This window comes from Methylobacterium sp. WL12 (assembly GCF_008039475.1).
Classification (GTDB): domain Bacteria; phylum Pseudomonadota; class Alphaproteobacteria; order Rhizobiales; family Beijerinckiaceae; genus Methylobacterium; species Methylobacterium cerastii.
The window spans coordinates 1-44,887 of sequence record NZ_VRUW01000037.1 but is presented as its reverse complement, the minus strand read 5'-3'; the positions used below and the strand labels follow the sequence as shown (position 1 = coordinate 44,887).

Sequence of the window (44,887 nt, the reverse complement as noted above, 5' to 3'; positions counted from 1 at the left end):
GTCACGCACCTCGAACAGCATCGAGCAGGTGTCCGGGCAGTCGTGCGGGCAGCCGCCGAAGAAGGTCTCGGTCAGGCTCTCGGCCTCGGCGACGATCAGGGAATCCGGCTTGACGATCTCGTTCATGGTTCCTCCACGGCCGGGCGTCCCGCTTTATTGTTCCAGCGAGCGGACCCGGTTCGCCCACAGGATGCACGCAAGTGCAAACAATTCCAATCTCCGTTCCCACCTGCGCCTCGGGGACCGCCTATGTCGCGGCGACCGGGCGGCGTAGGCTGGCCGCGCTCCGCCGCGAGACCGCAGGACTTCGCATGCCCCTCGATCCCGCCCTCGCCGACCGCATCGCGGCCTCCGTCGCGCACGGGTTCGCCGAGCAGGTCGCGCACACGCAGGCGCTGGTGAGGTTCGGCTCGACCCGCGGCGCCGAGCACGCGATCCAGGACTTCGTGCTCGGCGCGTTTCGCGCCCGCGGCTACGCGACCGAGCGGTTTGCCATCGACGCCGCCGCGATCGCGGGCCATCCCGGCGGGGCGAGGGTCGCGGACGGGCATTCCGAGGCGCCGATCGTGGCGGGCCTCCACCGGCCGCGGGGCGCGGGCGGACGCTCGCTGATCCTGCAGGCGCATGTCGACGTGGTGCCGCCCGGGCCCCTCGACCTGTGGACGCACCCGCCCTTCGATCCGGTGATCGACGGCGACTGGCTATACGGGCGCGGCGCCGCCGACATGAAGGCGGGGCATGCGGCCAACCTGTTCGCCCTCGACGCGCTGCGGCGGATCGGCCTGCAGCCCGCCGCCGCCGTGACGATCCTGTCGGTGGTCGAGGAGGAATCCACCGGCAACGGCGCGCTCGCGGCGCACCTGCACGGCTACCGCGCCGACGCGGTGCTGATCCCCGAGCCGATGGACGAGGCTCTGGTGCGGGCCAACACCGGCGTGCTGTGGTTCACGGTCGAGGTGCGCGGGCGGCCGGTGCATGTCCGCGCGATGGGCGCGGGCGCCAACGCCATCGACGCGACGTACCGGGTGATCGGCGCGTTGCGCGAACTCGAGGGGCGCTGGAACGCCGACCGGGCCGGCCGGCCGCACTTTTCGGACGTGGCGCACCCGATCAACCTCAACGTCGGCCGGATCGAGGGCGGCGACTGGAACTCGTCGGTGCCGGCCTGGTGCCGCGTCGGCTGCCGGATCGCGCTCTATCCCGGCACGCGCGCGGCGGACGCGGCCGCCGAGGTCGAGGCGGCGGTCGCCGCCTTCGCCCGCGCCGACCCTTTCCTCGCCGACGCCCCGCCGCGGGTCACCTTCGACGGGTTCTTCGCCGAGGGCTACGTGCTGGAGCCGGGCTCGGAGGCGGAGGGCGTGCTCGCCGCCGCCCACCGCCGCGCGACCGGAGCGGAGCTGACCGGCATCATGGCGCCCTGCTACCTCGATACGCGGGTGCACGCCCTCTACGAGCAGGTGCCGGCGCTCTGCTACGGCCCGGCCAGCGAGAACATCCACGGTTTCGACGAGCGCGTCAGCCTGCGCTCCGTCCAGCGCATCACCACGGCGATGGCGCTGTTCGTTGCCGAATGGTGTGGGACGGAACGTCTTGAGGCGGGCGGCTGAGGCTTCGTTCGAAGCAAGGCGCGGATCGCAAAAACCCGCGTTTTCACACCCTCGCCGTCATCCCGGGGCGCCAGAGGCGAGCCCGGGATCCAGAACCGCAGGTCGTTCTCCTGATTGCGCCGTCGGCGGCTCTGGATCCCGGGCTCTGCTGCGCAGCCCCGGGATGACGGGGAGGATCGGGTCAGGCGGCGCGGACGGTGGCGAGGAAGCGATCGACTTCCGCCGCGAGGTGCTCGGACTGGCGCGAGAGCTCGGAGGCCGCACCCAGTACCTGGCTCGCCGCCGCGCCGGTCTCCTCGGCCGCGCCCGCCACGCCGGCGATGTTGCCGGTCACCTCCGCCGTGCCCAAAGCCGCCTGGCCGACGTTGCGCACGATCTCCTGCGTCGCCGCGCCCTGCTGCTCCACCGCCGCCGCGATCGAGGTCGCCACGTCGCTGATCTGGCGGATGCGCCCGGTCATCCCCCCGATCGAGGCGACCGCCTGACCGGTCGAGGTCTGGATCTGCGCGATCTGGCCCGAGATCTCGCTCGTAGCCTTGGCCGTCTGCTCGGCCAGCGCCTTCACCTCCGCCGCCACCACGGCGAAGCCCTTGCCGGCGGCGCCTGCGCGCGCCGCCTCGATGGTGGCGTTGAGCGCCAGAAGGTTGGTCTGCCCGGCGATGTTCGAGATCAGCCCGACCACGTCGCCGATGCGCGAGACCGCAGCGCTCAGCGCCTGCACCAGGGCGCCGGTCTGGTCGGCCTCGTGCACCGCCGCGTGGGCGAGGGCGGCCGAGCCGCCGACCTGGCGCCCGATCTCCAGCACCGACGCGCCGAGTTCTTCGGCGGCCGCCGCCACCGTGGTGACGTTGGTGCCGGCCTCCTCGGCGGCCGCCGCCACCGTGGTGGACTGGCCCGCGGTCTCGGCGGCGGTCGCGGTCAGGGTCCGGGCGGTGGCCTGCAGTTCGGTCGCCGAGGACGAGACCATCCCGACGATGCCGCCCACCGCCGCCTCGAAGTCGTCGGCCATCTGGCGCATCCCGGCCTTGCGCTGCGCCTCCGCCGCCAGCCGCGCGTCCGCCGTCTCCGCCTCGAGCTTGCGCGTGCGGATCAGGTTCTCCTTGAACACCTGGACCGCCGACGCCATCGCGCCGAGCTCGCTGCGCTCGCCGGTATGCGGCACCAATACCGTGGTGTCGCCGGCCACCACCACGTCCATCACCCGCGCCATCCGCCGGACCGGCGCGGAGATCGTGGAGACTGACATCCAGCCGACCGCGACGGTGGTCGCCGCGACGAGGGCTAGGACGACGGCGATGGCGAGGCGGGCGCGCTCGCCCAACGCCTGCGCGACGGCGGCGCTGGTCTTGCCGGCGGCCTCGTTGAAGGCGAGGTCGGCCTTCAGGGCGGCGCGGGCGGCGTTGAGCGCCGGCAGCATCCCGTCGAGCACGTAGGCGGTGGCGCCCTTCGCGTCGCCGGCGTCGAGGCGGCGGATGAATTCTTCTCCCATGGCCGAGTAGGCCGGCACCGTCGCCTTCACCGCGTCCCACAGCGCACCCTCGCCGTCGCTGACGAGGCCGGCATAGGCGGCGATGTCGGCCTCGATGTCGGCCATGCTGACGCGCAGCCGCGGCAGGGATTGCGGCCGGCGCTCCTCGCTCGACAGCAGGTAGGCGAGCTGCCGGCTGCGCAGGGTCTCGAAGTTCGTGGCGAGCCGCCCGAGGGTGCGCGTCGACGGCAGTGCGTTGCCGCCGAGGTCGTCGGTGACCGCGCTGAGGGCGTGGATGCGCGAAAAGCAGAAGCCGCCCAACCCCGCCGTGAGGGCGAACAGCACCAGCACTGCGCCGATCAGGCGCGTTCGAATCGTGACATGGGCCAACATCGCGGAATCCTTGAAACGTCGGATCCTAGATTGCCGATCACGATTAAGATTGCCCTATAACGGCGCCACTACACTTAATTGGGTAATAATCCCTCATTCGTTCAAGTATTCTTAGTCTCGTCTTGGCGGCCACGTCGACGGGCTGGTCGCGCCCCGCCGACGTGGCGCGTGCTCTCACAGCCAGCGTCTTACGGGATCAGCCGGTCGGCCCGCAGGCGGGCGAACAGGTCGAAGAACGCGTCGTCGGTGGGCTGGTAGTCCAGGAACCCGAACCGGCGGCTCTTGCTCATGTCGGTGACCACCTCGATCGGCCGGCCGAGGTCGGCGTCGGTGTGCCAGGGCGAGGCGAGCTTCGCGAGGTCGGGCTCGGCGAGGCCGTGGCGGGCCGCGATCTCGGCCCAGACGGGGCCGTCCTCGGCCATCTGCGTCTCGAGCGGCCGCACGGTGCCGTCGAACGGCTCGTCCGCGATCCCGAACCATTCCGCGATCCGGCCCCACATCCAGCTCCATCGGAAGACGTCGCCGTCGACGACGTTGAAGTCCTCGTTGGCCGCGCGCGCGCTGGTCGAGGCCCAGAGCAGGTGGCGGGCGAGCAGCCGCGCGTCGGTCATGTCGGTCAGGCCGTTCCACTGCATCCCCGAGCCGGGGAAGCGGAACGGGCGGCCGGTCTCGCGGCAGAGCGTGGCGTAGGCGGCGAGCGTCGTGCCCATGTTCATGGCGTTGCCGACCGCCTTGCCGATGATCGTGTGCGGGCGGTGGACGCTCCAGGCGAAGCCGTCGCGGGCGGCCGCCGAGAACACCGCATCCTCCTGCGCGTAGTAGAAGTTCTCCACGTCGAGCCGGCCCTGCTCCTCGCGGAACGGGGTCTGCGGCACGGCGCCCTTCCCGTAGGCCTCGAACGGCCCGAGATAGTGCTTCAGGCCGGTGACCAGGGCCACGTGCCGGAGCGAGCCCGCCGGGCGGAGCGCGGCGAGCAGGTTTTCCACCATCGCGCCGTTGACGCGGATCATCTCGGCCTCGGTGTCGCGGCGCATCCAGGTGGCGAGCACCACATGGCTCGGCGCCAGGCCGGAGAGCGCCCGCTCGAGGGAGGCGGGGTCCTGCAGGTCGGCCGAGACCGGCGTGACGCCGTCCTGCGCCACGGGCTTGCGTGCCAGCCCCGCCACCTCCCAGCCCTCGGCGGAGAACCGTTCGGCGGCCGCGCTTCCGACGATGCCGCTGGCGCCCACGATCAGAACCGAACCCGTCATGCATGATCCTCGCTGCCGAGGGCCCGCGGCCCTCGTTTCGCGGGTTCAACCAGCGGGCGTGCGTTGCGTTGCAGCGAAGGGCGAAGACGCGCTCCGTCCCCCCTTCAAACCACCCGGTCGATCGCATCCCCCAGGATGCCGGCGATCTCGTCGATCTGGCCGTTCTCCAGGATCAGCGGCGGCGAGAGCGCGACGATGTCGCCGGTGACGCGGATCAGCAGGCCGCGCGCGAAGCAATCCACGAACACGTCGTAGGCGCGCTTGCCGGGCGCGCCGGGGCGCGGTTCCAGCTCGATGCCGGCGATCAGGCCGATGGTGCGGATGTCGATCACGCGGTTGCGCCCGCGCAGGTCGTGCATCGCCGAGGCCCAGTCGTCGGCGAGTTCGGCCGCGCGGGTGAGCAGGCCCTCGTCGCGGTAGATGTCCAGCGTCGCGAGCCCCGCCGCGCAGGCCACCGGGTGGCCGGAATAGGTGTAGCCGTGGAACAGCTCGATCCCGTCCGGGCCGTCCATCAGGGCGTCGTGGACGTGGCGGCCGGCGAAGACCGCGCCCATCGGGATGGTGCCGTTGGTCAGCCCCTTGGCGGTGCAGACGAGGTCCGGCGTCACCCCGAAGAAGTCGGCGGCGAAGGGCGCGCCGAGCCGCCCGAAGCCGGAGATCACCTCGTCGAAGATCAGCAGGATGCCGTGGGCGTCGCAAATCGCGCGCAGGCGCTCGAGGTAGCCCTTCGGCGGCACCAGCACGCCGGTGGAGCCCGCCACCGGCTCGACGATGCAGGCCGCGATGGTCTCGGCGCCGTGAAGCGCGACGAGGCGCTCGAGGTCGTCGGCGAGCTCGGCCCCGTGCTCGGGCTGGCCCTTGGTGAAGGCGTTCTTCGCCGGATCGTGGGTGTGGCGCAGGTGGTCGGCGCCGGGCAGCGTCGGGAAGGCCCGCCGGTTCGAGACGATGCCGCCGACCGAGATGCCGCCGAAGCCGACGCCGTGATAGCCGCGCTCGCGCCCGATCAGCCGGGTGCGGGTGCCCTGTCCGACGGCCCGCTGGTAGGCCAGCGCGATCTTGAGCGCGGTGTCGACCGATTCCGAGCCCGAGCCGGTGAAGAACACCCGGTCGAGCTTCTTTCCTCTCGGCCCGGGGGCGATCTCGGCCAGGCGTTCGGCGAATTCGAACGCGATCGGGTGCCCCATCTGGAAGGTCGGGGCGAAGTCCATCGTCGCGAGCTGGCGCTCGACGGCGCTCGCGATCCCGCGCCGCCCGTGCCCGGCGTTGCAGCACCACAGACCCGCCGTCCCGTCGAGCACCTGCCGGCCGTCGTCGGTGGTGTAGTGCATGCCGTCGGCCGCCACGAACATCCGCGGCGCCGCCTTGAACTGGCGGTTGGCGGTGAACGGCATCCAGAACGCCTCCAACGCGGGCGCGTTCTTCCGCGCAGGCGCATCCGTCGGTGCGTTCAGGTCGGACATGGATGGCTCCTCGGTGGGGGGCGGGATGCGCGGGGGCTCGGATCCCTGGGCTCGCCGGCAGGGGACCCGGTTTTGCGCGCCGCAACAAGTGCTTTTGATGCAGGCGCCCCACGCCCGACATGCGACGCGCGGCGGCTGCGCGGCCGAGGCGATGACCAGCGCGTCAGTGAGAAACGCGACGCTTCCGTCAGGCGACCGTCCAGGGATCGATGACGGTGATCCCGCAGCCGGTGAAGTCCCGAACGTTGCGCGTCGCGAGCCGCGAGCCGCGCGACCGAGCGATCGCCGCGATCTGGCCATCGATCGGACCGATCGGCTGGCCGGCCTTGCGCCGCCCGATGGCGATCTCGGGATAGGCCGCAGCGGCATCGCCGTCGAAGGGCAAGACCCGTCCCGCCATCTCGACCTCGAAGATCGTTCGTGCCGCCGCCATCAACCCATCGCGCCGCCGACCCTCCGGGAGGAGGACGAGGCCGTAGAAGATTTCAGCCTGCGTCAGGGGCGTGGTGAACAAGCCCGCGATCGGTCGCAGCGCGAACCAGGCCAGGACCTTCGGCTCGGGGCTGGGCCGCATCAACTCGGAGAGGACGTTGGTGTCGAGGACGATCACGCCTCGAAGTCCGGCGGCTCCCGGCCGGGTTCGCGTGGCACGTCCGGCAGGTCGACGCCGCCGAGCGCCGCGAAGCGCTCATGAATCGCCCGGCCGAGATCGCGGGGGCGGGGAACTTCGCTGGAAAGGGCAGAGCGCAGGATGTCGCGCGCCTCGTCTTCCATCGATCGGCCGTGCATCGCGGCGCGGACGCGGAGGCGTGCCTTGAGCGCGTCGTCGATGTTGCGGATCGTCATCACGGCCATGGGCACGCCCGTCGGTCAATGACTGCAAATGATCCGTCGATGGATGCTTCGGCAACGCGCTTTGCGCGCGGGGCTTCGGCGGGTGCCTCTTCCTTGCTCGGATCGCGGGTTAGCACACCCCGGGGAGCCGATCCGCGCGCAACCGTGATGCGGCGGCGCTATGATGGCGCGGCCGGGCTGGCGACGAGGGAGCGGGGAGGAAGCGATGCTGTATCACGTCAGGATGGAGGTGCATCCGCCCACGCACCTGCCGCCGGCCGAGTTCGACCGGTTGAAGGCCGAGGAGAAGGCGCAGGCGCAGGCGCTTCAGGAATCGGGCCGGTGGGTGCATCTCTGGCGCATCGCCGGGCAGTACGCCAACATCAGCGTGTTCGACGTGGCCGACCACGACGAGCTCCACGCCATCCTCTCCAGCCTGCCACTCTTCCCGTTCATGAGCGTGGCGGTGACGCCGCTGGCCCGGCATCCGTCGGCGATCTGAGCCGGCCTTGGTCCGACGCGCGACGGCACCCTTCCCCGCCTCCCGGGTCGCGGAAGGCAGGCGCGGGACGACGGGGAGGTGAGGGACGCGCGGGCTACCCGTCCGCCTACGGGTTCGTCACCAGCTTGCAGGTGCTCTGCGCCAGCGGCTGGAAGGCCTCGTCGCCGGGGATGGTCTTGAGGATCGTGTAGAAATCCCACGGGCCCTTCGACTCGGCCGGCGTCTTCACCCGCGCCAGATACATGTCGTGCACCATGCGGCCGTCGGGGCGCAGTTTGGCGTTGCGGGCGAAGGCGTCCTCGATCGGCAGCTCGCGCATCTTGGCCATCACCGCGAGGCCGTCGTCGGTGCCCGCCGCCTCGGCCGCCTTGAGGTAGTGCAGCACCGCCGAGTAGTCGCCGGCCTGGACCATGGTCGGCATCCGGCCGCCCATGCGCGCGCCGAAGCGCTGGGCCAGCGCGCGGGTGCGGTCGTCGAGGTCCCAGTAGAAGCCCGTCGTCAGGATCATGCCCTGCGCCGCCTTCAGGCCGACCGAGTTGACGTCGGTGAGGAAGATGTTGAGCCCGCCGAGCGACTGGCCGCCCTCCGCGATGCCGAACTCGGCGGCCTGCTTGATGGTGTTGATCGTGTCGGCGCCGGCGTTGGCCATGCCGATGATCCGGGCGCCCGAGGCCTGCGCCTGGATCAGGTAGGACGAGAAGTCGGCGTTCGGGAACGGGTGCTTGACCGAGCCGAACACGGTGCCGCCCTTCGCCTTCACGACGCGGGTGACCTGGGCCTCGAGGTCGTGCCCGAACGTGTAGTCGGCGGTGATGAAGAACCAGGTGTTCTTCGGGTCGTCCGCGAGCGCCGCGGCGGTGCCGGCTGCCAGCGCGTGCGTATCCCAGGACCAGTGCGCCCCGGTGGGCGAGCAGGCGGCGTTGGTGAGCGCCATCGAGCCGGCGCCGGAATTGACGTCGACCTTGCCCTTGGCGCGGGCCACCTCGCGCACCGCGAGCCCCGCCACCGACGAGTTCGTGTCGAAGATCGCGTCCACCCCTTCCGTGTCGAACCAGCGGCGGGCGATGGTGGAGGCGATGTCGGCCTTGTTCTGGTGGTCGGCGACGATCAGCTCGACCTTGCGGCCGCCGACGGTCTTGCCGAAATCCTCGATCGCCAGCTGCGCCGCCGTCACCGAGCCCTTGCCGGCGAGGTCCGAGTAGCCGCCGGACATGTCGGTCAGCACGCCGATCTTGATGCCGCCGTCGGCGTATTGCGCGCGGGCCGGGGTGGCCGCGAGGCCATCTGCGAGCAGCGCGGCGGCGAGCGCGGAGGCCGGGATGATGCGTGTCACGGAGGGTCCTCCCGAGGGCTGGCGGCGCGAGGCCGCTCCGCGTGCCCATGCGCGCACGCGGTGGTGCGGCCTCCCCCGGTTGGCGGGTCGTCCCGCGTCCGGAGGCAGGCCGGTGCCGTGCGCGCAATCCGCCAGGAGAACGGCGGCGCGCGGCGGGTCGGCGTTCTTCTTATAGTTGCGTCCCGCTCGCCGATCGCGCCCGGCCGGGTCGAACCAGTGAGAACGCTTGCCCGGTGTCAGGGCCCGCCGGCGCCGCGCGCCCTGCGCCGCGTTACACCTGGCGCATCGGAAACATCAGCCGCGCGCCCGGAGCCGCCATGCCGTTCATCATCGAGACCTTCGACAAGCCCGGCCACCAGCACCTGCGCCGCGAGGCCCGCGCCGAGCACCTCGCCTTCCTGGAAGCCCAGGCCGCGTTGCTGCTCGCCTGCGGCGCCAAGCTCGCCGACGACGGGTCGGATGCGGGCGGCGGCCTCTACGTCGTCGACGTGGAAACCCGGGCGGAAGCGGAAGCCTTCATCGCCGAGGACCCGTTCGCAAAGGCCGGCCTGTTCGAGCGGGTGGCGATCCAGCGCTGGCGCAAGGCCTACCTCGACGGCCGCAGCTACCTGAAGCCTCAAACCTAGCTGAAGCCCCAAGCCTAACCGAAACCGTAGAGCGCGCGCGGGTTCTCGACGAAGAGCTTCTGGCGCCGCCCTTCGTCCGGCACCCAGTCGGCCATCAGGTCGAGGAGCGTCGAGAGCTTCGGCGGCCCGTCCCAGGCGGCGACGTGCGGCCAGTCCGAGCCCCACAGGCAGCGCTCCGGCGCGGCGTCGTTGAGCGCGCGGGCGAAGGGGATGGTGTCGGCGTAGGGCGCGCCCGCGACCGAGGTGCGGAACGCGCCCGACAGCTTCACGAAGGCGCCGTCGCGCACCAGCGCCACGAGGGTGGAGAAGCCTTCGTCCGAGAGGCCCGCCGAGGTCGGCATGTGGCCCATGTGATCGACGACGAACGGCACCGGCAGCCGCGAGAGCCGTGCGGCGAGCGGCGGCAGGCTGCGCGCGTCGATCAGGAACTGCAGGTGCCAGCCCATCTCGCGGGCGAGCGCGCCGTAGGCCTCGACTTGATCGAAATCGATGCCGCCGCCGTAGAGCACGTTGAGGCGCAAGCCCACCACGCCCGCCGCCTTCATCGCCGCGAGTTCGCGCTCGGGCAGTCCGAGGGGGATCACGGCGACGCCGCGCAGGCGCGCGGGGTCGGTCGCCAGGGTTTCGAGCAGCAGCCGGTTGTCGGTGCCGTGGACGCTGACCTGGACCAGCACGCCGTGCGCCATGCCGGTGGCGTCGAGCATCGCGCGGTAGGCCGCCGCGGGCGCGGCCGGCGGGGTGTAGCTGCGGTTCTCCACGAACGGATAGGCCGGCGGCCGGCCGATGACGTGGGCGTGGGTGTCGACCGCGCCCGCCGGCACGGCGTAGCGCGTCGGCCCGGATGGGGTCGGATCGGGGGCGGGGCAATCGCGGATCGGGGTCATGGCGTCCTCTCGTCCGGGCTCGACGCGTCTTCCCGCCCCAGCAGAGGGGGCGGGGATGCAAGGGCTTCTTCGCCCCTTAACCGTCCACGTGCAGCACCTTGCCCCGCGTCTCCGGCAGGGCGAAGGCGGCCAGGAAGAACACGCCGTAGGCGCCGGCGGCGAAGACCGCGATCGCCGAGGCGAGGCCGATCGACTTGGAGAGCTCGCCCACGAGGTACGGGAACAGCGCGCCGAGGCCCCGGCCGAAATTGTAGCAGAAGCCCTGGCCCGATCCGCGAAGCCGCGTCGGGTAGAGCTCGGTGAGGAAGGCGCCCATCCCCGAGAAGTAGCCGGAGGCGAAGAAGCCCAGCGGAAAGCCCAGAACCCACAAAACCGCGTTCGAGAGCGGCAGCTGGGTGTAGGCGACGATGACGAGGATCGCGCCGACGGAGAAGATCAGGAACAGCGGGCGCCGCCCGAGCCGGTCGGCGAGCCAGGCGCCGACGAGATAGCCGGCGAACGAGCCGACGATCAGCGCCGAGAGGTAGCCGGTGGAGGAGACGATCGACAGGCCGCGCTCGGTGGTGAGGTAGCGCGGCAGCCAGGTGGTGATGGCGTAGTAGCCGCCCTGGCAGCCGGCCGCGGCGAGCGAGGCGAGGATCGTCGTGCGCAGGAGCGGGCCGGCGAAGATCTCCCAGAGCTTGGGCTGCTCCCCGGCCGCGCGCGCCTTGGCGCGGGTCTCGGCGGCGACCTTCGGCTCCTCGACGTAGCGGCGGAGGTAGAACACCAGCAGCGCCGGGAACGCGCCGATCACGAACATCCAGCGCCATGCGCTCTCGGGCGGCAGATAGGAGAACAGCACCGCCTGCGACAGCACCGCCAGGCCCCAGCCGATCGCCCAGCCGGACTGGACCGAGCCGACCGCCCGGCCGCGATACTGCGCCCGGATGGTCTCGCCCATCAGCACCGCGCCGGCCGCCCACTCGCCGCCGAAGCCGAGGCCCAGCAGCGCGCGGGCGACGAGCAGTTGCTCGAAGTTCTGCACGAAGGCGCAGACCAGCGAGAAGAACGAGAACCACAGGATGGTGATCTGCAGCGTCAGCACACGGCCGATGCGGTCGGCGACGAACCCGGCGATCCACCCACCCAAAGCCGAGGCCAGCAGCGTGACGGTGGCGGCGAGCCCCGCCGTGCCGGGGTCGACCTTCCACAGGCTGATGATCGTGCCGATCACCAGCGGGTAGATCATGAAGTCCATGCCGTCGAGCGCCCAGCCGGCGGCGCAGGCCCAGAAGGTGCGCCGCTCGGTGAGGTTCATGCTCCGGTAGAACGCCCCGAGGCTCGCATCCTCGATCGGCACCACGTCGAGGGGTTTGGAGGTTCCCGGTCCCGAAGCCGCCGCCATGATTTCGTCCCCGCGCCCCTGATGCGCGATCCTGGCGTGGATCGGGACGCGCGGACAAGGGCGGGGACGGCGCCGGGCGGGGACAAGGGCGGTGTTTGTCGCCCGCGGCTGTTCAGGCGGCGGCGCCGACGCCGAACTCGACATGGATGCGATCGTGGGGGAACGTCACGCCGGCCTCCGACTGGTCGACGATTCCGGCGTCCGAGAGCGTCACGACGTCCCGATGCACGGCCTGGACGTCGCGGCCGACGCGGCGGGCGACTTCGCGGATGGCGAGTGGCCCCTGGCCCGCCATCGCCTTGACGATCGCTAGGCGGGCAGGCGCCAGGACGCGGTGCATCTCGTCGTAGCTGGCAAAGTAGATCGCCGGCTCGGCTACCGAGGTGCGCCCCGCCACGGCTCCGGCGGTCGCCTCTAGAAACCGGGTCCTCGCATCCGCCATGGAGCCGATGCCGACCGTCAGGGTGCTCATGTCGATATCCTCCGCGAGCCGACCGTAGCTGCACGGACGAGCCATGAGGAGGCGGCTCCGTCACCATCGACGGAGGCCGCGCTTGGGTCTTCATCTTACCCATGCACCTCAGGATGAGGGGAGACGGGAGGACGGGGCTCAAGCCGGCGGGCGGCCGCCGACCAGCGTCGGCTCCGGCGTGGTGCGCTCGGGGAACAGCGCCTGCAGGTCGCGCAGCTTCGGGGCGTCGTTGGCGGCGATGTAGGGGTGGTTCGGGTGGCTCGCCATGAAGTCCTGGTGGTAGCCCTCCGCCGGGTAAAAGGTCGCGCCGGGCTCGATCCGGGTGGCGATCGGCCTTGCGTAGGCGTGGGCGGCGTCGAGCTGGGCGATATAGGCCTTGGCCACCGCCGCCTGCTCCGCGTCGGCGGGGAAGATCGCCGAGCGGTATTGCGGGCCGGAATCGGGACCCTGGCGGTTCACCTGCGTCGGGTCGAGGGCCACCGAGAAGAAGATCCGTAGCAGTTCGTCGTAGCGGATCACCGCCGGATCGTAGGTGACGCGCACCGCCTCCGCATGGCCGGTGCCGCCTGTGCTGACCGCGCTGTAGCGGGCGTCCGCCGCGTCGCCGCCGGCATAGCCCGACACCGCTTGGCGCACGCCGCGCACGTGCTGGAACACCCCCTGCACGCCCCAGAAGCAGCCGCCGGCGAGCGTCGCGGTGCGCAGGCCGGCTTCCCTGGCGGTCACGGCCGCTTCGGGCAGGCGGCGGCCGGGCTCCTCCGCGTGGGCGAGGCCGCGCAGCGAGAACGCGCCGGCCATCAGGGCGAGGCCCGCGATCGTAGCGAGTGCGACGCCGCTCCGGCCGGACCGTTCGGGTTTCAGGGACATGGCGGTCTCCGTCGGGATCGGGTGATGCGGGGCGGTGATCGCGCGCCCATCCGGTCTTTTCGCCGGCGACGGGCGCGCGGTTACGCGGTTCCGCCGAGGGCGAACAACGGCGAAAATCGCCGGCCTCATGGCGGCCGCGCGCCGCGTAACCGGTGGCGAAACCCGGTCGAAGGGGCTGCATCGGGACGACGGTGTCCCGTCCTCAAGGATGTCCGATCATGCGCCACCGCCTCGCCGCCACCGCCTCCCTGCTGCTCGCCGCCTTCGCTCTGTCGGCACCGGTCCACGCCGCCGAATCGATGTCGAAGGACGCGATGATGAAGAAGGACTCCATGGCCAAGGATTCGATGCATAAGGATTCGATGGCCAAGGAGTCCGGGCACAAGGACTCCATGCATAAGGACGCGAAGAGCAAGGACGCGATGAAGGCCGACCCGATGAAGAAGTAGGGTCCTGCGCCCGCGGCCGGCGCCGGCCGGCCGCGGATCGAGCGGCAGCGCGGGCGCCGTCCGCCTCCGATCGGAACAAATCGCCGTGGGTCCTCCGGATTCGCCGGGTCCGGCCCCTTGAACGGGCATGCGGATGCGGGCAGCGTCTGCGCGATCTTCGATCCGAGGGCACCCCGCGTGAGCCAAGCCGTCCCCCTCGCGGAGAAAGACGGCCTTCCGGTCGCCCCCGTCGCGCGAAAGCCCGGGGCCGTGCGGCACGCGGCCGGCCCGGCGCTGACGTTGGGGGCCCTCGGCGTCGTCTACGGCGACATCGGCACCAGCCCGCTTTACGCCTTCAAGGAGGCGGTGAAGGCCGGCATCTCCGGCGGGGCGCCCGTCGCGGCGGCGGCCACCGGCGCGGTCTCGCTGATCCTGTGGTCGCTGATCCTGATCGTCTCGCTGAAATACGCGGTGCTGATCCTGCGCGCCGACAACCGCGGCGAGGGCGGCATCGTCGCGATGTTGGCGCTGCTCGGCGCCCGCCACGCCAAGGCCGGCACCTGGCAGGCGCTGCTGCTCGTCGTCGGGCTGATCGGCGCGGCCTTGCTCTACGGCGACGGCGCGATCACCCCGGCGATCTCGGTGCTGTCGGCGATCGAGGGGCTGAAGGTCGACGCGCCGGTGCTGACGCCCTTCGTCTTGCCGCTGACGATCCTGATCCTGATCGGCCTGTTCCTGGTGCAGCGGAAGGGCGTGACGGTGATCGGCCGGGTGTTCGGCCCGGTGATGCTGGTGTGGTTCACGGTGCTGGTGCTGCTGGCGGTCCCCGCGATCTGGCAGGCGCCGCAGATCCTGGCGGCGGCCAACCCCTGGCGGGCGGTGGACTTCCTGTTCCATGCCGGCTGGCACGTGTCGTTCCTGATGCTCGGCGCGGCCTTCCTCGCGGTCACCGGCGGGGAGGCGATGTATGCCGACCTCGGGCATTTCGGCGCCCCGGCGATCCGCACCGCCTGGTTCGGCCTCGTGCTCCCGGCGCTGCTGATCCACTATTGCGGGCAGGGCGCGCTGCTCATCGCCGAGCCGGACGCCATCGAGAACCCGTTCTACCGGCTCGCGCCGGACTGGGCGCACTATCCCCTCGTGGCGCTGGCCACCATGGCCACGGTCATCGCCTCGCAGGCGGTGATCTCCGGCGTGTATTCGCTGACGCAGCAGGCGATCCAGCTCGGCTTCATGCCGACGATGCGGGTGGTCCACACCGACCGGGACGAGCGGGGGCAGATCTACGTGCCGGCGGTGAACTGGCTGCTCGCCCTCGCCACCCTCGTGGCCGTCGTCGTGTTCGGCTCCTCCGATGCGCTGGCCGGCGCCTACGGCATCGCCGTCTCGGCGCTGATGGGCATCACCACGCTGCTCGCCGCGCTGATCGCCCTGCGCTGGGGCTACAGCCTGGCCGCGGTGCTCGCGGTCAACGGCTTCTTCCTGGCCATCGACCTCGTGTTCCTGGCGGCCAACAGCACGAAGCTGCTCGAGGGCGGCTGGTTCCCGCTGGTTCTCGCCTTCACGGTGGCCTTCCTGATGCTGACCTGGATGAAGGGCAACCGGGTGCTGGAGGCGGTGCGCGAGCCCCTGCGCCAGAAGGAGTCCGCGTTCCTCGCCCGCCTCGCCTCGCATCCTCCGGTGACGCTGCCCGGCACCGCCGCCTTCCTGTCGGCGGCGAGCGAGGGCATCCCGATGGCGCTCGGGCGCCTGGTCGAGCGCAGCCGCTGCCTGCACGAGCGCATCCTGCTGATCACCGTGATCTACGAGGAGGAGCCGATCGTGCCGGCCACGCAGCGTGCGCAGGTGACGCTCGTGGCCTCGGGCATCCGCAAGGCGATCTCGCAATACACCCCCGGCATGGAGCGCGTGGTGCTGCATTACGGCTTCATGCAGACGGCCTCGATCCCGGAAGGGCTGCAATGCGCGGTGGCCAGCGGCCTGCTGCCGGCGGAGTTCATCGAGGACATCACCTACTTCGTCGGCCACGAGGCGATCATCCCCTCGCCCACCAACCCCGGCATGTACAGCTGGCGCGAGGGCCTCTACGCCTTCATGAAGCGCAACGCCGAGCGAACCGGCGCGCATTTCGGGCTGCCGACGCGACAGGTGGTCGAGGTGGGGACCGAGATCGAGATCTAGACGGCTCGTCGTCCGTCCCTCCCCCGCGGAGGGGGAGGGCGCGCATCCGTCTCAATCCACCGCGAGCCGATAGCCCACGCCGCGCACGGTCTGCAGGAAGGTCGGGTTGGCCGGGTCGACCTCGGTCTTGCGGCGCAGGCGGTTGATCTGCACGTCGATGGTGCGCTCGGCGGCCAGCCCCCCGGCGCCGGCCAGCGCCTCGCGCTCGACGTTGGCGCCGTGCGCGCCGGCCAGGATCGTCAGGATCTCGCGCTCGCGCTCGGTGATGCGGATCATCTCGTCCTCGCGCCTCAGCTCGCCGCGCTCGATCCGGTAGGAGAACGGCCCGAACGTCACCACGTCGCCGGTGCCGGTGTCGCGGCGGGGGCCGGACGCCCGGTTGATGATGTTGGTGAGCCGGAGCGTCAGCTCCCGCGGCTCGAACGGTTTCGGCAGGTAGTCGTCGGCGCCGATCTCCAGCCCCATCACCCGGTCGTTCGGGTTGGAGCGGGCGGTGAGCATCAGGATCGGAACGCGCGAGGTCTCGCGCACGCTGCGGGCGTAGGCGAAGCCGTCCTCGCCCGGCATCATCACGTCGAGCACCATCGCGTCGAAGACCAGGCTCTGGGCCTTGGCCCGCGCCTCCGCGGCGCTGGCGGCGGCGGTGACCCGGAACCCCTGCTCGGCGAGGTAGCGGGCGAGCAGCTCGCGCAGGCGCCGGTCGTCGTCGACCACGAGGACGTGCGGCGCGCCGTCGGAGAGCTCGGTGCGGGCGTGGGCGGCCATCAGGCGGCCCCGCCGCCGCGACGCGCCATCAGGCGGCGGACGACCGCGCGCTCGTCGGGTTCGATCATCGCCATCAGGAAGCTCTCGGGGGCGGCGGCGTCCTCGGGCGAGGCCAGCGCCCGCGCCAGGCGCCGCGCCTGCACGCGGGTGAGGTCGGCGGCCAGGCGCTGGCCGCTCTCGGTGCAGGTGAGCAGACGCTGGCGCCGGTCGCTCGTGCCCGGGCGCTGGGCGACGTAGCCCTGGCCGATCAGGTCCTTCAGCACCCGGTTCAGGCTCTGCTTGGTGATGCGCAGGATGTCGAGCAGCTCGGCGATGGTCAGGCCGGGATAGCGGTCGACGAAGTGCAGCACCCGGTGGTGCGCCCGGCCGAAGCCGTACTCGGCCAGGATCCGGTCCGGGTCTCCGACGAAGTCGCGATAGGCGAAGAACAGCAGCTCGATCAGGTCGTCGCTGCTGCAGGCGGCCGGCGCAGCGGCGGCGTCGTGCTCGCGGGCGGCCGGCGCGCCGGATTCGTCGCGTTCGCGGAGGGCGGGGGATGTCACGTGCGGCCCGTGTCCCGTTGCGGCGCGAAGGGCAGGAAGGACGGTCGGCGTCGGAGGGGGCGACGCCGAAGCGATATACGTCAGTGTCGTTGACATATTCCAGGCCGGTTGATACCCGTCAACCCCGCTCGAGCCGCCGTGGTGCGGCCCGCCGACATCGTCCCCGCCGAAGTGCCCGTGCCTACGGGCCGCGACGATTTCCAGGAAGACCCCCCATGTCCGTGATCCCGTTCGACGAGCGCGAGGGCACCATCTGGTTCGACGGCGCCATGGTGCCGTGGCGGGACGCCAAGATCCACGTGCTGAGCCACGGCCTGCATTACGGCTCGTCGGTGTTCGAGGGCGAGCGCGCCTACGGCGGCGTGATCTTCAAGAGCCTCGCCCACGCCGAGCGCCTGCGCCGCTCCGCCGAGCTGCTCGACTTCGCCGTGCCCTATTCCGCCGCCGAGATCGTCGCGGCCAAGGAGGCTGTGCTGAAGGTCAGCGGCCTCCAGGACGCCTACCTCCGCCCGGTCGCGTGGCGCGGCTCGGAGATGATGGGCGTCTCGGCGCAGGGCAACACCATCCACTTGGCGATCGCCGCTTGGGAATGGCCGAGCTACTTCGACGCCGCCACCAAGATGAAGGGCATCCGCCTCGACATCGCTGACTACCGCCGGCCCGATCCCCGCACCGCCCCCTGCGCCTCGAAGGCGGCGGGCCTGTACATGATCTGCACGATCTCCAAGCACCGGGCCGAGAACAAGGGCTACGCCGACGCGCTGATGCTCGACTTCGAGGACAATGTCGCCGAGTGCACCGGCGCCAACGTGTTCTTCATCCGCGACGGGGCGATCCACACCCCCACCGCCGACCGCTTCCTCAACGGCATCACCCGTCAGACGGTGATGGATCTGGCCCGCCGCCGCGGCATCGCGGTGACCGAGCGCCGCATCCGTCCCGAGGAGATGGCCGATTTTTCGGAGTGCTTCATCACCGGCTCGGCCGCGGAGGTCACGCCGGTGTCCGAGATCGGTCCCTACCGCTTCGTGCCCGGCGCCATCACCCAGACGCTGATGGACGATTACCTCGCCGAGGTGCAGCCTCAAGCTCGAGCAGCTTGAGCGGGGAAGAAGCTCGAGCGGCCCGAGGGGAAGAAACGCGCGAGCGGCTTGAGTGGGAAGGCACGGCGGTCCGATGGGGCCGCCGTTTTCGTCTCGTCCCACCCGCGCTTCATCCCTCGTGCCGGTGAGGCGCGGGTCCCCTCTCCCATTCGGGAGAGGGGACCCGCGCCAGCGCCTCACCGATCCGTCCGGGGCCATTTGTGGAAGACGTGTGAACACGACAGCTCGCACGGCGTTCGGGTTGCTTCGTGAGGCGACCGCGATGATGCGCGGCATGGGTCCCGGCCGATCAAATGCGCCCGCTCGACACGCCTTCGCGCGGAAAGCTGCGGGCCGGACATCCTATCCCCAGGCGGTTCCCGCCAGCGAGGAACCGTGGCGGTCCGGGCTGCGTTCTAACGGAACATTCCAAGAACGCATGAGTGCCCGATGACCAAGGCCGCCGCCAAGTCCAATGCGAAGTCCAGCCCCAAGGCTGACACCCGGTCCGCCTCGAACGAGAACCCCAAGACCGACCCGAAAGACGTGTCGAACCAGATCAAGGATCCCGATCAGTGGACCACCGGCGGCGAGCCGATGACCGGCGCGCAGGCCTCCTACCTCAAGACCCTGTCCGAGGAGACCAAGGAGCCCGAGGCGTTCGATCCCGACCTCGACAAGGCCGAGGCCTCCAAGCGCATCGACGCCCTGCGCAAGGAAGCCGGCCACGGCTGAGCGGGCAGGGACGCCTGACGACGCGGTGCGGCGCTTGGCGGATATCCAAGAGCATCCCCTCACCCCAACCCTCTCCCGCACGGGAGAGGGAGCCTCGTGGTGCTTCGCGCGACGCGTCCGGTGATGGGGGGAGCCGACCTGGAGGAACATGACGGGCTGGTGAGAGAGCGGAACCCGCAGGGCGTTCGGGGACGCTCCGCGCTCGGCGGAAATCGCCGTTTATTCCTAAAATCTTATCTCGCTCAGGCCGGTTGCCGGCGATGGGTTTAAAACATCGGCAAGGTGGCGTGGGTTAGGATCGTTTCAGGCCGGTTCGGCGAAGGAAAGCGATCATCGATGTCGGGGCCGGTCGTCGAAATGCCGGAGAGGGCCGAGGCCGCCTCTCCGATACGCCGCTTCGCCGCCGACGTGCGCGGTGCGACGAGCATCGAGTACGCCCTGATCGCCGGATTCGTCTTCCTCGCCATGATCGGCAGCCTACGCCTCTACGCGTCCAAGGTCGGCCAAGTCTACGCGACCATCGGCAACGCCGTCAGCCAGAACTGAGACAGCCTCAACGCGCGCCTGGCCGCCCCTTGCGCGGCCTGTGCGAGGCGTCCGGGGATTCGGGCGCGTGCGGGGCCTTGGGGTCGGCGCCGGCTTTCGTTGCGCCCGCCCTGGCCGGATCGGCCTCGGTCCAGAACGCCTCGAACAGCCCCTGCATCGCCCGCACGTTCTGCTCCTGGACCTCGGCGCCGGTCTTCAGCATCTGCTCGAACATGCCGGGCGTCGCGTCGGCCTCCGGCTTCGGCGCGGCCCGGGCAGCCTGCGGCTTTGCCGGCTGAGGTCTGGCCGGCTGCGGTTTGGTCGCCTCCTGGGCGGGCACGAAGGCCTTCATCATCTCGGCCCAGCCCGGTGCGACCGCGAAGGGCGAGGGCGCCGGGGCGGGCGCCGCCTTGGCCTCCGGAGCCTGCTGGTTCAGCAGCATGTGGACGATGCTCGCCACCACCGCGCCGGCCATCATCGGCAGCATCTGGCGCAGCACCTGCGAGCCGACGCCGCTCGCCGACGAGGCCTGCTGCAGGATCGCCTGGGTCAGGGCGGGCGAGCCGAACATCTGCCCGAGCATGCTTTCGGCCGGGCTCGCGGCGGGCCGTGCACCGCCCATCCCGAACATCTGCGACAGGCCGGTCGGGTCGGGCATGGCGCTGCGCTGCAGCCCCAGCGCGAAGGCCGGCATCAGGGCCTCCATGGCCCTGCGCGTCTGCTCGGGGGTGAGGCCGAACTGCTGCGCGACATTCTGCATCCCGGCGCCGTTTTGGGCCTGAAGCATGTCGAGCGGGTTGAACATCGCGCACGGCCTTGGTCTGTTCGTCACGCGACATCCCACTTCGGGCCGCGCGGACGAAGTCTAGACCCTTATCGACGCCGCTGACCAGTTGCCGGCGCGGGGTCCGGTCGCGGGGCGGGACGATCGGGCCGCGCATCCACCGCGGATCGCGTGAAAACTAGACCAGCGCGCCGCCCTGCGCGGGCGCCGCGGCCATCGCCGCCTCGGGATCGGGCGCGCGCACGGGCGCGACGGCGTCGCGCTCGAGCAGCGTCACGGTGCGGACGGCCATGAGGATGCCGGCCACGCCGAAGGCGAGGGAGCCGATTCCGACGCCGGCGAGGACCCCGCGCGGGCCGTACAACGCGGCGCCCGCGAGCGCCGGCGGCATCGTGCCCAGGGTCGCCCGGCCCCAGTTGAGCAGGGTCGAGCGGAACGGGAAGCCGAGGTTGTTGAACGAGGCGTTGGCGAGGAACAGCAGCCCGTTGAAGAACCACACCCCGCCGCTGACGAAGCAGAAGAACCCGAACAGGTCGGCGGCCACCCCGTCGAGTTCGAACAGCCGCATCAGGGGGCCGCGGGCGAGCACCAGGGCCGCCCAGACGATCGCGCTGTAGAGGAACGTGACCAGCGCCCCGTCGCGAAGCACGCCGCGCATCCGGTCGAAGCGGCCGGCGCCCCAGTTCTGTCCGAGGATCGGCCCGATCGAGCCCGACAGCGCGAACAGGCCGCCGAAGGCCACGGGCGTCAGGCGGTCGATCACCACGTTGGCCGCCACCGCCACCGCGCCGTAACGGGCGAGCACGTGGGCGAGGAAGGCGCTGGCCACCGAGGGCGCGAGGTTGGTGAGCACCGCCGGCAAGGCGATCCTGAACACCAGCGGCGCGTCGGCGAGCGTCTCGGCGAGGCGCGGGGCGGCGAGCATCCGGTGCTGCCGCACCCCGTGCCAGCCGACGAGTGCGAAGGTGGCGCGCGCCACGCAGGTGGTGATCGCCGCCCCGTCGACCCCGAGCCCGGCCCCGAAGATCAGCAGCGGATCGAGGCCCACCGTCACCAGTGCGCCGCCCAGCGTCACGAACATCGCCTGGCGCGCCGCGCCCACCGCCCGCAGCAGGCCCGAGAACATCATGCCGGGGCCCATCAGCACGTTGGAGGGCAGGGCGATCCAGAGGAAGCGCTCGGCCACCCGCAGCGTCTCGCCCTCCGCCCCGATCGCCCGCAGCAGTGGGTCCGAGAGCGGCAGCAGGAGCGCGACGAGGAGGGCGGAAGCCGCGATCCCGAGCAGCGTCGCCGAGGTCGCGATCCGCCGCGCGCCCGCGCCGTCGCCAGCGCCGATCGCGCGGCTGACCAGCGCGCCGGCGGCGATCATCAGCCCGATGTTGATCGCGATGGCGAAGAACTGGACGATCGCGGCGAAGCCCACCGCGGCGGTGAGGTTGGTGTCGCCGAGCTTCGACACGTAGAGCAGCGATAACAGGTCGACGACGAACACCGCCATCAGCCCGATCGAGCCGGTCGCGCTCATCACCACCACGTGGCGCAAGATCGAGCCGGTGACGAAGCGCCCGGATTCGGGTGCCGGCGGGCCCGCTTCCCCCGTGGAGGGGGGAGGGACCAGGGTCTCACCGCTCACCGTTCTGAACCTCCATCGCCGGGGTCCGGAGCGCGCGTTCGGCCTGAGCCTCCGCCTCCGCGCGGGCGTCGGCCTCGGCCTGCGCCTCGGCTTCGGCCTCGCGCTCGGCCCGGGCCTCGGCGGTCTCCGTCGGCGGGCGGTCGAGCATGCGGCCGGCGGCTTCGCGGCGGTCGTTGCCGATGATGTCGCGGGTCTCGGCGCTGAGCGCGCGGGCGGGGCGCTGCGGGGCGGTGAGCGGCTCGGGCTTCATCTCGGCCACGCCGATGCCGCGCATCCAGCCGCCGCCCTCGGGCAACGCGCCGGCCTGCTGCAGCACGAGGCGGGCGACGTCGCGCTTGCGGACGTCCTCGACTCGCGCCGCGGCGTCGGCGGAGGACAGCCCGAGGCCCTCCAGGGTGGCGCGGCCGAAGGCGAGGGCGGATTCGGCGGTCTCGCGGACGACGTAGTCCACGTCGCGGTTCATCAGCTCCACGGCGTGCATCCGGTCGTAGGCGCGGACGTAGGTGCGCACCGACTCGAACTCCTCGTGGACGATGTCGACGATCTTCAGGCTCGCCTCCGCGTCGTCGAGGCACAGGCAGACGAAGTCGACCCGGCCGATGCCGGCGGCGCGCAGCACGTCGAGGCGCGTGCCGTCGCCGTAGTAGATCCGGAAGCCGAAGCGCGAGGCCGAACGGATCTGCTCCACGTCCTTGTCGATCACGGTCACGCCGACGCCCTCGGCGAGCAGAACCTGCGTCAGGATCTGCCCGAACCGGCCGAAGCCGATCACCAGCACGCGCGCCTCCGCGCTCTCGACCACGTCCGTCGCCGGCAGCGCCTCGCCGCCGCGGCGGGCGCGGACGACGTCGAGGGCCTTGTCGAGGCCCTTGGCCGCCACCGGGCCGATCAGCATCGTGAGCGCGGCCAGCGCCACCGCGAAGCGCGTCGCGGTGGCGTCGGTGAGCCCCAGGGAGCCCGCGAGCGGCAGCAGCACGAAGGCGAACTCGCCGGCCGGCGCCAGGATCGCGGCGCCGCGCACCGCGTCGAGCCAGGTCGAGCCGAACAGGCGGAACAGCCCGGCCACGAGGGCGACCTTGACCAGGATCGCGGCCAGCGTCGCCCCGAACAGGAGCGGCCAGACCGCGCGCACCAGCTCCCCGTCGATCGACATGCCGACGCTCATGAAGAACAGGCCGAGCAGCATGCCGCGGAACGGCTCGATGTCGGCCTCGAGCTGGTGGCGGAAGTTCGATTCCGAGAGCAGGATGCCGGCCAGGAACGCGCCCATCGCCATCGACAGGCCGACCTCCTGCATCAGCAGCGCGGTGCCGAGCACCACCAGGAGTGCGGCCGCCGTCATCACCTCGCGGGCGCCGCTCGCGGCGAGCAGGCGGAAGAACCGGTTCAGGCCGTAGCGGCCGACGAGCACCACGGCGACGATCGCCGCCAGCGCCTTGCCCGTGGAGAGTGCGGCGTCCCCGAGCCAGGGCGCGCCGCTGCCGCCGCCGGCGGACGCCAGCAGCGGCATCACCGCCAGGATGCCGACGACCGCGATGTCCTGGAACAGCAGCACCGCGAAGGCGCGGCTGCCGTAGGCGGTGCTGAGGTCGCCGCGCTCCTCCAGCAGCTGCAGCGCCACCGCGGTGGCCGAGAGCGCGAGCGTGATGCCGATGATCCCGCTGGCGCTGGGCGCCGCGCCGAACAGTACGCCGAGGCCTCCGAGCACGATCGCGCAGACGACGAGCTGCGCCGTGCCGAGCCCGAAGATGTCGCGGCGCATCGAGACGAGCTGCGACAGGTGCAGCTCCAGCCCGACGATGAACAGCAGCAGCACCACGCCAATCTCGGCGACGCTCGCCGCCGTCTCCGGCTCGGCGATCAGCGACAGGCCGGACGGGCCGATCAGAACGCCGGCCACGAGGTAGCCGAGCACCGCGCTCTGCCCCAGCAGCCGGAAGATCGGCACGCCGATCACCGCCGCCGACAGGAACGTCAGCACCGGCGGCAGGAAGCTCGCATGTTCGGCCGGGCTCGCCATGAAGTGCCTGATCGCGAGGACGGGAGGTCTTGGACGGGAGGTCTTGGACGGGAGGTCTTGGACGGGAGGTCTTGGACGGGAGGTCTTGGACGAGAGGTCTTGGACCGGAAGTCTTGGACTAGACGTCCTGCCCTTACCGCGGCCGGCGCGGAGGCGCGAGGGCTTTGCGCGTGCCGTTCGTCACCCGGCCGGCCCACGGCGCGGCCTTGAGGGGGGGCGACGGCGCGGCCTTAGGGGCGGGCGCTGCGCGAAACCCCGTCCATGCGGCGCAGCTGCAGTTTGCGGTTGAACTTTTGTATTCATTAACGCTGCGCCCCTAGACCTGAGGAGGGCAATGTTCGGGGGAGCATGATCCGCTGAAGACAATATTCCCGGAGTCCGTCGTGTCGCTGAAAATCCTCTCGATCCGTGCCAAGCTCGTCGCCGCCTTCGCGACGTTGACCGCGTTCCTGCTCGGGCTCGGCATGCTCGGCCTCGTCGGCGTCTCGAGCGTCAACGGGCTGCTGGTGGACGTGCAGACGAACTGGTTGCCGAGCGTGCGGGATGCCGGCGTCGTCGATGCCCTGACCGGCCGCTACACCACCAGCCTGCTGCGCCACATGCTGACGACCGAGCCGAAGGCGCTGGCCGCGATCGATGCCGACATCGCCCAGCGCAACCAGACGATCGACGCGGCGATCGCGACCTACGCGCGCAACATCACCTCCCCCGAGGAGCGGGCGCTGTACGAGGCCTTCGTGAGTGACTGGCGCGCCTTCACGGCGACCGAGGCCCCGATCCTCGCCCACTCGCGCGCCGGCGAGAAGGCCGAGGCGCTGGCGGTGTACCAGTCGAAGGGGATCGAGACCCGCCGCAAGGCCTCGATCACGCTGGAGAAGATCATCGCGCTCAACGCCGAGGGCGCGGCGCGGGCGGAGGCCGCCGCCGTGGTCTCCGTCGAGCGCACCCGGTTCTGGATCGTGGCCGCCCTCGGGGCGGCTCTGGTCCTCGCGGTCGCGATGGCGGTGCTGCTGACCGTCGGCGTCGGGCGCGGGATCGACCGCGTCGTGCGGCCGATGCAGGCCCTGGCCGAGGGCGACCTCGGCGTGGCGATCCCGCTCCAGGGCACCCGCACCGAGATGGGTCGCGTCGCCGACGCGGTGCAGGTGTTCAAGGACGCGCTGCTGCGGATGCGCGCGCTGGAGGCCGACACCGCCCTGGCGCGGGCCGGCGCCGAGGCGCAGCGCAAGGACGCGATGCGCCAGATGGCCGACACCTTCGAGCGCTCGGTGGGCGGCATCGTCGCCACCGTGACCGCGGCGGCGACCGAGCTGCAGGCGACGGCGCAGAGCATGACCGCGACCGCGACGCAGACGGCCTCGCAGTCGACGACGGTGGCGATGGCCGCCGAGGAGGCGGCCTCCAACGTCAACACCGTGGCGGCCGCCGCCGAGGAGCTCGGCGCGTCGGTGCTGGAGATCGGGCGGCAGGTCGGCGGCTCGTCGGCGCTGGCGCAGGGTGCCGTGGCCGAGGCCGCGCAGACGGCGGCCGTGGTGCAGGAGCTGAGCGAGGCGGCGTCCCGGATCGGCGACGTGGTGGCGATGATCTCGTCGATCGCCGGCCAGACCAACCTGCTGGCCCTGAACGCCACGATCGAGGCGGCGCGCGCGGGCGAAGCCGGCCGCGGCTTCGCGGTGGTGGCCACGGAGGTGAAGGAGCTCGCCGCGCAGACGGCGCGGGCCACCGACGAGATCGGCGGCCAGATCGGGCGGATGCAGGCCTCGACCCGTCAGGCGGTCGCGGCGATCGACGCCATCGCCGGCCGGATCCGCGAGATCTCCGGGGTTTCGGCCTCGATCGCTGCGGCGGTGGAGGAGCAGGGCGCGGCGACGCAGGAGATCGTGCGCAACGTCAGCGAGGCGGCGTCCGGGACGGGGGCGGTGACGGCCAACGTCGGCGGACTCGCGGCGGCGGCCGACGAGACCGGCGCGGCGGCCTCCCAGGTGCTGATCTCGGCCACCGAGCTGTCGCGCCAGTCCGAGCACCTCGACGCCGAGATGGGCCGCATGCTCGCCTCGCTGCGGGCCGCCTGAGACGAGGGCATAGGGAGCCCGAACGGCGCCGGGCGCGTCTCGAATTCCGGGATTCGGGACGCGCGGATACGAAAGCGGGACGGAGGGCCAAGTCCTCCCCCGGGCGGGACCCGCGATCGGCCGCTATCAGGACGGTGCGGCCTGAGCTCGCACCCGGGTCGTCGGGGCGCGCGGGCCGGACACGTTCGATCGAGCTCCCGGACTTGGACCATGTCGACCGCGACCCTGCCCCCCGCTGCCCCCGCGCCCGGTTCCGCCGCGCCTTTGCCCGGATCGGCCCCGGGACTCGGCTTGCCGCGGGAGATCCCGCCGGAACTCGACCGCTGGAACTGGGGCGCCTTCCTGCTCAACTGGATCTGGGGCCTGGGCAACAACACCTTCCTGGCGCTCCTGGTGTTCGCGCCGTTCGTCGGCTTCGTGATGCCGTTCGTGCTCGGCGCGAAGGGCAGCGCCTGGGCGTGGCGGAACGGGCGCTGGACCAGCGTCGAGCATTTCCAGCGGGTCCAGCGGACATGGGCGATCTGGGGCGTCGTGGCGATGGTCGGCTCGCTCGCCCTGTTCGGCCTCCTGATCCTGGGCGTCGTCCTCGGCGTCAGCACCCTGCTGAACGAGTCCGAGCCCTACAAGCTCGCGGTAGTGCGGCTGCAGGCCAGCCCGCAGGCGATCGAGCGCCTGGGCGCCCCGATCACCGCCGGCAGCGCGGGCGGCTCGATCAAGACCGACGACGGCAAGGGCGACGGCAGCGCCGACCTGACTTTCACCGCCACCGGGCCGAAGGGAGACGGCAAGGTGTTCGTGAAGGCCGTGCGCGACGCCGACATGTGGCGGCTCACGGGCCTGCGCCTGACGCCCGCCGGCCAGGAGCAGGCCCTCGACCTTGCCCGCCCCGAGGCGAACGTGGTCGACCTGCGCTTGAAAACCTCGAACGCCGGCGAGGCCAAGACTACCTTCAAGGCGGGCGAGGAGGCGGTGCTGCTCCAGTTCACCCCGTCCGGCGTGCCGGCCGGCACCACCCTGGTCGCGGACTGGACCAAGCTGAAGGCGGCGGGCGGCGAGGCGGACGACACGTTCTACCAGAGCAAGGTCGTCCTCGACGACGTCGCGAAGAACCTGATCAGCTTCACCGTCACCTTCAAGGACGGCTGGCAGGCCGGCCGATACCGGGTCACCGTTTCCGGCGACGGCATCCCGCCGAAGTCGGCGACCTTCACCGTCGCCCCCTGACGGATCGCGGGGCGCACCGGTGGCGCCTTCTCTCAGGGGCTGCCAGCTTCACGCATCGTGCAGACGAGGACACCACCTCTTCCCTCCCCCACTGCCGGGGAAGGGAAGAGGTGACGTCGGCGGCTCCTGCTAGCGCTCACCTCCGCCCGAAAAACCCGCGCAGACGAACCGTCGCCCGCGGGGGTCACCCGCGCCGGCAAACGTGCTATACGGTTCGACCACGCGGTGGGTTTGCCGCGGCCGCCCGGTTGACAGGGCGGGTCTCCCCTCGCCACATCCCGGATCATGAGCGCCATCACGAATCTCGACACCGCCTCGGACGGGGCCACCGCAACGGTCAAGCCGCCGCTGGAGATCCTGCTCGCGGCCCCCCGCGGCTTCTGCGCCGGCGTGGTGCGGGCGATCGACGTGGTCGAGCGCGCGCTCGCGATCTACGGGCCGCCGGTCTACGTCCGCCACGAGATCGTGCACAACAAGTACGTGGTCGAGAGCCTGAAGCGCAAAGGCGCGGTGTTCGTGCGCGAGCTCGACGAGGTCCCCGACGGCGAGGCGCCGGTGATCTTTTCCGCGCACGGCGTCGCGAAGACCGTGCCGGCCAACGCCGACAACCGCGGCCTGATCACCATCGACGCCACCTGCCCGCTGGTGACCAAGGTCCACCGCGAGGCCGAGATCCACCACAAGCGCGGCCGCCACGTGCTCCTCGTCGGCCATTCCGGCCACCCGGAGGTCGTCGGCACCATGGGCCAGCTGCCCAAGGGCTCGATCACCCTGGTCGAGGACCTGGAGCAGATCGCGGCGCTGACCCCCGAGAATCCCAACAATCTCGCTTGGGTGACGCAGACCACGCTTTCGGTGGACGACACCCTCCACATCGTCGCGGCCTTGAAGCAAAAATTCCCGACCATCACCGGGCCGCACAAGGACGACATCTGCTACGCCACCACCAACCGCCAGGAGGCGGTGAAGCAGATCGCACCGCTGGTCGACGCGCTGATCGTCGTCGGCTCCTCGAACTCCTCGAACTCGCAGCGCCTGCGCGAGGTCGCCGAGCGCGTCGGCTGCCCGATCACTCGCCTCGTTCTCCGCGCCGAGGAGATCGACTGGCCGGCCTTCGAGGGCATCACCAAGCTCGGCCTCACCGCCGGCGCCTCGGCCCCCGAGGTGCTGGTGGAGGAGATCATCGACGCCTTCGCCGCCCGCTACACGGTGACGGTCGACACGGTGCAGACGGTGGTCGAGGACATGGTCTTCCCGCTGCCGCGCGAGCTGCGCAGCGAAGCCGCCGAGTAGGTTTTTGCGACTTTGGGTGGCGGGTGCGATCATCCGCCCGTCCCGCCGGCTTGGGCCGGCGGGACACATCGTCGTGTGCCGATTGACCTGAAGATCGTCAGAAAAGAAGCGCCGTGGCCGTCTACACCGAGGTATCCGACGCGGCTTTGACCGACTTCCTCGCCGACTACGAGATCGGCGGGCTGCTCTCCTACAAGGGGATCGCGGAAGGCGTCGAGAACACCAACTTCTTCCTGCACACCACCGGCGGCGCCTACATCCTCACCCTGTACGAGAAGCGGGTGCGGGCCGGCGACCTGCCGTTCTTCATCAACCTGATGGAGCACTTGGCGACCCGCGGGCTCGCCTGCCCGCAGCCGATCCGCAACCGCGACGGCACGGCGCTTGGCACCCTCTGCGACCGCCCGGCGGCGATCGTCAGCTTCCTCGATGGGGTCTCGGTCAAGGCGCCGACCGCGCATCACTGCGCCGAGCTCGGCCAGGCGCTGGCGCGGCTCCACTCCGCCGGCGCCGACTTCGGGATGCGCCGCGACAACAGCCTTTCGGTCGGAGCCTGGCGCCCGCTCTTCGACCAGGCGGCGAGCCAGGCCGACGTGGTCTCGGCCGGCCTCGCCGCGCGCACCCGCGACGACCTCGCCTGGCTCGAGGCCGCGTGGCCCGCGAACCTGCCCGGCGGCGTGATCCATGCGGACCTGTTCACCGACAACGTGTTCTTCATCGGCGACGGGCTGTCGGGGCTGATCGACTTCTACTTCGCCTGCACGGATGCCTTCGCCTACGACCTCGCGATCTGCCTCAACGCCTGGTGCTTCTCCCCTGACGGCACCTACCACCGCGACATGGGCGCGGCGCTGATCGCCGGCTACGAGGGGGTGCGCCCGCTGGAGCCGGCGGAGGTCGAGGCCCTGCCGATCCTGTGCCGCGGTGCGGCGCTCCGCTTCATGCTGACCCGGCTGGTCGACTGGCTGAACGTGCCGCCGGGCGCCCTGGTCCAGCCGAAGGACCCGCGCGAGTACGATCGCCGCCTGACCTTCCATCGGCAGGCCCGGGATGCCGCCGCCTACGGGTGGACGCGATGAGCGAGGCGGCGACCGACGAGGCCCCCACCCGAGTGAAGATCTACACGGACGGGGCCTGCTCCGGAAATCCCGGCCCCGGCGGCTGGGGCGCGATCCTGATCTACGGCGACACGCGCCGCGAGATCTCGGGAGGCGAGGCGCACACCACCAACAACCGCATGGAGCTGCTCGCCGCGATCGAGGCGCTGGAAGCGCTCAAGCGGCCCTGCCGCGTCGACGTGTTCACCGACTCGCAGTACCTGCGCCAGGGCGTCACCACCTGGATCCACGGCTGGAAGGCGCGCGGCTGGCGAACCGCCGACAAGAAGCCGGTGAAGAACGAGGACCTGTGGCGCCGCATCGACGAGGCCCGCACCCGGCACGCGGTCGAGTGGCACTGGGTCAAGGGCCACGCCAGCGACCCGCTGAACAACCGCGTCGACGCCCTTGCGGTGGCCGCGATGGCGCCGTTCAAGACCAGGCGCTGAACGGCTCGCCGCCGCTCAGGCGAGGGGGCCGGGGATCGCGCGCTCCGCTTCGGCCAGCAGCCGCGTCTCGTGGCGGCGCACGAACAGCCACAGGGCCAGGCCGCCGAAGATCACCACGGCCAGCAGCGCCAGCCCGACGGGGCCGGCGATGGTCTCGATCGAGCGGCCGCAATAGTACGAGCCGAGGCCCATGGCGGTCGCCCAGGTGAGGCCGCCGAGCCCGTTGAACAGCATGAAGCGGCGGGCGTCGAGCCGGTTCACCCCGGCGAGCAGCGCCGCGTAGGCCCGCAGCATCGCGGTGAAGCGGCCGAAGAAGACGATCTTCCCGCCATGCTCGCGGAACAGGTACTGCCCGAGCTTGAGTCGGCCGTGGTCGAGGGCGATCAGGCGGCCGTAGCGCAGCAGCAGCGGCATGCCCCAGCGCCGGCCGACCCAGTAGCCGAGGTTGTCGCCGATGATCGCGGCGGCCGCGGCGGCGGCGATGATCAGCGCGATGTTGAGGTTGCCGGTGGTGCCGGCGTAGACCGCCGAAGAGATCAGCACCGTCTCGCCCGGCATCGGCACGCCGGCGCTCTCCAGGGTGATGATGACGAAGATCGCGACGTAGCCGTAGGAGGCGATCAGGTCGGCGATCGGCAGTTCGTGCAGGAAGGACATGCGGCCCCTGAGGTTGGACGGGCCGCAATTCGCAACGGGAAGGTGGCCATTCGAGGGCGCGGGTCCGCCGCGCCCCCGTCCGACCGAACCCTTGGGTTCAGATCACCTTGAGCAGCGCTTCAGCGCTCGAGGTGTCGGCCTTCGAGGGCGATTCCTCGACGTTGAGCACGCGCACCACGCCGTCTTCGACCAGCATCGCGTAGCGCTTGGAGCGGAGGCCGAGGCCGAAGCCGCTGCCGTCCATCTCGAGACCGAGGCCCTTGGCGAAGTCGCCGTTGCCGTCGGCCAGGAACTCGAGCCCTTCCGCGCCGCTGGCCTTCGACCACGCTTCGAGCACGAACACGTCGTTGACCGAGGTGACGGCGATGGCGTCGACGCCGCGGGCGAGGAGCGCATCCTTGTTGGCGACGAAGCCAGGCAGGTGGTTGCGGTGGCAGCTCGGGGTGAAGGCGCCCGGCACGCCGACCAGCACGACGCGGCGGCCCTTGAACACGTCGTCGGTGGTCTTGGCCAGGGGACCCTCGGGGCCGGTGATGCGGAAGGTGGCCTGGGGCAGATGATCGCCGACCTGAATCGTCATGGCTGAACGTTCCTTACTAAAGTGCGGTCCGCCGAAGGGGACGCCGGTTCGGCGAAGGACGCACGTCACGAGAAGAGCTTGGTGCCGTTCCCCGTCGCGATGCGACCCGGAACGGCGCCGGCGCGTCGCGGGACGGCACCGCTTCGGATGGCCGGTGACCTAGCGCGGCCCGCCGGGGCTGTCGAGCGAGACGCGGCCGTCCGCGCGCCCGCGAGGCCGGGGCTGCACGGCGTTTTGTCCGCTGGACATCGGGGGGGCTGAGCGTAGCATGCCGGGATGCCCAGGCCTTCGACACCGACGCCCGCTTCCAGCGATCCCGCCTACCTCGACGGCCAGTTCCTCGTGGCGATGCCGGGGATGGCGGATGCGCGCTTCGCCCGATCCGTCATCTACGTCTGCGCGCACTCGGCCGACGGCGCCATGGGCATCATCGTCAACAAGCCGGTGACCGACCTGTCGATGCCCGACCTGCTGGTGCAGCTCGACGTGGCGGGCGAGGCCGACGCGATCCGCCTGCGCGAGCGGGTCGGCCACATGCCGGTGCTGATGGGCGGCCCGGTCGAGGGCAAGCGCGGCTTCGTGCTCCACACCGACGACTTCCACATCGACCAGTCGACGCTGATCATCGACGACGGCATCTGCCTCACCGCCACCGTCGAGATCCTGCGCGCGATCGCGGCCGGCGACGGGCCGGCCAGCGCCGTGCTGGCGCTGGGCTATGCCGGCTGGCAGGCGGGCCAGCTCGAGAGCGAGATCATGGCCAACGGCTGGCTCAACTGCCCGGCCGACCCGGACCTGATCTTCCACGCGGATCTGGCCGGCAAGTACGACCGGGCGCTGCGCGGCAACGGCATCGACCCGGCCATGCTCTCGGTGAGCGCCGGGCGGGCCTGAGGGCGCGCCGGTCGATCCGCCGGGGCGACGACAGCGAACACGCCCGCGCTGACACCGATCGCATCACGCTCGCGCGACCGTCGGCACGTCTGCGCAGCCGGCCTTCCCCGGAACCATCGCCGTGGTAAGGTGGTTGCCTGCGACGCCCCACGTCGACGTCCGGGTGAAGGAGCGTTCCCATGGCTCGAATGGATCTCGCCTACACTGCCTTCGAGGGCATGCGGTACATGATGGCGCCGGCGCGCATGGCCGCCGACATGGCGTGGTTCGGGCTGCAGAACCCGGCCAACCCGCTCTCCTACTCCCCCTATGCCCGCTCGATGGTGGCCGGGTGCGAGATGTTCGAGCGCGCCACCCGCCGCTACGGCAAGCCGGCCTTCGGGTTGTCCGAGACGGTCGTCGACGGCGTCGCCGTGCCGGTGACCGAGCGGGTGGTGTGGGAGCGGCCGTTCTGCCGGGTGATTGCGTTCGAGCGCGCCTTCGCCAACCCGCCGGCCGAGCCGCAGCCCAAGCTCCTCTTGGTGGCGCCGATGTCGGGGCACTACGCCACGCTGCTGCGCGGCACCGTCGAGGCGATGCTGCCGAACCACGACGTCTTCATCACCGACTGGTCGGATGCGCGCATGGTGCCGCTGCTCGCCGGGCGGTTCGATCTCGACAGCTACATCGACTACTGCAAGGCGATCTTCGCCGCCCTCGGGCCGGACCTCCACGTCATGGCCGTGTGCCAGCCGGCGGTTCCGGTGCTCGCCGCGGTGGCGGTGATGGAGGCGGCCGGCGACCCCGGCGTGCCGGTCTCGATGACCCTGATGGGCGGGCCGATCGACACCCGCCGTTCGCCCACCGCCGTGAACTGCATGGCGCAGGAGCGCGGGCAGGCGTGGTTCGAGTCGAACACCATCTCCTACGTGCCGCCGATCCATCCGGGCGCGTTCCGGGCGGTCTATCCCGGCTTCCTGCAGCTGGCGGGGTTCATGGCGATGAACCTCGACCGGCACAGGGACGCCCATTCCGACATGTTCGACCACCTCGTGAAGGGCGACGGCGACTCGGCCGAAAAGCACCGCGCGTTCTACGACGAGTACCTGGCGGTGATGGACCTGACGGCCGAGTTCTACCTCCAGACCGTCGAGACGGTGTTCGTGAACCACGACCTGCCCAAGGGCACGATGCGCCACCACGGCGTCCCGGTCGACCTGACGGCGATCCGAAACTGCGCGATCCTCGCGGTGGAAGGCGAGAACGACGACATCTCCGGCGTCGGCCAGACGCTCGCCGCCCTCGACCTGACGCCGAACTTGGCGGCCGAGCGCAAGGCCTACCACCTGCAGCCGGGCGTCGGGCATTACGGCGTGTTCAACGGCTCGCGCTACCGCACGGTCATCGCCCCCCGCATCGCCGCCTTCGTGCGCGAGATGCAGGGGCTGCCCGCCGCCGAGCGGCCGCTGCGGCTCGCGAGCTGAGCGGACGACCGCAAGAATCTGTGGCCTTCGCCCTTTAGGGGCGGGGGCGGCGGAGCTAGACTGTCGTCATGCCCTTCGCGCTGCTGCGACGTCCCGATCCCGACCATCTCGACATCGTCCACGCGGGCGAGACCTACCGCATCGCGGTACGCCGACGCCCGACCGCGCGGCGCCTGACGCTGCGCGTCTCGGCCGCGACCGGCGAGGTGGTGATCACCCTGCCGGCCCGCAGCGCGATCAGCACGGCGCAGCGTTTCGCCGTGAGTCACGGCGGCTGGATCGCCGCCCGCCTCGCCCGCGTGCCCGAACGGGTGCCGCTCGCAGAAGGCGCGATGGTGCCCTTGCGCGGCGTGCCGCACCGGATCGTGCGGCGGGGCTCGCGCAGCGGGATCACCCGCATCGAGGAAGGGGCCGAGCCCACGCTCTCGGTCTCGTGCGGCCCCGAGCACGTCGCCCGCCGGGTGCGGGCCTTCCTCGACGAGGCAGTGCGGGCCGACCTCGCGCGCGCGGTGACGCACTACACCGCCAAGCTCGGCCAGGGGCCGGTGCGGATCACCGTGCGCGACACGCGCAGCCGCTGGGGCTCCTGCACCGCGGGCGGCGCCCTCAACTTCTCCTGGCGCCTGATCCTCGCGCCGCCCTTCGTGCTCGACTACCTCGTCGCCCACGAGATGGCGCACCTGCGCGAAATGAACCACTCGGCCCGGTTCTGGACCCTGCTGGGCCAGCTCTGCCCCGAGGTCGACGCGGCGGAAGCCTGGCTCAAGCGCAACGGCACGGCGCTGCATCGTTACGGATGAGGGCGTGAGCGGAACATTCCCTCCCGCGCAGAGAGGGGAGGGGTGCGTCGCGAGAAGTCATGACGCCCTCGGCCGCAGTATCGAAGGCAGCGCCCCCTCAACCCTTCGAGCGAAGCACCCGCTCGCGGGACACGCGTTCGGCCGGCCAGGTCGGGCGCGGGTCGACCTCGCCGGGGGCCAGGGTGCGGGGGGCGACGCTGTCGCAGAGCTCGCGCTGGCGGACGATGATCGGGTTGCCGTATTCGTCGCGGCGGCGGACCAAGCCGCCCTCGCGGCAGAAGCCGGCGATGGCGGCGTTGCCGTTGCGGCGGCCGTAGGGGTTCCGCTCAACCGGCGGGTGTTCCACCGTGAGCAGGCCGTCGTGGTTGAGCGAGCGCTCGACATAGGTCGTCTCGCCGATGGGAAGCGGCTCGGCCGTCGCGGCGACGCCGGAGGCGCCGAGCAGCAGGACGGTCAGGGCGAGGACACGCATGGCGCCGGCTCTCGTGTGGTGATGCATCGCAGCGATATCTAGGCCGCGCCGCATTCGGGGGATAGCGCATTGCGGCAACATTTGGTCCGCGGAAGGCCGGGTCCCGCGTGTTCGACGGCTCCGCGGACTGAACCGAGTGTCGGCTTCCCTCGAATGCCGCGCCTGCGCGTGTGCCTCGCTTGACAGCGCCGGCCCCCGCATGGTCGGAACACCCGGGTTTTCGGCAAGGCCCCGCCCGCGGGGGGTTCGGGGTACGCTCGTGAAGGGATCGTCCGTGCGGCTGCGCAGGAGTTTCGGGAGGAGTTTCGATCGCGTCCGGCGCCCGGCCTTGGGCCTGGCATCCGCGGCCCTCGCCGCTGGCGTGCTCGGCGCCGGATTCTTCGCCGGCCTGGGCGGGGCGGCTCAGGCGCAGGGGATGGTGCGCAAGACCTTCGAGGATTGGCAGCTGCGCTGCGAGACGCCGGCCGGGGCCAAGGCCGAGCAATGCGCCATGGTGCAGTACCTCGCCGCCGAGGACCGGCCGAACCTCACCCTCGTCGTGATCGTGCTGAAGACCGCCGACAACCGCGGCTACCTGCTCCGCGTGGTGGCGCCGCTCGGCGTGCTGCTGCCCTCCGGGCTCGGGCTGAAGATCGACCAGACCGATGTCGGCCGCGCCGGCTTCGTGCGCTGCCTCACCACCGGCTGTGTCGCCGAGGTGGTGATGGACGAGGGCCTCGTGCGCCAGTTCAAGGCCGGCACGCAGGCGACCTTCATCGTGTTCCAGACGCCGGAAGAGGGCGTCGGCATCCCACTGTCGATGAAGGGCTTCGCCGCCGGGTTCGACAGCCTGAAGTGACCATCGGGAGGCGCGACATGATCGGGGCTTTGGGGATCGGACGAGTGGCCCTCTGTGGGCTCGTCCTGGCGCTCGGCGCGGCGCCGGCGGGCGCCGAGGAGGGCAACGTCTTCTCCAACCTGTTCAAGTACGGCGGCACCACCGTGCCCCCGTCGCAGCCCAAGGAACTCGAGGCGGCCTATTGCCCGACCGTCGACGTGCCGGAGGGCGGCGCCGCGCTCACCAACCCGCCCGGTGCCACGGCGGCCGGCATCCGCAGCCAGGTCTCCCTCGGGCGCGTCGCCCGCGAATGCACCCGGCGGGCGGACGGGTCGATCTCCGTCAAGGTCGGCGTCGAGGCGCGCGTCCTGCTCGGTCCCTCCGGCGCGGCGGGCCGGTTCGACGTGCCCTTCACCATCGCGATCAAGCACGACGACAAGACCGTCACCACGCGCACCCGCCGCGTCGCGGTGGTGGTCGGCCCCGGCGAGGCGCAGGGCTTCACCTCGATGGTGGAGGACGACATCCCAGTCCCCGCGGCGATGAGCGCCGACTACGAGATCGTGGTCGGCCTGGGCGGCGCCCCGAAAGCGCCGACGAAGCCGAAACCCCGCCGCCGCGCCCCGGTGGCCGCGGCGCCGTCTCAAGCGACGACGTCCGAAGCCCCCGTCGAGGCGGGCGCCGCGCAGTGAGGCCGCAGCCGGGACACGGCCCGTTCCGCGCCTGACCGCCCGCCTCGGGGGCGCGACCCCGTTCCGCCTCGTGCCGGCCGCCGACCCGGTCTTCGACCGGCGCCTGGTGCTGCCGGAGATGGCGGGCGGCGGCTGGATCGTCCTCACCTATCGCGAACCGCCGACGACTCGCCCGCGCCGGCCGATGCTTCGCTTGGTCCGAGCGGAGGGCGTCGAGGACGTGGTGCTGCCCGGCGTCACACAGGCCTACGCCCACTGGCTCGGTCTGCTGCCGGACGACCTGTGCGAGATCCACCTCGCCGCCGAACCCGGCTTCGTGCTGGAGCGCGTCGGGCGCCGCAGCACGGCGAGCCTGTTCCTGCAGGCCCTGGCGACCAAGCCCTTGCGCGGAATCTCCGCGCTCTACGAAGGCCTGCGCGGCGACGAACGCCGCTACCGCGACACCCTCCGCGGCACCTGCGCGGTGACGCCGCGCGCGCGATTTCCGGATTGGGCGGCGGAGCGGGCCGCACCGCTGCCCGAACCCCGTGGCGGCATGGACCGACGGAACGCGGCGGCTGCGACCGACCCCCTCTCCCGTTCGGGAGAGGGTTGGGGTGAGGGGTCAGGTCTTTCCGGAAAGGTCACGCCCCTCACCCTGTCCCTCACCCGAACGGGAGAGGGGACCCGCGATCCAATGGCAATCCGCGTGCTCGTCCTGGCGGATGCGGATTCCAAAAGCCTCGCTGCGACGCTCGGTAGCCTGCGGACGCAGAGCCATCCCGGCTGGCGCGCCGTCGTCCTGCATGAGGCCCCCCACCAAGCCACGCTCGACGACCCCCGAATCGCGCACGCGCCGTGGCGGGACGACCGCAGCCTTCGCGATCTCGTCGGGGACGCCTCCCACTGCCTCCTCCGCGCCGGAGACCGCCTCGTATCGGAGGCGCTGGGCTTGCTCGCCACTGAAATCGGGCAGGCCGACTTGATCTATGCCGACGAGTTGCGCGGCGGCGCCCCGCGGCTGAAGCCCGATTGGAGCCCCGACCTCGCGCGCGTCACCGGCTACCAGGGCCGGCCCTGGCTCGCTGCGCCGGCCCTGCTCGCGCGGCTGCCGGATGGTCCGGTCGGGCCGAGGGAAACCTTTCCCCTCGCCCTCGACCTGATGCTCGGGCAGGCCGCGGCCGGCGTGGCACACTTGCCGCGCGTGCTGGCCGAGACGGTCGGCGCCGACCCGGATGCGGCCGCGCGCGCCGATTTGCTCATCCAGCATCGGACCGCTGTCGCCGAGCCCATGATCCGCGATCGCGTGGTCGACCTGCTCTGGCCGCTGCCCGATCCAGCGCCACGCGTCAGCATCGTGATCCCGTCGCGCGATCGGCTCGACCTGATCGAACGGGTCTGCCGCGGCGTGCTGCACGAGACCGCCTATCCCGCGATCGAATGCGTGATCGTCGACAACGGCTCGACCGATCCGGCCGTGCTCGCGCATTACGACGCGCTCCGGCGCGACCCGCGGGTCGCGATCGTGGCCTACGACGCGCCGTTCAACTTCTCGGCGATGGTCAACGCCGGGGTCGCCGCCGCGACCGGGTCGGTCGTCGTCCTGCTCAACAACGACGTGGCGGTGCTGCGCCCCGATTGGCTCGACGCGATGGTGAGGCAGGCGCTGCGGCCTAAAGTCGGTGCGGTCGGGGCCAAGCTGCTCTACGCCGACGGCACGCTGCAGCATGCCGGCGTCGTCGTCGGGCTCGGCGGCCGGGCCGGGCACATCCTGCGCAAGCGCCCGGGCGACACCACAGGGCATCTCGGGCGCCTGCGCGTCGCGCACGAGGTCTCGGCGGTCACCGCCGCGTGCCTTGCTGTTTCACGGGAAAACTACCTCGCCGTCGGCGGCTTCGACGCGGAGGCGTTCCCGGTCGACTTCAACGACGTGGATTTCTGCCTCCGCCTCGGAGCCACCGGACGCAAGACGATGTGGACGCCGGCAGCGACCCTGGCCCATCTCGAATCGGTGAGCCGCGGCCCTTCGGTCGGGGTTAAACGCGTCCGATTCGAACAGGAGGCCGCCCGGTTCGCCGAGCGCTGGCGCGACGCGATCCGGCACGACCCGTACTACCATCCAGGCCTGTCGCTCACGACCTTCGGCGAGGACCTGGAATAGCCATGGCGCGCGTAAGCCCCCCCGGCATCGTCGCCACCCTGGCGCGTCACCCGCGGCGGGCCCTCGACATCCTCTGGGCGCGGCTGACCGGCCGGCGCCTGCGCGCTCGGCAGCGCCTCGCCGCCCTCGTCGGGATCGACCACCAACTGGCGCTGCCGGCCGCCATCCTCGACCGCTTCCCGATCGAACGCGAGGCGGCGGACGAGCCCGACCTGCACGTGCTCACCGCGCCGGGCCATGCCCTCGTCGCGGGCGCCCGCCGAACCTTCGCCGACGCCTTCGCCGCCGATCCCAGCCTGCACGCGCTCTACGGCGACGCGCTGATCCAGCCGACGCCCGGGGGGCCGGTGTTCCCGCTGCTGCGCCCGGCCTTCGATGCGGACTACCTGATGGCCGTCGATTGGCTCGGCCCAGTGCTGGCGCTGCGCCGAACGAGCTTTTTGCAGATCGCCGGCGCGGATGCGGAGATCTCTGCGCTGGAGGCCGTGCTGCGCATCGCCGAGCGCTACGGCGTCGGCGCGATCGGGCACCTGCCGGGGATCGCGTCGGTTCAAATCGGGGCCGATGTGGGCGGCGCCGGTGGCCGAAGCCCGGCGCGGGTCCCCTCTCCCGTTCGGGAGAGGGACAGGGTGAGGGGCCAGGTCTTTCCGGCGCGGTCGCATCCCCCACCCCAACCCTCTCCCGGACGGGAGAGGGGGCCGGTCGGCGAGGTGGAAACATCGAGTCCGCAGAAGGAGCATTCGCTGGATCGGCGTCTCGCGATCCTCCGCCGCCACCTCGACCGCACCGGGCGGGCCGAGACGGAACTCGCGCGTGAACCCGACGGCATCGTCGTCGTCCTGCATCCGCTGCCCGACCCACTCCCGCTCGTCAGCGTGATCGTGCCGACCCGCGACCGGGTCGACCTGCTGCGGCCTTGCCTGGAAAGCCTGCGCACGCAGACCGGTTGGCCGAACCTCGAGATCCTGGTCGCCGACAACGACAGCGGCGCGCCCGAGACGCGGGCCTATTTCCGCATCCTGGAAGGGGAGGGGGTGCGCATCGTCGACTGCCCCGGCCCCTTCGACTTCGCCGGCATGAACAACGCCGCCGCCGCCCTGGCGCAGGGCGCGGTGCTCGCCTTCGTCAACAACGACGTCGAGGCCTTCGCGCCGGGCTGGCTCGGGCGGATGGTGCGCGAGGCGCTGCGGCCGGAGGTCGGCGCGGTCGGCGCCAAGCTGCTCGACGGGGCGGGGCGGATCCAGCACGGCGGCATCGTGCTCGGCACCGGCGGGCTGGCGACCCACGCGCACCGGCACTTTCCGGGCGACGCCCCCGGCTACGGGATGCGCCTCCAGGCGACGCACGCGGTCTCGGCCGTCACCGCCGCGTGCCTCGTGGTCGAGGCGCGGAAATTCCGCGCGGTCGGCGGCTTCGACGCCGAGCACTTCCCGGTGGACTTCAACGACGTCGACCTATGCCTGCGCCTGAATGCGGCCGGCCATCGCACGCTGGTGGCGCCGGGCGCGGTGCTGCATCACCACGAGGGGGCGAGCCGGAAGCGCTCGCAGGAGGCCGAAAGCCGCCACGCCCGCGAGGTCGCGGCATTTCAAATGCGATGGGGGCCGCTGCTGGCGCAGGACCCCCATTATCATCCGGCCTTCGACCCGAACCTTTCGACCCACGCGCGGCTGCGCGCGGGATGGTTCGACCAGCCTACTGGACCAGGCGCGGTCCGCCGGTCTGGACCTTCTCGTTCTCCGACATGATGCCGAGACGCTTGGCGACCTCGGTGTAGGCCTCGATCAGCCCCCCGAGGTCCTTGCGGAACCGGTCCTTGTCGAGCTTGTCCGCGGACTTGATGTCCCACAGGCGGCATGAATCCGGGGAGATCTCGTCGGCGACGACGATGCGCATCATGTCGCCTTCCCACAGACGGCCGGTCTCGATCTTGAAGTCGACGAGGCGGATGCCGACGCCGAGGAACAGGCCAGACAGGAAGTCGTTGACGCGGATCGCCAGCGCCATGATGTCGTCGATCTCCTGGGGCGTGGCCCAGCCGAACGCGGTGATGTGCTCCTCGGAGACCATCGGGTCGTTGAGCGCGTCGTTCTTGTAATAGAACTCGATGATCGAGCGCGGCAGCTGCGTGCCTTCCTCGAGGCCCAGCCGCGTCGCCAGCGAGCCGGCGGCGACGTTGCGCACCACCACCTCGAGCGGGATGATCTCGACTTCGCGGATCAGCTGCTCGCGCATGTTGAGCCGGCGAATGAAATGGGTCGGCACGCCGATGTCGTTGAGGTGCTGGAAGACGAATTCCGAGATCCGATTGTTCAGCACGCCCTTGCCGTCGATGATCTCGTGCTTCTTCGCGTTGAAGGCGGTCGCGTCGTCCTTGAAGTGCTGGATGAGCGTTCCCGGCTCCGGACCCTCGTAGAGGACCTTCGCCTTGCCCTCGTAGATGCGACGGCGGCGGTTCATAGGCGTGTACCGTGGTTTGAGGAAGTCCATCGGGCCGTGGCTCCTGGGCGACGTGACGTGCGCGGATTCCGCGGCGTTCAGACCTCGCGAGAGGTCGGGCCGCGGGCACAAGTCATGACTCCAGAACTCCGGCGGCCGTGCCGCAAACTACCCGAAGCGCGTTGGCAGCACAACGCGTTAGCCGGGTGGGGGATACGCGCCGTGCGCTCTTCACTTCCCCGGAAAGGCCGCCGGTTTCGTCGAGCTCCGCGGGTACCGAAGCGGGCGCCAGTCCCTTCTCCCGTTCGGGACAGGGAGACGGTCGGCGTTTCGAGCGACTCCTTCGATGCCGTCGCCCACGGATGCGAAAGTTCGATCACGGTAGAGGAAAGGTAAAGGCGCGGGTTCCCACTCCCTCTGGACGATAGAGCCGCGGGCCGCCCTCACACCGTCTTGTCCGGGTAGCGGCACAGGTCGGCGATCGGGCAGCGCGGGCAGTCGGGCTTGCGCGCCTTGCAGACGTAGCGCCCGAACAGGATCAGCCAATGGTGGGCTTTGAGCCGGAAGGGCTCCGGCACCAGCGCCTCCAGCCCGGCCTGGACCTTGTCGGTGGTGGCGGCCACCACCAGGGGGATGCGGTTGGCCACGCGGAAGATGTGGGTGTCGACGGCGATGCGCGGCTCGCCGAAGGCGACGTTGAGCACCACGCTCGCGGTCTTGGCGCCGACGCCGGGCAGCACCTGCAGCTCGGCCTGGCTGCGCGGCACCGCGCCGCCGTGCTGCTCCACCAGGATGCGCGAGAGCGCGACGACGTTCTTCGCCTTGGTGTTGAACAGCCCGATCGTGCGGATGAACCCGCGCACCTGCTCCTCGCCCAGCGCCAGCATCGCCTCCGGGTTGTCGGCGACGGCGAAGAGCGGCCCGGTCGCGCGGTTCACGCCGACATCGGTCGCCTGGGCCGACAGCACCACCGCCACGAGCAGCGTGTAGGGGTTGAGGAATTCGAGCTCGGCCCGCGGCTCCGGGTCGGCCGCCCGCAGGCGGGAGAAGATCTCGACGAGGGTCTCCGGCCCCACGGGCTCGGGCGCGCGGGTGGCGCGTGCGACGATCGGTCGGGCGAGCGTGGCCCCGATCGCGGCTTTCTTCACGGCGGGCGGCTTCCTGGCTGGCATCGTCGGGTTATATTGGCCCCATGGCGAGCGGCAACCTCCACGTCCACCCGGACGGCCTCGATCCCGACACCATCGACCAGCCGGTCTTCTCGGCCACCATCCGGCCGGCCCAATCCCTGAGCCGCGTCGGCTTCAAGGTGGTGATGACCGGCTGCTGCCTCGTCTCCCTGGTGATCTCGGTGTGGTGCTGGCGCATGGGCTTCTGGCCGATCGCCGGGTTCTTCGGCCTCGACATGCTGGCGATCTACGCCGCGCTCAAGGTCAGCTTCCGCCGCGGCCGCTCCTTCGAGGAGGTGATGATCTCGCAGCTCGAGATCCTGCTCACCCGCGTCAGCCACCGCGGCGAGCGCCACCAATGGCGCTTCAACCCGCTCTGGACCAAGCTGACCCAGGTCGAGGACGAGGAATATGGGCTGCAGCGCCTGACCCTGGTCTCGCGCCGGGAATACGTGGTCGTCGCCCGCGACGCCTCGCCCGACGAGCGCGCCCGCATCGCCCGCGGCCTCACCGGGGCGCTCGCGCAGGTGAAGAAGGGGTACTGACGGAAGGCACCGACGACGCATCACCCAAACTAAGGTGCACCCCCTCTCCCCGCGTGCGAGGAGAGGGCTTTGCCGACCTCGTCGTCGGCCAAGCGAGGCGGTAGCCGAAGGTGAGGGGGCTTGGCCGGAAGAGCCACGTCCGCCACCTCCCCCTCACCGCCGCTTCGGCTTCGCCTTCGCTCCCCGCACGGACGACGAGGTCCGTGCGGGCCTCTCCCCGCATGCGGGGAGAGGGGATGCGCGGCACCACCTGTCATTCCCGGCCTCGTCGGCACGGAAGATGCCTCGGTCCTCACACCTGAGCGGAGGGCGCACGTGCACGACACCCCCACCATCGACCGGCGCACCCTGCTCGGCGGCATCGCGACGGCTGCGGCCGTCGCGGCGTCGCCCGCACGTGGGACCGAGGCGAACGCCATCACCGCCGCCTCGGCGGGCGAGCTGGCCGAGGCGATTCGCAGCCGGCGCTACAGTGCGGTCGAGGTGGTGGAGGCGCATCTCGCCCGCATCGCCGCGGTCAACCCACGGCTCAACGCCGTCGTCCAGGTCACGGCGGAGTCAGCCCGCCGCGAGGCCGCCGCCGCCGACGCCGCCCTGGCGCGGGGCGAGGCACCAAAACCCCTCCACGGCGTGCCGGTCACGATCAAGGACACGCTGGAGACCGCGGGCGTGGTCTGCACCGGCGGCACGCTCGGCCGCGCCGGCTTCGTGCCGAAGGCCGACGCCACCGCGGTGGCCCGCCTCCGCGCGGCCGGCGCGATCGTGCTGGGCAAGACCAACGTGCCGGAGCTGGCCGGCGCGCTGGAGACCGACAACCTGGTCTACGGCCGCACCAACAACCCCTACGACCTCGCCCGCACCCCGGGCGGCAGCAGCGGCGGCGAGGCGGCGATCGTCGCCGCCGGCGGTTCGCCCCTCGGCCTCGGCACCGATGCCGGCGGCAGCATCCGCGTGCCGGCGCATTATTGCGGCCTCGCCGCCCTGAAGCCGACCTCCGGCCGCATTCCGCGCACCGGGCAGTTCCCCCGGCCGATGGGCGCGCGCAACAGCGTGTTCCACGTCAGCCTGATCGCCCGTCGCGTCGACGACCTCGCGCTGGCGCTGCCCGTCGTCGCCGGGCCGGATTTTTCCGACTACACCATCGTCGACATGCCCCTGCGCGATCCCCGCGCGGTCGTCCTGCGCGGATTGAAGCTCGCCTGCTTCGACGACGACGGCGCCTCCGCCCCGACCCCGGAGATCGCCGCCGCGATCCGCTCGGCGGCGCGGGCCTTCGCGGAGGCGGGCCTCGCTGTCGAGGAGCGTCGCCTGCCGGACGCGGACAAGGCGGCTGCCATCTACTACGACATGACCCGGGGCGACGGCGGCGCCGGCACCCGCGCCTTCCTGAGATCGATCGGCACCGACCGGATCTCCCCGCTGTTCGAGCAGTCGCTGAACTCGCGCGCGGCGCCGGCCATGCCCGACATCACCGCGGCGCTGGCGGCGTTCAACCGCTGGGACGCGTTCCGCAACGCGCAGCTCGCGTTCCTGCACGGCTACGATGCGGTGCTCTCCCCGGTTCTACCCTACGTGGCGCCGCCGCACGGCACCAGCTTCGATCCGGTGCTGCAACGCGGGGCGGGCTATGCCCAGAACCACAACCTCACCGGTTGGCCGGCGGTGGCCGTCCGCGTCGGGACCTCGCCGGAGGGGATGCCGATCGGCGTGCAGGTGGCGGCCCATCCCTGGCGCGAGGACGTCGCCCTGGCGCTCGGCCGCCATCTCGAGGCGAGCTTCGGCGGCTTCTCCCCGCCTGCGCTCTGAGCGATCGCCTTACTCGCCCGGTGTCCAGTCGATCCGCGGGCGCTGCGCCAGAATGCGGTCGAAGTAGTTGGCCACCGCCTGCGCCCCGTCCGAATGCATCATCGCCACCGGGTGGGCGAGGTAGGCGCGCGCCAGTTCCAGCGGCATCTCTCCGGCCTTCAGAGCGCTCAGCACCGCATCGATGAAGGCGTCGTTGGCTTCGTTGAAGTCATTCGACAGCTTCTTGCGGTCGTTCAGGGCCTTGATCGCCATCGCGCGTGCTCCGTGCCGCCCCCGTGGCGACGCGGTTCTACGGATAGGGGGACGGATCGTTCCGCGATGCGGATGCCCCCGGGTCATGGAAGGGCGTCGCTGTTCGCCTGGGCCGCCTTCCAGCCTCTGTCATGTCTCTGTCGTGAAAATCCGCAAAAGTTCCATTTCGCCTGTTGACGGGCTGCGTGGGTGTCCGTATACCCCTGTTCATCGAACGGGGGCGGCGGCGACGCGGTTCTGGTTCGGGACCA

General features: G+C 71.2%; 43 protein-coding genes. 22 read left to right on the top strand and 21 right to left on the bottom strand.

Features of this window, described 5'->3' with window-relative positions:
• Positions 1 to 311 precede the first annotated feature (311 nt).
• Positions 312 to 1,607, top strand: coding sequence for an ArgE/DapE family deacylase (locus FV226_RS15170; protein WP_147763556.1), 1,296 nt, complete (start codon positions 312 to 314; stop codon positions 1,605 to 1,607).
• Between the two features lie 181 nt (positions 1,608 to 1,788).
• Here the strand turns inward: FV226_RS15170 and FV226_RS15165 are convergent, their stop codons facing one another.
• From FV226_RS15165 to FV226_RS15145, 5 genes are all read right to left on the bottom strand, one after another.
• Positions 1,789 to 3,468, bottom strand: coding sequence for a methyl-accepting chemotaxis protein (locus FV226_RS15165; RefSeq protein WP_147763555.1), 1,680 nt, complete (start codon positions 3,466 to 3,468; stop codon positions 1,789 to 1,791).
• 188 nt (positions 3,469 to 3,656) lie between these two features.
• The gene (locus FV226_RS15160) at positions 3,657 to 4,718 is read right to left on the bottom strand and encodes an SDR family oxidoreductase (protein WP_147763554.1); all 1,062 of its coding nucleotides are present in this window, start codon (positions 4,716 to 4,718) and stop codon (positions 3,657 to 3,659) included.
• Between the two features lie 104 nt (positions 4,719 to 4,822).
• Positions 4,823 to 6,178: an aspartate aminotransferase family protein gene (locus FV226_RS15155; protein ID WP_147763553.1), complete on the bottom strand. Its 1,356-nt coding sequence runs from the start codon at positions 6,176 to 6,178 to the stop codon at positions 4,823 to 4,825.
• A 187-nt stretch (positions 6,179 to 6,365) separates the two neighbouring features.
• Positions 6,366 to 6,788, bottom strand: a complete 423-nt coding sequence (locus FV226_RS15150; protein WP_147763552.1) for a type II toxin-antitoxin system VapC family toxin — start codon at positions 6,786 to 6,788, stop codon at positions 6,366 to 6,368.
• Positions 6,785 to 7,033: a plasmid stabilization protein gene (locus tag FV226_RS15145; protein ID WP_147763551.1), complete on the bottom strand. Its 249-nt coding sequence runs from the start codon at positions 7,031 to 7,033 to the stop codon at positions 6,785 to 6,787. Before FV226_RS15145 ends, FV226_RS15150 begins: the two co-directional genes overlap by 4 nt.
• Positions 7,034 to 7,238: 205 nt before the next feature.
• On the opposite strand from FV226_RS15145, the gene catC reads away from it, so the two are divergent.
• The gene (gene catC, locus FV226_RS15140) at positions 7,239 to 7,514 is read left to right on the top strand and encodes a muconolactone Delta-isomerase (RefSeq protein WP_147751258.1); all 276 of its coding nucleotides are present in this window, start codon (positions 7,239 to 7,241) and stop codon (positions 7,512 to 7,514) included.
• A 106-nt stretch (positions 7,515 to 7,620) separates the two neighbouring features.
• Here the strand turns inward: catC and FV226_RS15135 are convergent, their stop codons facing one another.
• Complete coding sequence (locus tag FV226_RS15135) at positions 7,621 to 8,847, bottom strand: ABC transporter substrate-binding protein (protein WP_210246521.1); 1,227 nt, start codon at positions 8,845 to 8,847, stop codon at positions 7,621 to 7,623.
• A 317-nt stretch (positions 8,848 to 9,164) separates the two neighbouring features.
• Here FV226_RS15135 and FV226_RS15130 point away from each other — a divergent pair, with 317 nt between their 5' ends.
• Positions 9,165 to 9,473, top strand: a complete 309-nt coding sequence (locus FV226_RS15130) for a YciI family protein (RefSeq protein ID WP_147763550.1) — start codon at positions 9,165 to 9,167, stop codon at positions 9,471 to 9,473.
• 14 nt (positions 9,474 to 9,487) lie between these two features.
• Here the strand turns inward: FV226_RS15130 and FV226_RS15125 are convergent, their stop codons facing one another.
• The 4 genes from FV226_RS15125 to msrA all read right to left on the bottom strand — a co-directional run bounded on the left by FV226_RS15125 (position 9,488) and on the right by msrA (position 13,080).
• Positions 9,488 to 10,357, bottom strand: coding sequence for an amidohydrolase family protein (locus FV226_RS15125; RefSeq protein ID WP_147763549.1), 870 nt, complete (start codon positions 10,355 to 10,357; stop codon positions 9,488 to 9,490).
• Between the two features lie 76 nt (positions 10,358 to 10,433).
• The gene (locus tag FV226_RS15120; RefSeq protein WP_147763548.1) at positions 10,434 to 11,741 is read right to left on the bottom strand and encodes an MFS transporter; all 1,308 of its coding nucleotides are present in this window, start codon (positions 11,739 to 11,741) and stop codon (positions 10,434 to 10,436) included.
• Between the two features lie 112 nt (positions 11,742 to 11,853).
• Positions 11,854 to 12,213: a helix-turn-helix domain-containing protein gene (locus FV226_RS15115; protein WP_147763547.1), complete on the bottom strand. Its 360-nt coding sequence runs from the start codon at positions 12,211 to 12,213 to the stop codon at positions 11,854 to 11,856.
• 138 nt (positions 12,214 to 12,351) lie between these two features.
• A complete protein-coding gene (msrA, locus tag FV226_RS15110; RefSeq protein ID WP_147763546.1) occupies positions 12,352 to 13,080 on the bottom strand; it encodes a peptide-methionine (S)-S-oxide reductase MsrA in 729 nt (242 codons plus the stop codon).
• 218 nt (positions 13,081 to 13,298) lie between these two features.
• Here msrA and FV226_RS15105 point away from each other — a divergent pair, with 218 nt between their 5' ends.
• Both FV226_RS15105 and FV226_RS15100 read left to right on the top strand, forming a co-directional pair.
• The gene (locus FV226_RS15105) at positions 13,299 to 13,529 is read left to right on the top strand and encodes a pentapeptide MXKDX repeat protein (protein ID WP_147763545.1); all 231 of its coding nucleotides are present in this window, start codon (positions 13,299 to 13,301) and stop codon (positions 13,527 to 13,529) included.
• A 249-nt stretch (positions 13,530 to 13,778) separates the two neighbouring features.
• A complete protein-coding gene (locus tag FV226_RS15100) occupies positions 13,779 to 15,689 on the top strand; it encodes a KUP/HAK/KT family potassium transporter (RefSeq protein WP_246685351.1) in 1,911 nt (636 codons plus the stop codon).
• A 51-nt stretch (positions 15,690 to 15,740) separates the two neighbouring features.
• Here FV226_RS15100 and FV226_RS15095 read toward each other — a convergent pair whose 3' ends face one another.
• Both FV226_RS15095 and FV226_RS15090 read right to left on the bottom strand, forming a co-directional pair.
• Positions 15,741 to 16,454 carry a response regulator gene (locus FV226_RS15095; RefSeq protein WP_147751266.1) on the bottom strand — a complete coding sequence of 238 codons (714 nt, stop codon included), beginning with the start codon at positions 16,452 to 16,454 and terminating at the stop codon, positions 15,741 to 15,743.
• Positions 16,454 to 16,897, bottom strand: coding sequence for a MarR family transcriptional regulator (locus FV226_RS15090; protein WP_238272679.1), 444 nt, complete (start codon positions 16,895 to 16,897; stop codon positions 16,454 to 16,456). Before FV226_RS15090 ends, FV226_RS15095 begins: the two co-directional genes overlap by 1 nt.
• A gap of 314 nt (positions 16,898 to 17,211) precedes the next feature.
• Between FV226_RS15090 and FV226_RS15085 the strand changes: the two genes are divergently transcribed.
• The 3 genes from FV226_RS15085 to FV226_RS15075 all read left to right on the top strand — a co-directional run bounded on the left by FV226_RS15085 (position 17,212) and on the right by FV226_RS15075 (position 19,359).
• Positions 17,212 to 18,099 carry a branched-chain amino acid aminotransferase gene (locus FV226_RS15085; RefSeq protein WP_147763543.1) on the top strand — a complete coding sequence of 296 codons (888 nt, stop codon included), beginning with the start codon at positions 17,212 to 17,214 and terminating at the stop codon, positions 18,097 to 18,099.
• 429 nt (positions 18,100 to 18,528) lie between these two features.
• Positions 18,529 to 18,813 carry a DUF3072 domain-containing protein gene (locus FV226_RS15080; protein WP_147763542.1) on the top strand — a complete coding sequence of 95 codons (285 nt, stop codon included), beginning with the start codon at positions 18,529 to 18,531 and terminating at the stop codon, positions 18,811 to 18,813.
• 336 nt (positions 18,814 to 19,149) lie between these two features.
• The gene (locus tag FV226_RS15075; protein WP_147763541.1) at positions 19,150 to 19,359 is read left to right on the top strand and encodes a Flp family type IVb pilin; all 210 of its coding nucleotides are present in this window, start codon (positions 19,150 to 19,152) and stop codon (positions 19,357 to 19,359) included.
• Positions 19,360 to 19,366: 7 nt separating this feature from the next.
• Here the strand turns inward: FV226_RS15075 and FV226_RS15070 are convergent, their stop codons facing one another.
• From FV226_RS15070 to FV226_RS15060, 3 genes are all read right to left on the bottom strand, one after another.
• Positions 19,367 to 20,143, bottom strand: a complete 777-nt coding sequence (locus FV226_RS15070) for a DUF937 domain-containing protein (protein WP_187277396.1) — start codon at positions 20,141 to 20,143, stop codon at positions 19,367 to 19,369.
• A 157-nt stretch (positions 20,144 to 20,300) separates the two neighbouring features.
• Complete coding sequence (locus FV226_RS15065) at positions 20,301 to 21,740, bottom strand: MATE family efflux transporter (protein ID WP_246691610.1); 1,440 nt, start codon at positions 21,738 to 21,740, stop codon at positions 20,301 to 20,303.
• 4 nt (positions 21,741 to 21,744) lie between these two features.
• Positions 21,745 to 23,775, bottom strand: coding sequence for a monovalent cation:proton antiporter-2 (CPA2) family protein (locus FV226_RS15060; RefSeq protein ID WP_147763540.1), 2,031 nt, complete (start codon positions 23,773 to 23,775; stop codon positions 21,745 to 21,747).
• 383 nt (positions 23,776 to 24,158) lie between these two features.
• On the opposite strand from FV226_RS15060, the gene FV226_RS15055 reads away from it, so the two are divergent.
• The 5 genes from FV226_RS15055 to rnhA all read left to right on the top strand — a co-directional run bounded on the left by FV226_RS15055 (position 24,159) and on the right by rnhA (position 29,910).
• Positions 24,159 to 25,847 carry an MCP four helix bundle domain-containing protein gene (locus FV226_RS15055; RefSeq protein ID WP_147751271.1) on the top strand — a complete coding sequence of 563 codons (1,689 nt, stop codon included), beginning with the start codon at positions 24,159 to 24,161 and terminating at the stop codon, positions 25,845 to 25,847.
• 291 nt (positions 25,848 to 26,138) lie between these two features.
• Complete coding sequence (locus FV226_RS15050; protein ID WP_147751272.1) at positions 26,139 to 27,071, top strand: cytochrome c oxidase assembly factor Coa1 family protein; 933 nt, start codon at positions 26,139 to 26,141, stop codon at positions 27,069 to 27,071.
• A 285-nt stretch (positions 27,072 to 27,356) separates the two neighbouring features.
• Entirely contained in the window at positions 27,357 to 28,364 is a 1,008-nt protein-coding gene (gene ispH, locus FV226_RS15045; protein WP_147751273.1) for a 4-hydroxy-3-methylbut-2-enyl diphosphate reductase, read from the top strand.
• A 113-nt stretch (positions 28,365 to 28,477) separates the two neighbouring features.
• Complete coding sequence (locus FV226_RS15040) at positions 28,478 to 29,443, top strand: homoserine kinase (RefSeq protein WP_147763539.1); 966 nt, start codon at positions 28,478 to 28,480, stop codon at positions 29,441 to 29,443.
• Positions 29,440 to 29,910: a ribonuclease HI gene (rnhA, locus tag FV226_RS15035; RefSeq protein ID WP_147751275.1), complete on the top strand. Its 471-nt coding sequence runs from the start codon at positions 29,440 to 29,442 to the stop codon at positions 29,908 to 29,910. Before FV226_RS15040 ends, rnhA begins: the two co-directional genes overlap by 4 nt.
• 15 nt (positions 29,911 to 29,925) lie before the next feature.
• On the opposite strand, the gene FV226_RS15030 is transcribed toward rnhA, so the two are convergent.
• Positions 29,926 to 30,567: a DedA family protein gene (locus tag FV226_RS15030; RefSeq protein WP_147751276.1), complete on the bottom strand. Its 642-nt coding sequence runs from the start codon at positions 30,565 to 30,567 to the stop codon at positions 29,926 to 29,928.
• A 97-nt stretch (positions 30,568 to 30,664) separates the two neighbouring features.
• Positions 30,665 to 31,147, bottom strand: coding sequence for a peroxiredoxin (locus tag FV226_RS15025; protein ID WP_147751277.1), 483 nt, complete (start codon positions 31,145 to 31,147; stop codon positions 30,665 to 30,667).
• Between the two features lie 276 nt (positions 31,148 to 31,423).
• Between FV226_RS15025 and FV226_RS15020 the strand changes: the two genes are divergently transcribed.
• From FV226_RS15020 to FV226_RS15010, 3 genes are all read left to right on the top strand, one after another.
• A complete protein-coding gene (locus FV226_RS15020) occupies positions 31,424 to 32,041 on the top strand; it encodes a YqgE/AlgH family protein (protein WP_147751278.1) in 618 nt (205 codons plus the stop codon).
• A gap of 188 nt (positions 32,042 to 32,229) precedes the next feature.
• Positions 32,230 to 33,504 carry a polyhydroxyalkanoate depolymerase gene (gene phaZ, locus FV226_RS15015; RefSeq protein ID WP_147763560.1) on the top strand — a complete coding sequence of 425 codons (1,275 nt, stop codon included), beginning with the start codon at positions 32,230 to 32,232 and terminating at the stop codon, positions 33,502 to 33,504.
• A gap of 68 nt (positions 33,505 to 33,572) precedes the next feature.
• The gene (locus tag FV226_RS15010; protein WP_147751279.1) at positions 33,573 to 34,304 is read left to right on the top strand and encodes a SprT family zinc-dependent metalloprotease; all 732 of its coding nucleotides are present in this window, start codon (positions 33,573 to 33,575) and stop codon (positions 34,302 to 34,304) included.
• A gap of 97 nt (positions 34,305 to 34,401) precedes the next feature.
• Here FV226_RS15010 and FV226_RS15005 read toward each other — a convergent pair whose 3' ends face one another.
• Positions 34,402 to 34,776 (bottom strand): hypothetical protein, encoded by a 375-nt coding sequence (locus FV226_RS15005; RefSeq protein WP_147751280.1) that lies wholly within the window; start codon positions 34,774 to 34,776, stop codon positions 34,402 to 34,404.
• 361 nt (positions 34,777 to 35,137) lie between these two features.
• On the opposite strand from FV226_RS15005, the gene FV226_RS15000 reads away from it, so the two are divergent.
• The 4 genes from FV226_RS15000 (at position 35,138) to FV226_RS28625 (ending at position 40,173) form a co-directional block, all read left to right on the top strand.
• Entirely contained in the window at positions 35,138 to 35,614 is a 477-nt protein-coding gene (locus tag FV226_RS15000; protein WP_246685385.1) for an invasion associated locus B family protein, read from the top strand.
• 17 nt (positions 35,615 to 35,631) lie between these two features.
• Positions 35,632 to 36,285, top strand: a complete 654-nt coding sequence (locus FV226_RS14995; RefSeq protein WP_246691608.1) for a hypothetical protein — start codon at positions 35,632 to 35,634, stop codon at positions 36,283 to 36,285.
• A 118-nt stretch (positions 36,286 to 36,403) separates the two neighbouring features.
• Positions 36,404 to 38,425 carry a glycosyltransferase gene (locus tag FV226_RS14990; protein WP_147763558.1) on the top strand — a complete coding sequence of 674 codons (2,022 nt, stop codon included), beginning with the start codon at positions 36,404 to 36,406 and terminating at the stop codon, positions 38,423 to 38,425.
• A 2-nt stretch (positions 38,426 to 38,427) separates the two neighbouring features.
• Positions 38,428 to 40,173 carry a glycosyltransferase gene (locus FV226_RS28625; RefSeq protein ID WP_246691607.1) on the top strand — a complete coding sequence of 582 codons (1,746 nt, stop codon included), beginning with the start codon at positions 38,428 to 38,430 and terminating at the stop codon, positions 40,171 to 40,173.
• Here FV226_RS28625 and purC read toward each other — a convergent pair.
• Positions 40,121 to 40,915, bottom strand: coding sequence for a phosphoribosylaminoimidazolesuccinocarboxamide synthase (purC, locus tag FV226_RS14980; protein WP_147728905.1), 795 nt, complete (start codon positions 40,913 to 40,915; stop codon positions 40,121 to 40,123). The genes FV226_RS28625 and purC overlap by 53 nt on opposite strands.
• A 392-nt stretch (positions 40,916 to 41,307) precedes the next feature.
• Positions 41,308 to 42,036 (bottom strand): endonuclease III, encoded by a 729-nt coding sequence (nth, locus tag FV226_RS14975; RefSeq protein ID WP_147763537.1) that lies wholly within the window; start codon positions 42,034 to 42,036, stop codon positions 41,308 to 41,310.
• 20 nt (positions 42,037 to 42,056) lie between these two features.
• Here nth and FV226_RS14970 point away from each other — a divergent pair, with 20 nt between their 5' ends.
• The gene (locus tag FV226_RS14970; protein WP_147751283.1) at positions 42,057 to 42,578 is read left to right on the top strand and encodes a DUF2244 domain-containing protein; all 522 of its coding nucleotides are present in this window, start codon (positions 42,057 to 42,059) and stop codon (positions 42,576 to 42,578) included.
• Positions 42,579 to 42,893: 315 nt separating this feature from the next.
• Positions 42,894 to 44,384 carry an amidase gene (locus FV226_RS14965; RefSeq protein WP_187278764.1) on the top strand — a complete coding sequence of 497 codons (1,491 nt, stop codon included), beginning with the start codon at positions 42,894 to 42,896 and terminating at the stop codon, positions 44,382 to 44,384.
• A gap of 9 nt (positions 44,385 to 44,393) precedes the next feature.
• Here the strand turns inward: FV226_RS14965 and FV226_RS14960 are convergent, their stop codons facing one another.
• The gene (locus tag FV226_RS14960; protein ID WP_147763535.1) at positions 44,394 to 44,636 is read right to left on the bottom strand and encodes a hypothetical protein; all 243 of its coding nucleotides are present in this window, start codon (positions 44,634 to 44,636) and stop codon (positions 44,394 to 44,396) included.
• Positions 44,637 to 44,887: the final 251 nt, after the last annotated feature.

Coding starts and splice junctions, on each gene's coding strand:
- FV226_RS15125 (WP_147763549.1), bottom strand. CDS start 10,357: ATGACCCCGATCCGCGATTGCCCCGCCCCCGATCCGACCCCATCCGGG.
- FV226_RS15105 (WP_147763545.1), top strand. CDS start 13,299: ATGCGCCACCGCCTCGCCGCCACCGCCTCCCTGCTGCTCGCCGCCTTC.
- FV226_RS15120 (WP_147763548.1), bottom strand. CDS start 11,741: ATGGCGGCGGCTTCGGGACCGGGAACCTCCAAACCCCTCGACGTGGTG.
- msrA (WP_147763546.1), bottom strand. CDS start 13,080: ATGTCCCTGAAACCCGAACGGTCCGGCCGGAGCGGCGTCGCACTCGCT.
- FV226_RS15160 (WP_147763554.1), bottom strand. CDS start 4,718: ATGACGGGTTCGGTTCTGATCGTGGGCGCCAGCGGCATCGTCGGAAGC.
- FV226_RS15165 (WP_147763555.1), bottom strand. CDS start 3,468: ATGTTGGCCCATGTCACGATTCGAACGCGCCTGATCGGCGCAGTGCTG.
- FV226_RS15130 (WP_147763550.1), top strand. CDS start 9,165: ATGCCGTTCATCATCGAGACCTTCGACAAGCCCGGCCACCAGCACCTG.
- FV226_RS14970 (WP_147751283.1), top strand. CDS start 42,057: ATGGCGAGCGGCAACCTCCACGTCCACCCGGACGGCCTCGATCCCGAC.
- FV226_RS15060 (WP_147763540.1), bottom strand. CDS start 23,775: ATGGCGAGCCCGGCCGAACATGCGAGCTTCCTGCCGCCGGTGCTGACG.
- FV226_RS15030 (WP_147751276.1), bottom strand. CDS start 30,567: ATGTCCTTCCTGCACGAACTGCCGATCGCCGACCTGATCGCCTCCTAC.
- FV226_RS15005 (WP_147751280.1), bottom strand. CDS start 34,776: ATGCGTGTCCTCGCCCTGACCGTCCTGCTGCTCGGCGCCTCCGGCGTC.
- FV226_RS14960 (WP_147763535.1), bottom strand. CDS start 44,636: ATGGCGATCAAGGCCCTGAACGACCGCAAGAAGCTGTCGAATGACTTC.
- FV226_RS15070 (WP_187277396.1), bottom strand. CDS start 20,143: ATGTTCAACCCGCTCGACATGCTTCAGGCCCAAAACGGCGCCGGGATG.
- FV226_RS15145 (WP_147763551.1), bottom strand. CDS start 7,033: ATGGCCGTGATGACGATCCGCAACATCGACGACGCGCTCAAGGCACGC.
- FV226_RS15155 (WP_147763553.1), bottom strand. CDS start 6,178: ATGTCCGACCTGAACGCACCGACGGATGCGCCTGCGCGGAAGAACGCG.
- FV226_RS15010 (WP_147751279.1), top strand. CDS start 33,573: ATGCCCTTCGCGCTGCTGCGACGTCCCGATCCCGACCATCTCGACATC.
- FV226_RS15170 (WP_147763556.1), top strand. CDS start 312: ATGCCCCTCGATCCCGCCCTCGCCGACCGCATCGCGGCCTCCGTCGCG.
- ispH (WP_147751273.1), top strand. CDS start 27,357: ATGAGCGCCATCACGAATCTCGACACCGCCTCGGACGGGGCCACCGCA.
- FV226_RS14995 (WP_246691608.1), top strand. CDS start 35,632: ATGATCGGGGCTTTGGGGATCGGACGAGTGGCCCTCTGTGGGCTCGTC.
- FV226_RS14990 (WP_147763558.1), top strand. CDS start 36,404: ATGGCGGGCGGCGGCTGGATCGTCCTCACCTATCGCGAACCGCCGACG.
- FV226_RS15025 (WP_147751277.1), bottom strand. CDS start 31,147: ATGACGATTCAGGTCGGCGATCATCTGCCCCAGGCCACCTTCCGCATC.
- rnhA (WP_147751275.1), top strand. CDS start 29,440: ATGAGCGAGGCGGCGACCGACGAGGCCCCCACCCGAGTGAAGATCTAC.
- FV226_RS15085 (WP_147763543.1), top strand. CDS start 17,212: ATGTCCGTGATCCCGTTCGACGAGCGCGAGGGCACCATCTGGTTCGAC.
- FV226_RS15095 (WP_147751266.1), bottom strand. CDS start 16,454: ATGGCCGCCCACGCCCGCACCGAGCTCTCCGACGGCGCGCCGCACGTC.
- purC (WP_147728905.1), bottom strand. CDS start 40,915: ATGGACTTCCTCAAACCACGGTACACGCCTATGAACCGCCGCCGTCGC.
- nth (WP_147763537.1), bottom strand. CDS start 42,036: ATGCCAGCCAGGAAGCCGCCCGCCGTGAAGAAAGCCGCGATCGGGGCC.
- FV226_RS28625 (WP_246691607.1), top strand. CDS start 38,428: ATGGCGCGCGTAAGCCCCCCCGGCATCGTCGCCACCCTGGCGCGTCAC.
- FV226_RS15115 (WP_147763547.1), bottom strand. CDS start 12,213: ATGAGCACCCTGACGGTCGGCATCGGCTCCATGGCGGATGCGAGGACC.
- FV226_RS15075 (WP_147763541.1), top strand. CDS start 19,150: ATGTCGGGGCCGGTCGTCGAAATGCCGGAGAGGGCCGAGGCCGCCTCT.
- phaZ (WP_147763560.1), top strand. CDS start 32,230: ATGGATCTCGCCTACACTGCCTTCGAGGGCATGCGGTACATGATGGCG.
- FV226_RS15080 (WP_147763542.1), top strand. CDS start 18,529: ATGACCAAGGCCGCCGCCAAGTCCAATGCGAAGTCCAGCCCCAAGGCT.
- FV226_RS15020 (WP_147751278.1), top strand. CDS start 31,424: ATGCCCAGGCCTTCGACACCGACGCCCGCTTCCAGCGATCCCGCCTAC.
- catC (WP_147751258.1), top strand. CDS start 7,239: ATGCTGTATCACGTCAGGATGGAGGTGCATCCGCCCACGCACCTGCCG.